This is a genomic window from Sinobaca sp. SA16-1 (assembly GCF_059510515.1).
This window is the reverse complement of the sequence record NZ_JCAKFL010000001.1, coordinates 743551-801221: the sequence shown is the minus strand read 5'-3', so window position 1 is coordinate 801221 and position 57671 is coordinate 743551. Positions and strand designations below refer to the sequence as shown.

Sequence of the window (57671 nt, the reverse complement as noted above, 5' to 3'; positions counted from 1 at the left end):
CTTCTTGGTATTAAAGAAAAGAAAACGATTGAACAGCTGGCCCGTGATATTGTGAAGAACCAGTGGAACGTACGGAAGACGGAAGAAATAATAAAGGCCATGCACGAAAAAAAGGAGGATGTTTCACGTGAAACATCAAAGCCTTCGCCTTCTATTTTTATCCGTTCGACGGAGAACAGCCTTAAATCTTACTTTGGTACGAAGGTGGCAATCAAGCAGGGAAAGAAAAAAGGGAAAATTGAAATTGACTTTTTCTCGGAGGAAGATTTAAAGCGGATTATTGAGCTTTTAGATAAAGATGAATAACCCCCGGTTCGGGGGTTTTATTTTGTTAAGATAAAGAAAGAGTAGAAGGTGAGAGGGCATGGTGTTATTAGGCACGCTGGTGAATGGGGCAGCGATCATTGTTGGGTCTTTGTTGGGACTGGTCTTTCATAATATTCCGGAACGATACAAAACGACTATAATGCAGGCCCTGGCCCTGGCAGTTATGCTTTTAGGCATACAAATGGGGCTGGCAAGCGAACAGTTCTTAATAGTTATCGGAAGTCTTGTAATTGGTGGCTGGATAGGAGAACGAATTCAGCTGGAAGATAAGTTAAATAGGCTGGGGAAATGGATTGAAAAGCGCAGTGGTGGCAGAGGAAGCGAAGGGGCAGTAGCTAAAGCGTTTGTTACAGCGACCCTTGTATATGTAGTTGGGGCAATGGCTGTACTAGGAGCACTGGACAGCGGGTTAAGGCTCGATCATAACGTCCTTTACACTAAGTCGATGCTGGACGGTTTTACAGCAGTGTTGTTTACGGCCACCCTCGGTTTTGGTGTTGCGTTCTCCTTTATACCAGTGGTATTGTATCAAGGCAGTATTGCGCTGCTGGCAGGGCAGATTGATCAGTTCGTGCCGGTGGAACTAAGAGAAATGTTTATTACAGAAATGACAGGTACAGGCGGAATTATGATTCTGGGGATTGGTCTTAAACTGGCAGGGATTCTTGATATCCGGGTGGCGAACCTGCTTCCGGCTATACCGGTTGTAGCAGTCATTGTAACGGGGATCTATCTGCTGTAGCGTATGTAAGCCGATTTTCTCGGCTTTAAAGGTCAGGCTTCGTGTTTGACGGCTTTTCCCGCCATTGGAATTGGACGGTCCTGGTAGGCTTTTTCGATTAATTTTTTTCCCTGCAGGCGTCTGTCGGCAAGGACAAAACTTTCGGACAGGCTTTCAGCCATCTCCATAACAACATGGAGACGGGTATTCTGGAGCACGAAAAACTCCATCATTCCACCCACGTTGACAATTCCTGTAATATGAACCCGGCCAACGGGAGGCAGGTCCTTTTTCATTGCAGCTCCGGGATAAACAGGTCCGTCTTCGAAGTGTAAAGACCCGACGTTCTTAACGCGGCCAAGGCAGGCATCTACGGCAATAATATATGGAGATGTATAACGCATCTGAATGTCAGCTAATGTTTCTTCCAAATTAACAGCATGCACCGGAGATGCAAGTGTACCGTAAACCTGAAAATTATCAAGTTTGTTTTTGGTGAGCAGGGTGCCGGTAAGCGGTCCTAAGGAATCGCCGGTAGAACGGTCGGTGCCGATGCATACAATGACTATTTCAGAAGTTTCCGGGACAGTTGATAAGACATCTGTTAAAGTATTAGAAAGAATCGCCGGTGTCTGTTCGGACGCGGTATCCAAGTATAAAGAATCAGGTGGATGACCCGGGCGGCTTTGTTTCCTAAACATGCAGCTCTCCTCCTTAAATGACGCATTTGGTTATAAATGACATATTACTTCTATATACCCGCTTTTTTACGCTTTAATTTAAAAAAGCAGCCGGGTTCTAAAAATAAATCTTTATACCCTTTAAAATGGAAAAAAAAGGATAAAAAGACTGGAGGCAGAAAATGGCACTTGACTCGTACCAGATGCATGACGTTGTTCAAATGAAAAAAGCTCACCCTTGTGGAGAAAACAGCTGGGAAATTATCAGACTTGGGGCAGACATCCGTATTAAATGTCAGGGGTGCGGGCACAGTGTCATGCTTCCGAGAAGAGAATTTCAGAAAAAATTGAAAAAAGTAACCGGAAATACAAAAGAAGACCCAAAATAACGTTTCTTCCTTGTGTTTCCTGAAACGCCTTTCTATACTATAGAAAGAAAAGGGCTGAAATCAGCCGATGATTATAAAAAAGGACGTGAAAAGATGGCTTTAACAACTGGTATTGTAGGTCTTCCTAACGTAGGGAAGTCTACTCTTTTTAATGCAATCACACAGGCTGGAGCAGAAGCAGCCAATTATCCATTCTGCACGATTGATCCGAACGTTGGTATCGTAGAGGTACCGGACGAGCGTCTGCAGAAATTAACAGCTCTCGTTAAACCGAAAAAAACAATTCCGACGGCATTTGAATTTACCGACATTGCAGGCATTGTAGAAGGAGCAAGCAAAGGCGAAGGCCTGGGGAATAAATTTTTGACGCATATCCGCCAGGTGGATGCCATTTCTCATGTCGTACGCTGCTTTGATGACGGAGATGTGACGCATGTGTCCGGCAGCGTCGATCCAATCCGGGATATTGAAGTCATTAATCTTGAGCTTATTTTAGCTGACATGGAATCAATCGAAAAGCGGGAAGCTAAAGTAGCCAAGCTGGCCAAATCAAGAGATAAAGACGCGGTGGCAGAGCATGCTGTGCTTAAAAAGCTGCTTGCTGTTTTTGAAGAAGAAAAGCCGGCACGCGCCCTTGATTTGACAGATGAAGAACGGAAAATGGTCAATGGCTTTCAGCTTCTTACTATGAAGCCTATTTTATACGTAGCCAATGTAAGTGAAGAAGACCTGGTGAGCGGCGAAGATAACGAAATGGTGAAAAAAGTTAAAGCATTTGCCGATGGCGAAAACTCAGAGGTAATTACAGTCTGCGCCAAAATTGAAGCAGAGATTGCTGAACTCGATCCGGAGGAAAAGCAGGAGTTTCTACAGGATCTGGGCATTGAAGAATCTGGCTTGGACCAGCTGATCCGCGCAGCCTATGTGCTTCTGGGACTGCAGACATACTTCACAGCCGGCGAGCAGGAAGTACGCGCTTGGACAATTACAGGCGGTACGAAAGCACCGCAGGCGGCCGGAGTGATTCATACGGACTTTGAGCGCGGCTTTATCCGTGCAGAAACCGTCAGCTACGAGGATCTGACGACCACAGGATCGATGAACGCGGCCAAAGAGGCAGGCAAGGTCCGTTTAGAAGGAAAAGAATATATCGTTAAAGACGGCGACGTTATTCATTTCCGCTTTAATGTGTAGAAAATCACCTTCACTTATTGCTATAGAGTAGTTTCTATGCTAAAATTATACATTGTGAGTAAAATCGTTTTATTAAATTTTGCTCCTTGCTCTTTTCAAAGAAAAAGAGCCTTAGACCAAAAGGAGGTGACGCAATATGCGTAGGTACGAAGTACTTTACATTATTGCTCCAAACGTAGATGAGGATGGCGTGAAACAAACAGTTGAACGTTATAACGAAATTCTAACGAAAAACGGAGCAGAGATCGAAAAAGTAGATCAAATGGGAAAACGCCGTCTAGCTTATGAAATCAATGATTTCACTGATGGACATTATGTCGTGATTTACACGCAGGCTAATTCCGAAGCTACTAGTGAATTCGATCGTCTTGTTAAAATAGATGATAACGTAATCCGCCATCTTATCGTAAGAAATGAAGGCTAAGATCTAAAATGGGGAGGGGCACTTATGATAAATCGTGTAGTTCTAGTTGGACGATTAACTCGTGATCCTGAATTACGATACACCCCTAATGGTGTAGCTGTGGCAAATTTCGGCATTGCAGTAAACCGCCCGTTTACGAATCAGCAGGGAGAACGCGAAGCGGACTTTCTTAACTGTGTAACGTGGAGAAAGCAGGCCGAAAATGTAGCAAACTTCCTCAAAAAAGGAAGTCTTGCCGGTGTTGACGGACGTCTTCAGAGCCGCAGCTATGACAACCAGGATGGTAAACGTGTATATGTTGTAGAAGTACAGGCCGAAAGCGTTCAATTTCTTGAACCTAAAAATGCAGGCGGCGGTTCCCAAAGCCAGGGCAGCTATGGCGGAGGAAGCAGCAGCGGCCAGCAGGGCTATGGCCAGCAGAATCAAAATAAAGGTTCGTCTAATTTAAATGATGATCCGTTTTCAAATGATGGCCAGCCTATCGATATTTCAGATGATGATTTACCATTCTAATCCCCTTCTCCTGAAATAAAATGTGAGAGACGTAAAAAAACAAAGGAGGATGAAAAACATGGGTAAACGCAGAGGTAAGCGCCGGAAAGTTTGTTACTTCACGGTGAACAAGATCGAAAAGATCGATTATAAGGATGTAAACCTTCTTAATAAGTTCATTAGTGAGCGTGGAAAGATTCTTCCACGTCGTGTAACAGGAACTTCCGCAAGATATCAGCGTATGCTGACTAGAGCGATCAAACGCTCCCGTCACGTAGCATTGATTCCATATGTAAGAGAGCAATAGAGCACGAAAATAATTAGAGCTTTTCTCCGGGGGACTTTCAGCCGGGGAGAAGCTCTTTTATACTTTTTAAAGACTTTCAGTTTCCTGCCCGCCCTGCAGAGAAGCAAAGGGGAAATCTGTAATCAGACCGGATTCCGGCTCGCTTGCGCATTTATTATTACATAAGCTACAATGAAGCAATGCCTTTCTTACAGGCAGCTTTTTTGAGCGTGTGACCAGCTTTTTTATACCAACAGATGGGGTGAACGGATTGCAGCGGACGAGAAGCTTAACGGAGGGTGCGATACTGAGCGGATTATTTATTATACTAATGCTGCTTACTATATTTGTCCCTCCTCTTGTTTATATTTTATTATGGTTTTTGCCATTGCCTTTTCTGATTTATACGGCACGCTACGGTCTTCGAAGCGCGCTCGTAATGTTTATTGTGTTATTTCTGCTGTCTTTATTTATCGGCGGCCTGACAGGGGTTCCTTTTGTATTAATGTTCGGCCTTGGCGGTATTACCGTAGGCGAAATGATCCGCAGAAAAAAAGAACCTTTGTTTGTTTTAGTAGGGGGATCACTCGCATACGTAACAAGCCTTATGGTAATCTATGCGGTAACGATTCTTGTTTTTAACATTAATCCCGTAGAAACACTTCAAAATGTGATGAGGGATTCAGCTGTGCAGGCAGAATCCATGCTGAACTCGATTGGCCAGGACGGATCGGACAGCGTAGAGGCAATGGGTGAAGTAGTCATTCAAATTGGCTATATGATTCCTGTCATTATGGTAAGTGCCGGTGCCGGATTCGCTGTTATTACCCAGGCGATTGCCCATTACTTTTTAAAAAGACTATCGATACCGTATGAGCCTTTCCCCCCTTTTCGGGAGTGGAATTTTCCGAAGTCGCTGCTGTGGTTTTATCTGGCGGCAATTGTGCTTACATTGATTGGAGCAGAAGAAGGCACCACTCCTTATCTGCTCATCTGGAATGTGTACTGGTTCCTTGGAAACATTATGATTATTCAAGGATGTACAGTAGTCTTTTACTACTGTTACAAGAAATCACTGCCAAAAGCTATTCCCATTATTTTCGTTATTTCCTTAGTGATTTTACCAATTATTCCACTCTTCGCGCGAATCTTGGGTATAATTGATTTAGGCTTTCGTTTGAAAGAACGACTGGAAACTGACAAGAAGTAGGGGTTGACATTATGCCTAAGTTCTTATTAAGACGCTGGCACGGCTTGCACGTTGTTGCTCTATTTATCCTTGCCTCTTTCTTCATCGGAGCACTGATGATTTACCGCTGGGAATTAGGCCTGGCCGGATTTATTCTTTTAGGCGTGATGGTTTTTTATGTCGTTCAGGCCAGAGCATCTTTTGAACGGGACCTTGAACGCTATATAGCCACTTTATCCCACCGTGTTAACAAAGCCGGCGAAGAAGCTGTAACAGAGCTTCCAATTGGTATCTTGTTGTATGGAAAAGAATATGAAATTGACTGGGTGAATCCATTTGTTCATGAACTGCTGTCCGGCCATTTTTTAGGAAAAGGACTGGATGAAGTTTCTTCAGATCTTATTCCGGCCATAAAAAAAGGAGAAGAAGAAGTACAGATCAGCTTAAATGATAATTACTACACCGTGTATATACGTCACGAAGACAAGCTGCTGTACTTTTTCAATATGACGGAAACAGCGGAAACGAACAGATTGTATGAAGAAGAACAATCTGTAGTTGGTCTGATATACTTGGATAACTATGATGAAGTAACCCAGGGGATGGATGACCAGCTGCGAAGCAGGTTGAAAAGCCACGTAACTTCTGCGCTGAATCACTGGGCCAGCGACTATGATATTTTGCTTCGGAGCATTGCTTCGGACCGCTTTATAGCATTTATGGACCAGAAAGCGCTCAAAGAAGTAGAGAAAACGAAGTTTGTGCTTCTCGACGAAGTACGGGAAGTAACAGGAAAAGAAAAGGTGCCGATTACGCTTAGTATCGGTATCGGCACAAAGGAATCCTCTTTACGGGAGCTTGGAACCCTGGCCCAGTCCAGCCTGGATCTGGCACTCGGACGGGGCGGCGACCAGGTGACTATTAAAGAAAAAAACGGAAAAGTCCGCTTCTACGGAGGCAAATCCAACGCGATGGAAAAGCGGACCCGTGTCCGTGCCCGCGTCATTTCCCACGCCCTGCGGGACTTTGTACTGGAAAGTGACCAAGTCGTTGTGATGGGTCATAAGAATCCTGATATGGATGCCATTGGAGCGGCGATAGGCGTTTTAAAAATTGCAGAAGTGAATAATACAGATGCCTACGTTGTGGTGGATCCAAACGAAATTAACCCGGATGTTCAGAAGCTGATGGAAGAAATAGAAGCACATGAATATCTTTGGTCCCATTTCATTACACCGGAAGAAGCGATGGATGAACTGACGAGGCATACGCTTCTTGTAGTGGTGGATACACACAAACCTTCTCTGGTTATTGAGCCAAAGCTTGTGGATGCGGTAGACCGCATTGTTATACTGGACCATCACCGCCGCGGAGAGGAAATTATTAAAGACCCTGTGCTCGTGTATATGGAACCATATGCGTCTTCAACTGCAGAGCTTGTGACAGAGCTTCTGGAGTACCAGCCGCAGAAGCTGAAGATGGATGTGCTCGAAACGACAGCGCTGCTGGCGGGAATGATTGTGGACACAAAAAGCTTTGCTATTCGAACCGGTTCCCGTACGTTTGATGCCGCCTCTTTTTTAAAGTCACACGGGGCGGACACCACACTTGTCCAAAAGCTTCTTAAAGAGGATATTGAGCAGTACGTTAAACGCTCGCATTTAATTGAAAAAGCAACCATCTATAAAAAAGGCCTGGCTATTGCTAAAGCATCTGAAGGAGAAACGTATGACCAGATTCTTATCGCTCAGGCGGCAGACACGCTGCTGACTATGAATGACGTGAAAGCCTCGTTTGTTATTTCCAAGAGGTCCGACGATAAGGTCAGCATCAGCGCGCGCTCCTTAGGTGAAGTTAATGTCCAGCTTATTATGGAAACGCTGAACGGGGGCGGCCACTTAACGAATGCGGCAGCCCAGTTGAAAGAAACAACGCTTGAAGAAGCGGAAAAACAGCTGAAATCAGCGATTGATGAATATTTGCAGGGAGGTTCTTCTGAATGAAAGTAATATTGAATGAAGACGTGAAAGGAAAAGGAAAAAAAGGGGATGTAGCCAACGTATCGGAAGGTTACGCCCGCAACTACCTTTTTCCAAATAAGCTTGCTGTAGAAGCAAACGCAGGCAACATGAAAAATCTGCAGGCAAAACAGCAGAGCGATGACAAAAAGTCAGAGCAGGTGCTTGAAGAAGCAAAAGCCTTTAAAGAAAAGATCGAAAGCAAGAAAATCGATATTAAAGCAAAATCGGGAGAAGGCGGTAAGTTGTTTGGTGCTGTTTCTTCTAAACAGATTGTGCAGCGCCTGAAAGAAATGGATTTAAAGGTCGACAAGAAAAAAATCGAGCTCGATGAACCGATCCGTACACTCGGTGTGACGAAAGTGCCGGTGAAAGTCCACCCGAAAGTAACAGCTACTATGAATGTGCACGTAGTCGAAGAATAACAACCCGGCCCTCTCTCTTGCAGAGGGGGTTCTTTAATGGGTGTACATAATAGCATCATAGAAAGAAAGGCAGGACGACCAGGATGAGTGATATGTATACAGATCGAATGCCTCCCCAGAACATTGAGGCCGAACAGGCTGTCCTTGGAGCTATATTTTTAGAAAGCGAAGCATTGATTACGTCTTCCGAACGATTGGCTCCCGAAGATTTCTATAGAGCCTCCCATCAGCGGATTTATCAGGTGATGCTCGAACTTGGGGAAAAAGGAAGCCCGGTCGATCTTGTTACCGTCACCTCCTCTCTGCAGAACTACCAGTGGCTCGAGGAAGTGGGCGGGATCTCGTATTTAACCGACCTGGCCAATTCCGTTCCAACGGCTGCAAATGTAGATTTCTACAGCAAGAGCGTCCAGGAAAAGTCTTTGATGAGAAGGCTGATTCGAACGGCCACCGATATCGCCACGGACGGGTACAGCAGTGAATCCGAAGTAGAAGATATTTTAAATGAAGCCGAGCGCAGTATTCTCGAAGTTGCTAATCAACGGAGCTCCAAGGCATTTGTTTCTATAAAAGACGTACTGATTGAGACATATGACAACATTGAAACCCTTCAAAACAGGGAAAGCGACGTTACGGGTATTTCGAGCGGGTTTATGGAGCTCGACCGGATGACTGCAGGATTCCAGCGAAATGACCTGATTATTGTAGCGGCCCGTCCCTCTATGGGTAAAACCGCCTTTGCCCTGAATATTGCCCAGAACGTGGCTACGAAAACAGAAGAGAACGTCGCGATTTTCAGCCTGGAGATGGGAGCCAGCCAGCTTGTGCAGCGGATGCTGTGTGCAGAAGGCAATATTGACGCCTCGCGGATGCGGACTGGTGCGCTTCAGGAAGAAGACTGGGAAAAACTGACGATGGCGATGGGAAGCCTTTCCAATGCCGGTATTTACATTGATGATTCGCCCGGCATCCGCGTTAGCGATATTCGTGCTAAATGCCGGAGGCTTCAGCAGGAAAGAGGGCTGGGGATGATTTTAATAGACTATATGCAGCTTATCCAGGGTTCCTCCGCACGCGGAGGTGAAAGCCGCCAGCAGGAAGTGTCAGAAATTTCCCGGAGCCTGAAAAGCCTGGCCCGTGAACTGAACGTACCGGTTATTGCCCTGTCCCAGCTCTCCCGCGGAGTGGAATCCAGACAAGACAAACGTCCGATGATGTCCGACTTGCGAGAATCCGGGAGTATTGAGCAGGATGCCGACATCGTATCTTTTCTTTACAGAGAAGACTACTATGACCAGGAAGGCGAAAACCAGAACATTATTGAAATTATTATAGCCAAACAAAGAAACGGCCCGGTCGGCACAGTAGAGCTGGCTTTTATTAAAGAATATAATAAATTCGTTAATTTAGACCGCCGTCACGACGAAGGAAGCGCTCCGCCTATGTAGGAGCGTTTTTTTGTGACATTATTACGAACAAAAATAACACTCTATAATTAGAATGTTCGTGTTTATTGACTTTCCCCCGGCTAGTTGATACACTATGTAAGGGTTTTTTGAACACGTTTTACATACCAATTTATAAATAGATCGTTTAAATATTCTGGAGGTGGGAGTCATGTCATCCATCGTTATTGTAGGTACACAATGGGGAGATGAAGGTAAGGGTAAAATTACCGATTATTTATCAGAGAACGCCGAAGTAGTAGCCCGTTATCAAGGGGGAAACAATGCCGGCCACACAATCGTGTTCGGGGGAGATACGTATAAGCTTCATTTGATCCCGTCTGGTATTTTCTACAGCGATAAAATCTGTGTGATTGGAAACGGAATGGTTATTGATCCAAAGGCTTTGGTGGAAGAACTTAAATATCTGCATGACCGCAATGTAGATACTAGCAATCTGCGGATCAGCAACCGTGCCCACGTTATTCTTCCTTATCATATCAAACTTGATATTGTAGAAGAAGAGAGCAAAGGCAGCAATCAGATCGGTACGACGAGAAAAGGTATCGGCCCTGCTTATATGGATAAAGCAGCACGTACAGGTATCCGGATTGCCGATTTACTGGATAAAGAGGAATTTCGTGAAAAGCTGGACCGCAATTTAAAAGAGAAAAACCGTCTGTTGGAAAAAATTTACGAAACAGAAGGATTCGAGCTTGAAGAAGTGCTTGAAGAGTATTACGAGTACGGCCAGCTTGTATCGAAATACGTCGATGATACGTCCGTTGTGTTAAATGACGCAATTGATCAGGGCCGCCGCGTGCTATTTGAAGGCGCACAGGGCGTTATGCTTGATATCGATCAAGGTACGTATCCATTTGTTACATCTTCCAATCCTATTGCAGGAGGCGTTACGATCGGCTCTGGTGTAGGTCCTTCAAAAATTCACCATGTGGTGGGTGTATCGAAGGCGTACACGACAAGAGTCGGCGACGGCCCTTTTCCAACCGAGCTGTTGGATGAAACCGGTGATAAGATCAGACAGGTGGGCAATGAATATGGAACAACGACCGGACGTCCGCGCCGTGTCGGCTGGTTCGACAGCGTAGTCGTCAGACACGCCCGCCGGGTAAGCGGCATTACCGATCTTTCTATTAACTCCATCGATGTATTAACCGGCATTGAAACGCTTCGTATCTGCACGGCTTACAAATACCGTGGAGAAGTAATGGAGCATTTCCCGGCCAGTCTAAAAGTGCTTGCAGAATGCGAGCCTGTTTTTGAAGAGCTGCCGGGCTGGACAGAGGATATAACAGGAGTTAAATCATTAGATGATCTTCCTGTTAACGCCCGTCATTATTTAGAAAGAATTTCCCAGCTTACTAATATACCATTAAGCATTTTTTCCGTAGGTCCGGACCGTGATCAGACGAACATGATCCGCGGCGTTTGGGGCGTATAATATCAAAAAAAGCTGCATGTTCTCTTCGGAGAGGTGCAGCTTTTTTACGTTTAAAAAAGTCCCAACATCCGGCATATACAGGCTTCATTATTTTTTTAAAAAAATAGCTTGAAAATCAATTTACGGCGTGGTACTATTAATGATGTTGCTGAGAAAAGCAATAAACATACAAGAGCCATTAGCTCAGTTGGTAGAGCATCTGACTTTTAATCAGAGGGTCGGAGGTTCGAATCCTCCATGGCTCACCATTTCTTCTCTGTATGAACTGCAGCGGCCCGTTGGTCAAGTGGTTAAGACACCGCCCTTTCACGGCGGTATCACGGGTTCGAATCCCGTACGGGTCACCATTTATATAAATAGAAGTATAGTACTTACAAAACAAAATGATTACGGCTCGATAGCTCAGTCGGTAGAGCAGTGGACTGAAAATCCACGTGTCGGCGGTTCGATTCCGTCTCGAGCCACCACTTAGAAAAAACCAAAAGCCTTGGATAGGATATCCAGGCTTTTTTTGTACTTTCATCATGTACGAACACCCAGCCATATGGATGAAATAAGAAAAAGGTATGTAGAGCGCACGTCTGCTGCGGCCTCTCTTTCAGGAAAACATCATTGGGCGAAGAGTTTTTACAGCTGTGTTACAATAGTAGTAACACGTTTGTGTATTTTTACGGAAAAAACAGTCTAAAGACATGTGTACGAAAAAATAATGAATGCAGAAAATAAGAAACGGAAGTGAGCAAATATATGGACGAAAAGGTTCTTGTCGTAGATGATGAACAGCCCATTGCAGATATACTGGAATTTAATTTAAAGAAAGAAGGGTTCCAGGTAGAGTGTGCCTATGATGGGAATGAAGCTCTTGAAAAAGTGAATGCCTTTAATCCGGATATAGTTCTGCTTGATATTATGCTTCCTTTTAAGGATGGCATGGAAGTGTGCCGGGAAATCCGCAAAACCTATGACATGCCGATTATTATGCTTACAGCAAAAGATTCGGAGATCGATAAGGTGCTTGGCCTGGAACTCGGAGCAGATGACTACGTTACCAAGCCGTTCAGCAACCGCGAAGTTATTGCACGTGTGAAGGCCAATCTCCGCCGCCAGCAGGTAGCTCCGGAAGAAGGCTCCACAAAGCAGAAAGAAATTATCATTGGAGACCTGACAGTAGATCCGGATGCGTACCAAGTGTTAAAGCGCGGGGATCCTGTTGATTTAACGCATCGGGAGTTTGAACTCGTGCACTATCTGGCCCGCCATATCGGTCAGGTGATGACAAGAGAACATCTGCTACAGGCAGTGTGGGGGTATGACTACTTTGGTGACGTTAGAACGGTAGACGTTACGGTGCGGCGCCTCCGCGAAAAAGTCGAGGACAACCCAAGCTATCCACTATGGATCGTAACAAGAAGAGGAGTCGGCTATTACCTTAAGTATCCGGACCAGGAGAAGTAGCGATGAAGTTTTTCAACTTTTTCAAATCCATCCATCTGAAGCTGATCGCTATTTTTATGCTGCTCATTTTTATTGCGATGCAGGTTATCGGGGTGTATTTTACCCGGGAGCTGGAAGCCCAGCTCGAGAGCAATCATTACGATATGCTCGAAGAGCGGGCGGATCTGCTTGAATACAACGTGCGTCAGGAAATGACCCGGGACCGGGATGAAGAAGAAGATCCTCTGCAAGAAGACATAGAAAGCCTGCTTCAGGAATTCTTCTCCATTGAAAACTCGCAGGTTCAGGTTATCGGACCCAATCAGGTTGTGCTGGGCACCTCCAACTGGAACAATGATTATATTGTCGGCCAGCAGAGTACAGAAGTACGAGTGAAGCGGGCGCTGTTAGGTACGCCTGACTCTACAGAAGTGAGAAACCCGGATGGAGACCGGCTGCGTGTCATGGCCATCCCTGTCGAGGCAGATGGAGTCGTTCAAGGAGCTATATACATTGAAGCAAACATGAATGAAATCTATGATGAAGTGGATGAAATCAACCAGATACTCTTTACGGGAACGATCATTGCGCTTATTATTACCGCTATTTTAGGTATCCTGCTTTCCCAGACGATTACGAGGCCGATCGTAGATATGAAAAAGCAGGCAAGAGTAATGGGAGAAGGCGATTTTTCCCGGCAGGTAAAAGTATACGGCAACGATGAAATCGGTCAGCTTGCCCAATCCTTCAATAATTTGACCCTCCGGCTGAAAGAATCGCAGTCCACTACGGAAGGCGAGCGGAAAAAGCTGAGTTCTGTTCTTGCCCATATGACCGACGGCGTTATCGCTACCGATGAGCTTGGCCGGATTATCCTTATGAACAACCGCGCTGAGCAGCTGCTGAACCTCGATCAAAAAGACATTATCGGTTCTTCGCTGCCGGAAATTCTTCACTTATCGGAAACGATTACGCCAAGTGATTTGTATGATTACTCTGATTCTATTCTGCTGGATTTCAGCGATGAGGAAAATGACTTTCTAATGGAAGCCAATTTTTCTGTTATCCGAAATGAAGATGGCCCTGTGAATGGTTTAATTACGGTGCTTCATGATGTAACAGAGCAGGAGAAAATCGAAAACGAACGACGGGAATTTGTGGCTAACGTCTCCCATGAACTGCGGACGCCTCTGACGACCCTGAAAAGTTATATGGAAGCTCTGGAGGACGGGGCGATGCAGGATGAAAAGCTGGGACCGCGTTTTCTAAAAGTAACCCAGAACGAAACAGAGCGGATGATACGCCTTGTTAATGATCTGCTCCAGCTTTCCAAAATGGACAGCGATGACCTGAGAATGAATGCAGAAACCGTAGACTTAGGAGAAGTCATGCACCAAATTGCAGACCGCTTTGAGATGATAAACAAAGACAAGAATATTTATTTTGACCGCCAGTTTCCTTCGTACCCTATTTACGTGGATATGGACCGCGACAAAATGATTCAGGTGTTTGATAATATTATCTCCAACGCTGTGAAATACTCTCCGGACGGGGGTACGATAACGTTGCAAATGATACCTAAATCCCGGGATGTGGAAATTGAAATCATTGACCAGGGATTAGGCATTCCAAAAGAAAGCCAAAACAAAATTTTCGACCGTTTCTACCGGGTGGATAAAGCGCGAGCAAGAAACCTCGGTGGAACGGGACTCGGCCTGGCGATTGCCAAAGAGCTGGTCCATTCCCACGGCGGGTATATCGATGTGCAGAGCGTTTGGAAGAAAGGTACGACGATTGCTGTTACGCTTCCGTATTCCTCTTATAAAAAAGCAGGTGGGGATGAATGATAGAACGGATGAAATCATGGACCCTGTCCCTGCTCGTTGTATTAAGCGTTGTTCTGACCTATCAGGTATGGACCTTTCAGCCGGAATACGCAGCGCTTGAAGATACGACGTATGTAGAAAGCGAGCCTGTAGGAGAAACCCGTTCGTTGGCAGATGCGGTCTGGCCGGAGCAGATTGTGCTTCACCAGGACGAAGAGATGGCAGCCATAGAAAACAACGACGAAGCCTTTACGGAATTTTATGAAACCCTGCAGGAATCACGAATTGAAAATCTCGTTAACCTGACCAGTTCTGAAGAGGCAGGTACCGAAGTGAACGAAATTATTGAAAACAGCGGCGGGGAAATGGCAGAAATTATTTTCCCGACTCCCATTGCCGGGGAGCTGATTGAAGAGCTGTTTGAAATAGAAGAGGACACGCCTTATTCTTCGATTGAGACGCTTGATCGGATGTACCTGGTCGATGACGGCCCGGATGCCGACGGTTTAAAAATTCTTCTCGTCTCCTACGAGGATGGTGGAAGCGTGTTTGAAGGCCGAACAACGTTCAGCCTTTCTGAGTTCCGCAGCGAATATGTAAATAACCTGGAAGCTTTTCCTTCCGTATTCGCTTTAGAAACGCCGGAACAGTCCGGCATTGAACGAAACATCTATCTGCCGGAAGAAACAGCTACGTATTCCACGGTCTCCTACACTACTTCAGAAATTGCGACCGATAACTTTCTGCAGCTGCTGTTTAATGAGCCGAATTATGTAGAACAGTACCAGGAAGATAACGGCGGGCTTTCTTATACAGACGGAAGCAGGATGGTTAATATAGCCTCAGACGGTGATTCTTTTAACTATGTGAATCCAATATATGGAGACAGCGCAGAAAGCAATCAGGGAAATGTTATTACCTCTTCCTTTGATTTTGTGAATTCCCAGGGTGGATGGACAGATGAGTACACCTTGTACGATATTGACAGCTCTGCTACTCAGGAAGAAGCAACCTACCGGATGATCGTCCAGGGAGTGCCGGTGTATGATACCGGAGAACCCCAGACCTCCATTACAGCCGTAAAAACAGGCGGGCAGATTTCAAACTACTCGAGGCCATTGTTTGAGCTTGATGCCAATCCGATTGATATTGAAGAAAACATCACGTTGGAATCAGGCCGTGACATTGTAGATCAGATGCAGGGGCAGTTTGATATGGAAGATGTGCAGAATGTCCGTATCGGCTACAGTGTCAGCAAAGATAATGAAGTAGTGAACTTTGATCCTTCCTGGTTTATTAAGTACGGTGGTGAATGGTATCCTTTTGACGCGGCAGTAGAGGAGGAGGAAGAGTAAGATGGACTGGAGCCGAACCAAAACCATTTTTATTGTAACGTTCCTGCTGCTTAACTCTTTTCTCGTCTACCAGCTGATGGAAAAAAGGGCAGGCAGCCAGCTGAATGTGCGGGCGGAAGCCACCATTGAAGAACGAATGAGTGAAATGAATATTACAGTAACCGAAGATCTCCCTGAAGATATGGAGGAAATCAGCCATATTGTCGGTCAGGTCGTTGATATTGAAGAAGAAGTCAGCGGCATTGTCGGGGAGGAAAATGTAGAAGAGAACGAGGAAAATGACTTAGTTGAAGTTTCGCTGGAAGAGCCGTATGATACACCAGAAGGTCCTTATGACAGCGAAGCAGCACGGGAAGCTTTTAATGAAAGTGTTATTAACTTTGTGGAAAACAACGTGTACGAAGGAGAAGAATACGTTTACGGAGAATGGGATGACGAAAACCGGGAAATGCACTTTTATCAGACGTTTGAAGATGCTCCTATCTACACGAGTGAAGAAAATCAGCTGGTGCTGAGGTTCGATGAAGATTCACAGATTATCGGGTACTCACAGATTTTTCTTGAACTGCAGGAGCAGGATGATAAAAAAGATATGTTCCTTCCCTATCTTGCGATCGAAAGGCTTCTAAATGAAAATTTAATCACCTTCAATGACAGTGTGACAGAAGTTGAAATCGGTTATTTTAATTTCTTTTCTCCTATCGGCAACAGCCGGGTATTTTCTCCGATGTACCAGATCACCATCAATGACGATGAAGAATATCTGGTGAACGCGATTGACGGCGCGATTCAGGAAATGACAGAAGTCGAAAGCGCTACTGATGAAGAAATAGAGGAAACGGACAACCCGGAGGAAGGGGCCTCTCAGGACCCTCCGGAACAAGCTGAAGAACAGCAATCGGAGTGAAGAGTAAGATGGGATTAACCTTTAGTGTACTAGCAAGCGGATCGTCCGGAAACGCCATGTATATAGAAACACCGAAGAATAAACTGTTGATTGATGCAGGCCTGAGTGGAAAAAAACTCGAACAGCTGTTAATGAAAGCAGCGTGTGATCCTTCCGAACTGGACGGCATTCTGGTCACTCACGAACACAGTGATCATATAAAAGGTCTGGGCGTGATGGCGAGGCGTTATAAACTTCCTATCTATGCCAATGAAAAAACCTGGGCTGCTATGGAGCCTTTAGTAGGAACAATTGCAGCAGACCAGAAATTTCATTTTTCCCAGAGCTCGATTCAAATCTTTTCTGATTTGGATATTCAATCGTTTCCTGTTTCCCACGATGCGGCAGACCCGATGTTTTTTGCTTTTCATCATGAAGGTAAAAAACTGGTGTTGGCAACGGACATGGGCTATGTGAGTGACATCGTAAAAGGAGTTATTCACAATGCAGATATGATGGTATTTGAATCAAATCACGACATGAATATGCTGCGGATGGGACGGTACCCCTGGAGCGTCAAACGAAGAATTCTTGGGGATTCCGGCCATGTGTCCAACGAAGACGCAGCGTATGCCCTGTGTGATGTTATTGGAGAGCGCACGAAGCGCATTTATCTGGCACATTTGAGTAAAGATAACAACATGAAAGAATTAGCAAGGATGACAGCCGAACAGATTTTAAAAGAAAAAGGACATGGAGTTGGAGAAAGCATTCATCTCTTTGACACTGATCCTGTCACCCCTACGTCCATCGTTACTTTATAATTGCCCCCTAGGTCTTTTCTATAGACGCAGGGGGTATTTTTTTCATAAAATAGACGTAAGTCTAATGAACGTGACATTTTTCTGTCGAAGGGGGATGGGTGTATAGATGGGATACTATAACGATGAGGATTATAACAATTTTGGCAGGCGCAGGAACCGTCGGCGCGGTGGAGGTTCCGCTTTTTTTGGAGCCGTATTCGGCGCGGGAGTAATGTTGGCTGCCGGGCCTTTTATTTATCAGTCGGACGTTTATCCGGATTTCGGCAGTGAAAACGGAGAAAACAGCGCTGAAACAGAATCGCTCTTCTCCGGAGACGAGCAGAATGTGAATGTTTCGGTAAATTCCGATATAACGGAAGCTGTAAACCGGGTCTCGGATTCCGTAGTCGGCGTGTTTAATGTGCAGGAGAATCCTTCCGGCTTTTTTGAAGAAGGAGAGAGTGCTGATCAAGGTGTCGGGTCCGGAGTAATTTATAAAATAGAAGGAGAAACCGCCTATGTTGTAACCAATCATCATGTTATTGACGGAGCATCGAGTGTGGAAATCAGTCTGGCGGATGAGTCGAGAATCTCGGCAGAGGTGGTAGGATCGGATATATTGACGGATTTAGCCGTACTTGAAATGGATGCTTCCGACATTGAAACAGCAGCAGAGCTTGGCAATTCCGACAATCTGCAGGTAGGTGAACCGGCACTTGCGATTGGGAATCCGCTTGGTGCTGATTTATCCGGATCAGTAACTCAGGGAATTATCAGCGCCACAGAGCGCAGCATCCCAGTAGATTTGTCAGGAGACGGGCAGCCGGACTGGGAGGCAGAAGTACTCCAGACAGATGCGGCGATCAACCCGGGGAACAGTGGAGGCGCCTTAGTAAACATCGGAGGCCAGGTCATCGGTATTAATTCGATGAAAATAGCAGAAGGTGCAGTGGAAGGGATTGGATTTGCGATTCCAACTGCAATAGCCATTCCGGTCATCAATGACCTGGAAACGAACGGAGAAGTTGTGCGCCCGCAGATTGGCATCGGTATTCGTTCTCTTGCTGAGTATCCGAATACGGAAATACAGAACACGCTGAATCTTCCTGAGGGCGTAGACACCGGTGTGGTAGTCACTCAGATCTCCAACGGCTCCCCTGCTGAAGAGGCAGACCTGGCGGAGAATGATGTAATCACAGAAGTGAATGGGGATACGGTAGCGAATACGCATGATTTAAGACGGTATTTGTACACAGAGTCCGGTATTGGAGAAACCGTGACGCTTACGTATTATAGAGACGGGTCACGGGAAACCGCAGAAGTAACACTGGCAGAAGAACAGCCATTTTAAATAGAAAGAAACAAAAGACTCTCTGATGGTATAATGATCAGGGAGTTTTTTTATTGGATGAATGTTCACATGTGGATAACTTGCTGCCGCGATTATAAGAAATAAACGAATATGGTCTTATTTTTATAATTGTTTTAATAAAATGGTGTGGATAAATAGTTTTTTATAGAAATGATATGATGATGACAAAGAAGAAAAAGAAGGTGAAATAATGATATTCTGCTGCGAAACCCATACAGACAGGGCGCTTGACGATGCTATTGAAGAAACCGGAACGTTTCCAGTATTCAGTGTTGTAATGGGAGAAGAGTTATCCACAGTGTGTAATTTTTGTGGAGAAACCGCTGTGTATAAAATCGAAGAATAGGAAAACGAAGCCTGTGTATATGTGGATAGAATTGTGGATAATGTATTGGGGAGGAAAAAATAATGAATATTACTATTATTGCAGTTGGAAAATTAAAAGAAAAATATTTAAAAGAAGCCATAGCAGAATACGAAAAACGGATGAGAGCATTTGCAAAACTGCAGATAATCGAAGTAAATGATGAGAAAACCCCAGACACAGCCAGTGAAAAAGAAAAATTACAAATTATCGAAAAAGAAGAAAGTAAAATAATGGATAAAATTACAAAAGATACTTATGTTGTTCTGCTCGAGGTAAAAGGACGGATGCTGTCTTCCGAAAAGCTTGCAGCGACAATTCAGGATCTCGGCACTTATGGGAAGAGCCATCTTACCTTTGTTATCGGCGGTTCTTTGGGAACTGGAGACATTCTAAAAAAACGTGCGGATTTAACGTGGTCTTTTTCTGATTTAACCTTTCCCCACCAATTAATGCGGGTTATGCTGCTGGAGCAGATTTACCGCGCTTTTCAAATCAATCAGGGAAGTCCGTATCATAAATAAGGCTCTGCGATTGATTTCCGCCTCCCTTGTCTGAACAGCACTTTTCTTGGGAACAGTACTAGTAGGAAAAAGTTACAGGAGGTGTGTTATGGCCGAGTGGAAAACGGTAAGTCGCTATTTATACGATTGTTTACGTGAAGAAGGAATAACAGAAATTTTTGGCGTGCCGGGAGACTATAACTTTGCCCTGCTCGATGAACTCGAAACATATGAATCTATCCAATTTATTGATAATCGAAACGAATTGAACGCCGGGTATGCCGCAGACGGATATGCTCAGGTAAAAGGACTTTCCGCCCTGATTACGACATTTGGAGTGGGTGATTTAAGCGCAGCCAATGCGGTGGCAGGTGCTTTCAGCGAGCAGGTGCCGTTAATCGAAATTGTCGGTTCACCGGCATCCTCCATGCAGAAAAATGGAACAAAGGCTCATCATACGTTAATGAACGGAGACTATGATGTGTTTTTGCGTATGCACCGTGAAATTACAGCCTATACGGTCAAAATTACTGCAGATAATGCTGTCCGGGAAATTCCGGCGGCCATTGCGGCTGCTTTAGAGAAGAAAAGACCGGTCTATATTGATATTCCCCAGGACATAGCCGCCACAAAGATCAACACGGAGGCGGCTCCACCTCCATTCGGCAGCGCAGAGAGCAGCACAGCTGATCTGGCTGAAAAAGGGGCAGAAGCGGTAATAAAGATGCTTCAGCAGGCTGAATCTGCTGTACTGCTGGTGGATATATACACGATCCGCTATCATTTAAAGAAAAAAGTCCTTCAATTAGCGGAGCATTTGCATATCCCAACAGCGCAGATGTTGCAGGGAAAGAGCGGATTTAATGAACAGCATTCCCAATACATTGGCATGTACGGCGGAGCTTTCGGTAACCAGGACGTTCGGAAATTTGTTGAACAGGCCGACGTTATTATTACAGCCGGCTTGTTGGAGTCGGATTTTAATATGGCGAAGTTTACGGCAGAGCTTCCGGTGGAAAAAAGAATTGATCTGCAGCCTCTAAAGCTGTCTATCAAAGGAGAGCCGGCAGGTGAAGTAAAGATGGAAGCGGTTATTGATGCCCTTCTTTTAAAAGAAAGCCGGACTTTTAAGGAATTATCCTATGTTCCTTCCTTTTATGACGAACGTCCGGATAAAGGAGCGCCGCTTCAGGCCGAAACGTATTACCCGGTCATTCAATCCATTCTCCGGCCAAAAGATATTCTCGTGGTGGAAACAGGCACCCTGTCCTACGGACTTGCGCATGTGCGTCTTCCTGAGGACGCGTTGTATATTTCCCAGGGATCCTGGCAGAGCATCGGCTATGCACTTCCTGCGGCCTTTGGAGCTCAGGTAGCGGCGCCGGACAGGCGTGTGCTTCTATTCATTGGGGATGGATCTTTTCAATTAACCGCGCAGGGACTCAGCTCCATGGCGGAGCAGAATGTAAAACCGGTAGTCTTTTTCCTGAATAACAGCGGGTATACAGTGGAGCGTTATTTAAATACGGATAACTCTCAGGCCGAATACAACGATATTCCTGCCTGGGATTATATTAAACTGGTGAAGAGCTTCTATGCGGATGCCCGCACAACACGTGTTACAACGACAGAAGAATTAAAGCAGGCGGTCTCCCAATTAAATGAGACGGATACGCTTCATTTTATTGAGATTGTCGTAAACGATCAAATGGATGCACCGCTTCATCTTAAGCGGTTAAGAGAAGCTTCGCTGAAAAAAGAATAATAAACTATAATAAAGAGAGAATTTATGTTTTTCCAACAAGGCAATGTCGGCGGACGCGTTCGACAGGCCATGGCTCAGCTAAAGAGTAAAAAAACAGACCTCTTTATCTTCACCGATGGCTGGTCTGTCTGAGTCGCCGCCGGACAATTTTCCTATATTTACCTCTTAATATTATTTAAAGAAATCAGCATTTTGTATAGAGATCTAAAACAGAATAATTTCTCGACAAACGCAAAAGAGAGCCTTCCGTTAAAGGCTCTCTTTTGCGTTTATACGAGAACCTGCCGGCGTATTTCCTGCAGGTAGGCTATAAAAAAAGGGTCTTCTGCGAATGTTTCGAAATCGTACACGTAATAAATAAAGGTAGTTCTGCTTAAAAACAGCAGCAGGTCCTGCTGGGTGGAAGCGGCTAAGGAAGAAAGGGAAACGGACTGGGCCATTCCCGGCAGGACGGGTTGAAAAACGTTAATAGATCCGGAGGGTTTCCGCAAAAAGTGCCAGCATTTCTCCAAAAAGGTGCTTTCAGTTTCTGATAAAGTAAAAGTAGTAAAAGACTTGTCTAATAGTGTGATTGTCATGATGATCAGTCCTTGTAGAGTACTTGGAAAATGAGAAATGTGTTTTCCCATATTATGACAGTCTATCATAAGTATATTAGGCAGAAAACCAAAAAAAAAGACAGCCGTAGTGCAGCTGTCTTTTTTTATTAATTTTGAAACTGTTCCATCTGTTGATTAAGCTCATCCTGTATTTCAGGAGGAAGATTATCCCCTAAGAGTACAGCCAGCAGGCCTATGATAATCAAAAGGCCGGATATAACCATACCGATCGTACTCAGGATGATACCTGCAATAGCCTGACCCCGGCCTGTTTTAAAGGAGCGCTTCACTGCGCGCAGTCCCATAATACCGAGAATCAAACCAATAAGACCTAATAGGAAGCCGACGGGAGGAACGAAGAAAGCCAACACAGAAAGAATACCTAATATAAGAGCTACTAATGCTTTGTTGTTCTTTCCTCCGTCACCCGGCCTTCCATCATAATGGTGATCCTTTTTCCGATCGGCTGCAGCACGGTCTCTGTTATCGAGACGTTCATCGCGGCGGCGGTGTTCGTCGCGATCGTCAAAGCGGCTGCTGTCTTCGTGACGGTCGTTCCTGTCATGTGGAGGCCTGTCTTCTACTCTGTCCCTGTCATCCATCACGGCTGGTTCTTCTCGTCTTTGATCGCGGTCGTCATCTGTCAGCGGATCCCGGCTGGAGGAACGATCGTCCCTTGGATCGAGATTATCTTTGCTGCGTTCAGATCGAAATCGTCTGTTTTCTTTATCGTCCATACTAACTCACCTCTCCTGCTTTCCTTTTATCTTTATAGGAGCATAGTTACTCATACCACCATTTCATGGATTCTAAGCATTTATCTTTTGCACTGTGGGGACGTTTCTATATAAGGGGCAGCGGGTATAGAAATCAGATGCCGCATAAAGGAGAATCGTCTATGAACATATTAGAAAATGATTGGGCTCCACTTCTCGAAGAAGAGTTTAAAAAAGAGTATTATGAAGAGCTTCGGCAGTTTTTGAAAAAAGAATACACAGAGCATACAGTGTATCCGGATATGTACGATATTTATAATGCGCTTCACTATACAAGCTATGAAAATACAAAAGTCGTTATTTTGGGACAGGACCCTTATCACGGACCGAACCAGGCGCACGGGCTTAGTTTCTCGGTGCAGCCGAAAGTGAAAACACCCCCATCGCTTCAGAATATCTTTAAAGAACTAGAAGAAGATCTTGGATTGGAGCCTCCCGGCCACGGCTATTTAAAAAAATGGGCAGAGGAAGGGGTCCTGCTGTTAAATACCGTTCTTACTGTCCGCAAAGCAGAGGCCAATTCCCATAAAAACAAAGGCTGGGAAACATTTACGAATGAAATTATCAAAAAGATAAATGAAAAAGAAGATCCGGTAGTTTTCCTATTGTGGGGAAAGCATGCGCAGTCGAAGCAGGAACTAATTACCAATCCCCATCATATGATTATTACATCCGCCCACCCGAGTCCTTTTGCCGCCCACCGCGGATTTTTCGGGAGTAAACCATTTTCGCGGACGAATACATTTCTGAAGAAAGCGGGACGGCCGGAAATAGACTGGTCCATTCCAGCAAATATTTAAATAGAGGAGAAACTTACTATGATAAAAACAGCAGAAGTATCGTTGAACAACGGAGTCACCATGCCCTGGGTCGGCCTTGGCGTATATAAAGCGGAATCTGGAGAACCGACAAAAAATGCCGTGCTCCAGGCTTTAAAAGATGGATACAGAAGCATTGATACGGCTTCTTTTTACGGAAATGAGAAAAGCGTAGGAGAAGCAATTCGTGAGAGCGGCGTGCCAAGAGAAGAAATTTTCCTAACTACAAAAGTATGGAACGATGAACAGGGGTTTGAGCAGACACTGGAAGCTTTTGAGCGTTCCCGCCAAAATCTTGGCGTAGATGTTATTGATCTGTACCTTATTCACTGGCCGGTACCTGGTAAGTATAAAGAAACATGGGGCGCGTTGGAAAAACTATATGAAGAAGGAAAAGTAAAAGCGATCGGCGTCAGTAATTTTACAGAAGAGCATCTGGAGAACTTAATGAAGGAAGCGAAAGTAACGCCGGCTGTAAACCAGGTGGAATATCACCCGAAGAACGCGCAGAAAAAGCTGCTGGAGTTTTGTGAAACGCACGGCATTCAGATGGAAGCGTGGCGCCCGCTTGGAAGAGGGGACTTACTGGAAGACGAAACGATCAAACAAATTGCCGACAGACACGGAAAAACGCCGGCGCAGGTTTTAATCCGCTGGTGCCTGGAAACAAAAGTCGTTACTATTCCGAAGTCAATTACCCCGGAGCGGATTACTGCCAACGCCCAGGTGTTTGATTTTTCCCTCACAGCTGAAGATATTCAGGCTATTGATGGAATGAATGAAGATCAACGCTATGGGTATCACCCGGATGATTTCCCTTATGACAAATAAAAAACAATAAATAGACACTTCCTACAAAAAAACTGCCTGAAAATAGGTAGTTTTTTTGTTATGTATTGAAACCGTTATCATGTGTGCAGCACTAAGAAAAAGCAAAAAACAGTAAAAACCATGTATTCTATTTGCATGTAAGATTATCTAACAAAACACTAGATTCTGAAAATTTAAAATGTAAAATAACATTAACGCAAGATGTTAACTAAGTTCACATTTGAGAGGAGAGATTGTTAGATGGATCCAATGTTTTTAATGAACAATCTGTGGGTTATGATCGCATTTATTCTAGTTATTCTTATGCAGGGCGGGTTTATTCTTTTGGAGGCCGGCTCAACACGAATGAAAAACGCCGGGCACATCGCCGGTAAGACAGTATTCACACTCGGAATTGCATCACTTGTTTTCTGGGCTGTCGGTTACGGCTTCATTTATGGAGAAAGCCTTGGCGGCATTATCGGCTTCTCTGACTTTTTCTTCGGGGACGCTACTACAATGTTTGATGGGCTGGCAGGTTCTGTTGACTTTATCTTTCAGCTTGGTTTCGCTGCAATTGCATTAACGATTGCATTTGGCGGATTTGCAGAAAGAGCTAAATTATCAGCTTACATTGTATTCGCTCTACTATTTTCAGCAGTTGTTTATCCGGTGGTTGCTCACTGGATCTGGGGCGGAGGATGGATCAGCGAACTTGGCAAGCAGGATTTCGCAGGTTCGACAGTTGTTCACTTAACTGGTGCAATGGCTGCGATGGCGGCAACCATTTTACTTAAGCCGCGTATCGGTAAATTTAACAAAGATGGTTCTCCTAATGAGTTAGCAGGACATAACCAGGTATTTACCGCTCTTGGTGTTCTTCTATTATGGGTAGGTTGGTTTGGATTTAACGCCGGTAGTACATTCGGCGTAGACGACGCATTCTTTGGCTTTGTTGCCCTGAATACACAAATTGCAGCAGCAGGTGGTGCTGTGGCAGCTCTTCTTATCGCATGGGCGGTTATCGGCAAGCCGGATGTACCGACTATGTTAAACGGTGCACTTGCAGGACTTGTAGCTATTACAGCCTCCTGCGCATTCGTTGATCCATGGGCCGCAGTTGTTATTGGTATCATTGGCGGATTGATTGTATTTGGAAGCATGAAGCTCGTAGAGAAGCTTGGCATTGATGACCCGATCTTCGCTATCTCTGTTCACGGAGCAGCAGGTATCTGGGGTACCCTTTCTACAGGATTTTTTGCTACACCGGCATTAGCAGAAATGAATGGCGGGCGTGCCGGTTTGTTCTACGGCGGCGGCCTTACCCAGCTTGGTGTTCAGGCTATCAGCGTTCTGGCATGCGGAATCTTCGCTTTTGTCGCAGCTTACGTACTGCTTCTTATTACAAAAGGAATTACAGGCGGCCTTAGAGTTTCTGAAGAAGAAGAAATTATGGGTCTTGATATAAGTGAACACGGAAGCTATGGTTATCCTGAAGCATTGAAAGCAGCAGAATCCAAAAATTCTGAATCCAAGACAGGAGCTTAATATGACAAAATCTTCCGTATCTCCGCAGGAGGGCAAAGGCCCTCTGTCACCTTCTTATGAGTCCTATGAAGAAATTAAACAGCTCAAAGAGTCCCAGGTAAACGAGATTGCAGAAGATCCAATGAAACTCAATGACGCACATGATGAGTGGATTAAGGAAACCATTGCTCTTGCTATACAAAAAGTAGAAAGTGAGCGGGGACCTTCTCCCGCTCACTTTGCTTTTTTTCTAATGGGAAGCGCCGGACGCAAAGAGCAGGCGACATTCAGCGATCAGGACCATGGGATTGTATTTGAAGGCAGTGATGAAGAGCACCAGTCTTATTTTTTAAAAATAGGTGAAGAAATACGCGAAGGTATGGCTTATATCGGCTATCCCCGCTGCGAGGGCAAAGTAATGGCCTCTCATCCCCGCTGGTGCCACAGTATAGATGGATGGAAGGAACAGATTGACGGCTGGATTGAAACAGATACGTGGGAAACGCTCCGGCATCTGCTGACATTTGTGGATGCGAGAACGCTCGTAGGCGAAGCGGATTTCCTGGAAGAAATCAAAAGTCATGTATTTCAAAAGGCAGAGGAAAACCCGGTATTATTAAAGCGGATGTCTGAAAATACTTCGTATCTGCATAAAGGAGTCAATGCTTTTGGCCGGCTGCTGCCTGACGATAAAGGTCCTTATACAGGATCTATGCACATTAAAGATGTCGGCTTTTTTCCTTATGTTCATGCGATGAGGCTGCTGGCGATAAAAGAAGGTATTCAAGAGGCCGGAACAGCAAGCCGCATGGATCAGACCAGTGAAAAATATCCATTTGTGCAGGGGAAAAAGGATCATTTCAATCATATGCTTAACCTGCGGGCTTCTTTTTCAAAAAAGCAGAAAACGTATGAGGACGTGCATTATGTGCCGGTAGAACAACTAAACAAAGATGAAAAGCAGCAGTTGAAGAAAGCGTTAAAAGAGGGAAAACATCTATTTCAACAGACTAAAAAACATATGGAGTCAGGTGACCAGTAATGGTAATGAATAATATGTTTCAGTGGGTCCGTCACTTTTCAGGAGTAGACCAGTCCAACCCTCAGCATCAGTCTTTCATGAGACATCTGCAAAAAGAATTAAAAGCAGAACAGCCGCTGACAAAGCCTATTTCGTCCCTTCGGATCACCGTGCTGGACCTGGAAACTTCCGGATTTTATCCAGATGGGGGCGACAAAATTCTTTCTATCGGTGCCGTTAAAATTAAGAACAGCAAAGTACAGACAGATGAAACGTTTTACACTACAGTTCAGGAACCAGACGCTCTATCGAAAGAAATTGAAGAGCTTACCGGTTTAAATAAAGAAGAACTGCGGGAGGCTCCGCTGCTTGCAGACGCGCTGACCTCATTTTATAATTTTGCGCAGACGGACCTTCTTGTTGCCCATCATGCCAGTCATGAAAGAAAGTTTCTGCAGCATGCCACGTATCAGGCGATTGGTACGAGTTTTAAACACCGCCTGCTTGATACGTCTTTTTTGATGAAAATCGCGGCTCCCGACCATGCCCTCCACACGCTGGATGATTGGTGCGGACATTATAAGATCCCTGTAGAAAACCGGCATAATGCCTTGGGAGATGCAGTGATGACGGCCGAACTGTGGAAAAAGGCCGTCGAGCAGACGATGGAACAGGGGTTTGAAACACTTCATGATGTGTACGCTCATTTAAATAGCCGGACAAGGTGAAAACACCTTGAATGGAGAGAAGGAGGAGAGCAGGGTGAAAGGCCATATACCCCGCCATACCGCATGTTTTCCTATCAGCGTAGTGCAGGAGTTAACTCATCTATCGGCGCGCCAAATACGATACTACGAAGAACAGGGGCTGATTTCTCCGGAAAGAAATCAGGGCAATCAACGGCTGTTTTCACTAGCAGATATTGACCGGTGCAGCGATATTAAAGAGCTTATTGACCAGGGTTTGAACATAGCCGGCATTAGAACCGTGCTGGCGGCTAAAAAAACATCAAAAGAAAAAAAGATGAACGTGCCAAAGCGTTCCATACCTAAAGAAAGTCTGGATAAACTGCAGCCCCACTTAAAAAAACTCGGGGAACTGGAAAGTTAAAAATGAGTCTTTCTTCTTCGTTTAATGATAGATTACAACGGGTATTTCTATCACTACGGAGGTGTTGTAAGCATGGCTTATATTCTCATTGATGATATGCAGATTCCGGCAGTAAAGTTCGAAGAAAAGGAAGCTGCTAAAGAAGCCGCTGCCGCTAAAGAAGTCGTTGTAGAAGATAATAACAATAAGTATTGGGTAGTAGACGAAGAAAATTATGCCAAGATCGAAGGATTCGGCTATACGATTGTCTAATATCTGAGCCCAAGGGCACTGCTTTTATAATGAAAAGCGGTGCCTTTTTTCTATACGCGGTGCCCAAGTGCTGAAAAAAAATATGGTATACTATTATTACGGAAACCGAAATAAAAAGGAGTGAATGGTAATGAATACCTCTTTATCCCTGCAGTGGAATTTGGATTCTATCTTTTCAGGAGGCAGTGATTCAACCGAACTGCGTGAATACACCGATTCCTTTCACCAGCATTTGACTACACTTGAAGAAAAGCTTGTGGCTGTGAAGATTCCTGAAGATGAGAAGGAAGCTGAAGAATGGCTTACGCTGCTGACAGACCTGCAGCAGCTGTCGGCAGAATTTCAAGAAATTTCTGCTTTTATCGGCTGTTTAAATGCCCAGGATATGAACGATACGAAGGCCCGGCAGTGGCAGGGCAATATTAAACCGTTTCGTTCACGGATCGGCGCCTGTGCTTCCGAATTGGATGCCCATATTGCCAAAATGGATCCGGTGCTTTTTGAGAAACTGCAGCACACAGAAAAAGGAAAGCCGATAGCTTTTGCCCTGAAAGAAAAAAAGCAGTGGGCCGATGAAAAGTTACCGCCGGAACAGGAAAAACTTGTCGGAGAACTTTCCCAGGACGGATATCACGGCTGGAGTGAAATGTATCAGAGCCTCGTACGGTCACTTTCGATCCCATTCGAAGAAAACGGGAAAACGTCCTATCTGTCAGCCGGGCAGGCACAGAATAAATTAGAGAGCAGTAACCGGGAAACAAGAAAGATGATGTTTAAAAAGTGGGAAGCGGCCTGGGGCGAAAAAGCAGATCTGTTTGCCGAAACGCTTAATCATTTATCCGGTTTCCGCCTGGGCCTTTATGAAAAGAGAGGGTGGGAAGATCCTTTAAAAGAACCGCTGCTGATTAACCGGATGAGCAAAGATACACTGGACGCGATGTGGAGTGCTATCGAGGACATGAAGCCGCTGCTGTATACATACATGGAGCGTAAAGCCGCTTTAATGGGCGTGGAAAAGCTGGAATGGCATGATGTTCATGCGCCTCTGGCCCAGCAGGAGATGCCGCGTATGTCGTTCGACGAAGGAGCGAAGCTGATTACGGAACAGTTTGAAGACTTCAGCCCGAAGCTGGCCTCCTTTACCAAAATGGCATTTGAAAACAGCTGGATCGAAGCAGAAGACCGGGAAAACAAAAGGCCGGGCGGATTCTGTACCACGTTTCCGGTAAGCAATGAAACTAGAATTTTCATGACGTATGAAGGAACGCCGTCCAACCTGGCAACATTGGCCCACGAAATCGGCCATGCTTACCATCAGCATGTGATGGAAGGCCTGCCTTATTACTCCACGCGCTATGCCATGAACGTGGCGGAAACAGCCTCAACGTTTGCGGAGCAGATTATTGCGGATGCCTCGATTAGAGCAGCTAAAACAACCGAAGAAAAAATATCGCTTTTGGATGCCAAAATTAACCGGGGCATGGCATTTTTTATGAACCTTCACTCCAGGTACCTGTTTGAAACAAGGTACTATGAAGCGAGAAAAAATGGATGGCTGTCGGCCGCTGATATTAGTACAATTATGACGGAAGCCCAGAGGGAAGCTTACGGCGACAAGCTGCATTCCTATGACCCCCATTTTTGGGCATCGAAGCTCCATTTTCATATGACAGGCGTTCCGTTTTATAACTTCCCTTATACATTCGGCTACTTATTCAGCATGAGTCTTTACGATAAGGCAAAACAAGAAGGAGCGGCCTTTGAAGAAAAATACACAGCGCTTCTCCGGGACACGGCAAGTATGACGACAGAAGATCTTGCCTGGAAGCACTTGAACGAAGATATTACGACAGTCGATTTTTGGAAGAATGCGGCGAAAAGCCTGCTTAAGGATACAGAAGATTTCATGAATCTCACAAAGTAAAAGGAGTGATTGGAATGGCAGAAGAGCAGCAGTATGACACGTTAATGCAGGCATTGAATATTCGTATCGTGACGCTCGAAAAAGAAAAAGTGGTGGCGGAAATGCCGGTGGATGGGAGAGTAAAGCAGCCGTTTGGACTTCTTCATGGAGGCGCGTCAGTAGCTCTTGCCGAAACAACAGCAAGCGTTGGAGCCTACAACCTGGTCGATCAGGATAAACAGTTCGTTGTAGGCCTGGAGATAAACGCCAATCATATTCGAAGCAAAAAAGATGGAATGGTTACAGCAGTGGGTGTTCCCCTCCACGTAGGGCGATCTACGATGGTCTGGGAAATTAAGCTGACAGATGAAGAAGAGAAACTGCTTTGTGTATCCCGATGTACCATTGCAGTGAGATCTATGTAGTAAGCAAAAAGGCGGTCCTGAAAAAGGGCGGCCTTTTTTTATAGGGTGAGGAGGGGAACGAGGACGAAAATGCCAATCAATACGCCCAGAATAAAAATGACTACATTTCTAATTTTCACTGCGCAGCCTCCTTTTTTCCATTTTGTTGTATAGTATCATACTTTTTCAAACATGGTCACAGAGTTGCTACTTAACCGTGACAATACAAGATGCTATACTATACAAAGCATAGAAAGCCGAAAGCAGGTGACTTATTAATGAATATTTCCATTCGGGCTTTGTTGGAAAAGATGGAAGAAGAGCTTATTTTGATTTCGGATCATGCAGATAAAGAAGAAGAAGCAGAAGTGAAAGCTCATGCACGCATACTGGAAGCTTACTGCGGGGTGCTGCTGGCCTCTAATACGGGTGCACAATCTTCTCCGAACCGGAAGCCGGTACCGAAGGTTCCAGAGGCACGTCCTGCATCGGTACAACAGGTAAAGGAGTCCACCGGTTCCCAGCCGGCACCCACCGTTTCTAAGGAAGAACTGCCTTCTACGGACGGCAGTCTATTTGATTTTTAAGCAGAAACCTAAAGGAGAATAACTATGTGGAAACTATTTATTATTCTTGGAGCGCTGAACGCGGCCATTGCTGTCGGGTTCGGTGCTTTTGGAGCGCACGGGCTTGAAGGACGTATCAGTGCAAGGCTGATAGAGGTCTATCAGACCGGCGTTCAGTATCATATTATGCATGCTCTCGGTCTTCTGGCCATAGGGCTGGTGGCAGCTCATATAGGTGGTAGTGCGCTTATCGCCTGGGCAGGCTGGCTGCTGTTTGCCGGTATTGTTATTTTTTCCGGCAGTTTGTACACGATGGCTTTTACAGGCATCGGCTGGCTTGGAGCGATTACGCCTATTGGCGGAACCGCCTTTATTGCAGGCTGGATTCTGCTTGTTATTGCCGTTATTAGAGCCTGATAATGTATGGATGCTTGAAAAGTAGAGAGAGGATGTTTTGATGTATAAGGACCTGATATTTTCATTAAAAAATATAGCAGTAGCTGCCGGAATCGATATTATGGAGGTATATTCGGGAGATATGGAGGTTGAGCATAAAGAAGATGACTCGCCTCTGACGATAGCGGATAAAAGAGCCCATCAGACGATAGCCGCCGGTCTGGAGAAACTGGATGCAGACATCCCTGTATTAAGTGAAGAGGGGACCATTGCTTCCTATGAAGAAAGAAAAAACTGGAAAAAGTTCTGGCTGGTTGATCCGCTGGACGGCACGAAGGAATTTATTAAAAAGAACGGCGAATTTACTGTAAATATTGCACTGATTGAAGATTCCTATCCCGTGCTGGGCATTATTTATGCACCGGCACTGGATACGTTGTACGTAGGGTACGGAAAAAAAGGGGCAGTGAAAATAGCCCAGGCCTCCAACCGCGGCTTTGCTTCTTTTGACGACATGTGGAGCATGGGGGAGATTATTTCCGCGCTGTCTCCGGAAGGCCCGGCGGAAGTAGTAGCGAGCCGCTCCCATATGAATGAAGAAACCGAAAGCTTTATTAATGAATTAAAAGAAACACATGATACAGTAAACGTTGTTTCTGCAGGAAGTTCGCTGAAATTCTGCCTGGTAGCAGAAGGCCAGGCGCACTTCTATCCCCGCTATGCGCCAACGATGGAGTGGGATACTGCGGCAGGACAGGCAGTAGTGGAAGCAGCCGGCGGCTCCGTATTGGACGACAGCAAAAATCGCTTTGCCTATAACAAAGAAAACCTGAAAAATGGCTGGTTCTTAGTAAAAGCAGAATAGAAAAAATTCTTAAAAGTGAAAGCAAAAAGCAGCATGGGAGACCCTTTTCAGGAAGGGTCTTTTTTTGTTTCACGTGAAACGTCTGTATGAAGAAGGAAAATGTTGGGTAGGTAATAATTACTGAAAAGTGAAAATAATAAGTTGTTTTGTTCACTTTGAGGTAAAGTAATAGAAAAGGAGGGATTCAATGTTTAGTAACAAATGGCTTGTTTCGGGTTTTATTGCTCTTATTATGATATTAGGTTTTTCTATCGACTCGAAACAGGCACAGGCAAATGAACAGGTTCATCTTCAGGATCAAACAGTGATCAATATCCAGGACAAGCTTCGAAATATGAATTACTTAAATTCCGTTTCCACCGGACACTACGGTCCATTGACTACGGAAGCAGTAAGGCAGTTTCAGGCTGACTTTGGGCTTCCCGCAGATGGGGTTGCAGGACCTGCTACTATTAATAAACTAGATGAAGTAACATCCATCGCCCAGGTAGTTTACGGCGAAGCCAGAGGAGAATCTTATGAAGGACAGGTAGCTGTAGCAGCTGTTATCAAAAATAGAATAGAGTCTTCAGAATTTCCATCCTCTGCTTCAACTGTTATCCATCAGGTAAACGCATTTACTGCGGTGCAGGACGGGCAGTATTACTTAACTCCGGATGCGACAGCATACCAGGCAGTAAAAGACGCATGGGGCGGATGGGATCCATCAGCCGGCGCAAATTATTATTACAATCCGGTAGATGCTACGTCTTCATGGATTTTCACAAGAACGCCAAGACTATCCATCGGTAAGCACGTGTTTGCTGATTGATATCCGGGCTGCCTCTTTAAAGAGGCAGCTTTTTCGTTTTACTTAGAAGATGTTCACAAAAAATTGGAAAATAAGAGGTGAAAAATGTTATTCTATTATAGTAGATACTAGGTATAAAATGTAAATAAAATAAGGAGGAGATAAATATGACAGGACAGCCGGGTGGTTTTTGGAGGCGTCTTGCGGCTAACATTATCGATGGTTTTATTGTCGGAATCGCAGGATTTATTATTGGATTGATTGTTATCGCTATTTTTGGAGGAAATACAACTGCTCCTGATGAAGGATGGGATGTTGGGGTCGATTTTGCAAACAACAGTATTAGCCTTCTTTACAGTTTAGCCCTGCCGGTACTTTGGTCCGGTTATACGGTTGGTAAGAAAGCGTTAGGCATACGCATCATGAAAGTCGATGGAAGCAATGTAGGGATTGGTACCATGTTGATGCGGGTAATAGTAAGCGGACTTGTCTACCTGCTTACATTAGGTATAGGTGTTATCGTATCCATATTTATGGTGGCAATCCGCGAAGATAAGCGGGCAATACATGACTTTATTGCCGGCACGCAGGTAACTACGTCTCTTCCTCCTGCAAAAGAAGAAACGTATTAAGCAGAATCCTCCAGTTGACTACTGGAGGATTTTTTTAACAAATTAAGGAAAATAAGTTTAGCAGCTGGAAATCTAGGGCATAAATAAAGTACTTACTTATTTTTTTAGAAATAAGTATACCAGCCTAGATCATACATACAAACAATCAGACAAGGGGCGTTTAACAAATGAAAAAGAAAGCCGCAGTACTTACTACACTAGCAGCCGCAACAGCAGTCGCTCTTCCATCCCAGGCTTTTGCAGAGGAAACACCGGATGCAGCATCTATTCTCGAAGAATCAAACAAAGCAATGATGGAGCTGGAAAGCTATTCCAGTGAAACGATGCTCGAACAGACGATTACCGATCCGATGATGGAAGGCGGCACGTTTACGACGACGACCCATTCTACAGAAGATGTAGTAATGAATCCTTTTTCCATGAAGCAGACAGCGACTACTTCAATGGAGGGAGAAGAAGAGACGACGCTTGATTCCTATTGGACAGAAGATGGCTTTTACCAGCAGGATATAGATGGAAGCTGGATTAAGCTGGATGATTCATTTACAGGAGACATTAACGAACTGATGGCTATGTCTCAAAGCGGAGTACAGATGGAACAGACTGCTGCTCTTGGAGAAGATATGTCCGTGGAAGATGCGGGAGACAGTTACGTCCTTACCTATGAAGGAGAAGGAGACGAACTGATGGAATCTGCTGAAGAAATGCTTGCTTCCCTTGTGCCTGAAGAAGACACCGGGATGATGGCTGCCGCAATTTTTGAAGATATCACGGTGAATGATCTTCATTATGTAATGACGATAGACAAAGACACATACTATATGACGGAAACTACCATGGATATGGACATGGATCTATCTATAGAAGAGGAAAGCATTAATATTGTGCAGCGTCTGGATATGTCCGTATTTAACTTTAACGGGGTAGAGGAAATCGTTGTACCAGAAGAAGTAGTGAATAGTGCAATACCGATGGACGCGCTCATAGAAGAAGAGATGGAAGAGGGCGGCGCACTTCCTGATACAGCCACAAACAATCCATTTTATGCTGCTGCAGGAGCACTTGCAGCTGCAGCAGCCGGCGGCATGCTGTTCTTCCGTCGCAGATTTGCACGTAGTTAATAACAGCTAAAAAACAAAGCCGTGAATTTCATGGCTTTGTTTTTTTGATTTCATTTAAGCTGTTTTTGATTGGAAAACGGGGAGCCGAATATTAATCGTCGTAGTCGACTTTCATAATGTCACCGGTTTCTGCATCGACATCAATATCTACTTCATTGTTATGGTTGTCATAAAGCTCCATCTCATAGTGCACTCTGCCGTCATCGTCATCGAGTTCAATTTCTTTAACGGAAGCTCCGTTTCCAACTTCTTTTACAGCGATGGTTTTTGCCTCATCCATGCTTACAGCCAGTCCATTGGTGGAAGAAGCAGATTTGCGCACCTGGTCGTCACCGGCTTCATTATCGTCTCTGTTTGCCGCAGCACTACTGCCAGCCGCCTGCGTGCTTTCTGATGCCCTGACTTTTTCCTTGTCATCTTCTTTAATAAATTCGCCGGTTTCTGCATTGTATTCTACTTCATACTTATATTCATCTCCGATAATATCCAGCTCGTATTTCTTTACGCCATCATCAGAATCAAGGTCAATATCCACTACTTTGCCCGGATAATCCTGGGTAGCGATGTCGCTGATTTCCTCAACGGATAGAAGACCGCTGTTAGTGTTATTTTGTTCCTGGCTTTCCGTCTGCTCCTGCGATACGCCGCCAACAACTTCGTCATCATCGGCGGATACTGAAAATTGATTCATCCCTACTGCAGCACCTCCAAGACCTATTACACATGCACTGGCAATCATAAATTTTTTCATTTTGCATTTCCTCCTCGTTTGATTTGTTACCCTAATCATAAAGGTCAAAAATGAAAGAATCCTGAATGCTCTATGAGAAAATGATGAGAATTTCATAAGGATTTTATTAATTTACTCATTCTGGAAGAATACAGCTTCTTGCCGTATAATGGGGATCATACATAAAAGAGGGGGCCGACATGGAAAAACTCTATATGCTGATTATGTGCGCGGGTCTGGCTGTGGCCGGTTATTTTGGTTATCAATGGTGGCAGGGAAGCCAATCGGTTGAAACTATTTCAATAGAAGAAAGCGAAACAGAAGCTCCGGATGAAACCAATACGGCGGAAGCCGAGGAAGCTCCTGCAGAAGAGACAGCCGGTACTGAGCCGGCTGCACAGGAAGCCGCTCCTTTAATGAGTGACGAGGTGACCGGCTACGAGCAGGGCGAGGAGATGGCCCGTCTGGAAATTCCTAAAATTGAAAATGCCTATCAAACGTTCTGGGGGGCAGATGATGCTACCTTAAAGCAGGGCGTCGGTATGTATGTGAGCGAATGGACGACGACACCCGACCAGAAGCGTCATACGGTGCTGAGCGGCCATAGAGACACCGTCTTTACGGAACTGGGAGAACTGGAGAGCGGCGACATGCTGACGCTGGACTACGATGGCAGACGGTATGAATACGAAATATCAAAAACGTGGATCACAGATAAAGACGACCGGACAGTCATTGTAGATAAAGAGACGCCAACGTTAACACTAACGACCTGCTATCCACTGGATTATCTGGGCAATGCTCCGGACCGCTACATTATCCAGGCAGACCTCGTATCAGTGTCTGAATAATTTTTGATGAGAATGGGAGGGGGACCCACTTTGGCATCTGATCATGTTATTTCCCCGCGGGTGTTATGGGTGATGGCAGCAGGTATTTTAACAGGTCTTATCTTTCTGCCTCCAGCCATTGGCTTTTTGTCTTTTATCTTCATTGCGCCGCCCGCTATTTTGTTATTTATCTTTTTGATACGGAAAATAAATAGAGCATGAGCCATACAGGCCGTTTCCTCTATCAAAAAAACACCCGGTGCTTCAGGTACTCTGTCAGAACAGAGAACCCATGAAGCCGGGTGTTTTTTGTATTATACTTTTCTGTTATTAATCTGACCTAAAATAATCGCAAGGCCAAGTCCAAGCAGGAACATGACCACACTGGCAAAAAAGAGGCCGATACTTCCCGGAATACCTGGAAAGACAACGAAAAGCGACCCAATCAACAGTCCGATCATCGTAGCGTACGTTCCGACCGAATGATTACGAAGCAGGAAATGAATAAATTTGCTCATGATTAGAATACCGACTACGATACCAAGGCCTACCACGATGAGAACGAGAAGGTTCAAAGAAGAGACCGCCGCAATTACGGTAGGGTAGGCTCCAATAATGAGGAGCACAAACGATCCACTCACACCGGGAAGCAGCATCGCAGAGCTTGCGAGCCAGCCTGCAAAGAATAAGAATACATAGCCGCCTGCTCCGATAGAGGTCATAATCTCACCAGGGCCATCCTGGAAAAAGCCTGAAGCGATGACAATAGCAGCCGCAACAGCTAAAATAGCATAGTGCCTGGCAGTGAAAGCTCTGCGGTAGTCTGCTTCTCTCATAAGAAAGGGAATTGTCCCTAGAATTAACCCGATAAAAAGAGAAAAAGTAGGTTCCGGATAATCAGCTAGAAGCCACTCGATCACATTACTCAGTGCAAGAATTGCCGTACCCATACCGATACCGAGAGGAATAAAGAAGCCGAGCTGGCTTTTCCATTCTTTTGTTGTTAGTTTGTTAATACCGTCAATCAACCGGGCATAAATACCAAGTATTAAAGCCATGGTGCCGCCGCTTACGCCGGGAATCACGTCGCTTGTGCCCATGATAAAGCCGCGCAGCAGGTTTTTCCATTCAATCATCATATGTACTCCTTTAATTGCATTTTCAAAAAAACAATCTGTATCTGTTATATCATGTTTACACGGAAAATACGACAACTACCTTCAAGCGGCAGAAAAGCCTGCTCCGTTTCAAACGGACAGGCTTCTGATGTTTCTGTATTACTGCCCGAAAGTAAGAGGGGTGATTCCTGTTTCTTCTTCCCGTCTTAGACTTTTTTCAAAAATAAACGGACCGAATGGGATCACGGAGACGGCCATAGCAACTAAAGCTCGCAGAAACGACCAGCGTCTCTGTACCCATACGACAAGAACAAGAGCAATATAAATAGTAAAGAGGCCGCCGTGGGCTGCTCCTACGATCGTTACGGCCATATCCATTCCAGCCATATATTTAAGGGGCATCGCTAAGAACAGCAGGGCAACAAATGATATTCCTTCAATAATTCCGGTGAGACGCAGAGGTTTCAGCATAGAACGCATGTGTTCGGGTGCTCCTTTCCATAGTATCTAATGAAAAGCATAGCACAGCACGTTCATAGAGAACAAATGAAGGTTTTATGGCAGATGTTGAAAGAAAAGCGCTGTATGATGGGAATTAACAGGAAAAAAATATATGACAACTGTCATACAAGCAATTGACTTTCATGTCTTATATCTTTTACAATTTCTCTATATGATTAAGGTATAGCTAATAAACACACACGCCTATCGAAATGGGAGAGATTATATATGAGTAAAGCAAAGCAGGCTCAATTACGAAAAACAGTAGCACCGTTTGAAAAATCAGACCAGGCAAAAAGCATTAAACAAATCGTTAATACAATCGTTCCATTCTTTCTCTTATGGTTTCTGGCGTATCAGAGCTTATCAATTTCCATCTGGCTCAGTCTTCCCTTATCCATTATAGCGTCCGGGTTCGTCGTAAGAACCTTTATTATCTTTCATGACTGCTGCCACCAATCTTTCTTCAAAAGCAAAAAGGCCAACTCGATTCTGGGTACAATAACAGGAATTATTACGCTGTTTCCTTTTGAAAAATGGAAAAGAGAGCACTCCATTCACCATGCAACAAGCAGTAATTTAGATAAGCGCGGCGTTGGCGATATCTGGGTGATGACTGTAGAAGAATACAAAGAAGCATCAGCATTTGAAAAGTTCTCCTACCGCCTGTACCGCAATCCGCTTGTGATGTTCGGTCTCGGCCCGTTTTATCTTTTTCTTATTACAAACCGTTTCAACCGTAAAGGTCCAAAACGCAAAGAACGCATAAACACGTATGTTATTAATGCATCCATTGTGGCTGTTTACGGTGTATTGATTGCTGTTGTCGGATGGCAGGCATTTCTGCTCGTACAGGGACCAATATTATTTGTTTCCGGTTCGCTGGGTATTTGGCTCTTCTATGTACAGCATCAATTTGAAGATTCCTATTTTGAAGAAGAAAGCGAATGGGATTTTGTAAAAGCTGCAGTAGATGGCAGTTCATTTTACAAGCTTCCAAAGGTACTTCAGTGGGCAAGTGGTAATATTGGCTATCACCATGTACACCATCTCAGCCCGCGCGTGCCGAACTATAACCTCGAGCAGGCTCATGAATCAACACCGCCTCTTCAACAGGCAACTACGATCACGCTTGGTTCGAGTTTAAAATCCATTCGTTTCCGCCTTTATGATGAAAAAAATAAAACCTTCGTCGGTTTTCGGGAAATGAAGAAAGCCGCATTAAAAGAAAACTTGATACTAAACAGGGAAAAATCAAGCTTACAGGAAAAATAACACCATAAAAAGCCATTCCTTACAAACGGGAATGGCTTTTTTTCTATAGAATGCAGATTTGCAACATAGAATAAAAGAGCGATTCTGCAGAGGGGGAATAAGAGAATTGTCTGATATACTTACAGTAGGAGATACAAAAAAACAAAAGGCACAAACCTTTAAGGAGACCGCCATGAATAACTGGTATCAAATTTTTCCGAAAAATACATGGCTCAGTACGTATGTCTGGATCATTTTCTTTTTGCTGCCGTTTTATTTTATTATCCGTTCGTCCACTGCTCCTGAAATTATTCTGGGCGTGATTTTTATACTGCTGTTTTTCGTTGCTTATCGTTTAACCTTTATATCATCGGGATGGCTTGTCTATTTTTGGGTAGGCATTGCGATTGCGATCAGCATTATTATGACGCTTTTTTACGGCTATGTTTATTTTTCTCTCTTCCTGGCCTTTTTTATAGGAAATGTGAAGCACAAAACAGGCTTTTATATTTTATACGGTATTCATTTAATAACAGCCATTGCGACCATTAATATTATGTTTTTCATGGAAAACGAACTGTTTCTTTCCCAGTTTCCGTTTATCGTTATCAGCGTAATTGGAATTATTCTGCTTCCTTTTAACACGTTCAACCGTAACAAGCGGGAAAAGCTGGAAAGCCAGCTTAAGGATGCCAACCGGAAGATTTCCCAGATGGTTGTAATGGAAGAACGCCAGCGGATTGCAAGAGATCTTCACGATACGCTCGGACAGAAGCTGTCGCTTGTCGGTTTAAAAAGTGATTTGGCGGGCAAGCTGATTGATGCTAATCCGGAAGCAGCCAAACGGGAAATCAGTGATATCAGCCAGACGTCGCGGACCGCTTTAAAAGAAGTCCGTGAAATGGTATCGGACATGCGCGGCACCAAACTAAAAGATGAATTAATCCGTATCGAACAGGTTTTAAAAGCGGCAGAGGTGGAATTTACTATTAAAGACGAAATGCTGCTCAAGAAGACGCCGCCGCTTGTAGAAAATGTGCTCAGCATGTGCTTGAAAGAGGCAGTAACCAATATTGTAAAGCACAGCAAGGCGACCAAATGTTTTGTAGAGCTTTATGAATCTGTGGATGAGCTGAGTATCCGCGTCAAGGACAACGGAACCGGAATAACGGAAAAAATAGATCCTACGAAGAAAAATGGCCTCCGTGGAATGGAGGAGAGGCTGGAGTTTGTAAACGGCACCCTTACGGTAGTATCCAAAGAGGGAACAGAGCTCTACATTCGGGTACCTACTGTTGTAACGCAGATAAAACAGGAGGGGATGGCATGATAAAGATAGTGATTGCAGAAGATCAGGGAATGCTTTTAGGGGCCCTCGGCTCTATTTTGGACCTGGAAGAAGACATGACGGTTATCGGCAAAGCAAAAAACGGCCAGGAAGCAGTCACGCTTGTCAATCAGCATGATCCGGACGTTTGTATCATGGATATCGAAATGCCGGTAAAAAGCGGCCTGGATGCGGCAGAAGAGCTGAAAGACCATCCCTGCAAAATAATTATCCTAACGACATTTGCCAGGCCCGGTTATTTTGAAAGGGCCCGTAAGGCAGAAGTAGGCGGTTATCTGCTGAAAGACAGTCCGAGTGAAGAGCTGGCCGATTCGATCCGGGTTATTATGAAAGGACGCCGGGTCTACGCGCCGGAGCTCGTTGATATGGTTTTTCAGAACGATAACCCGCTGACGGATCGGGAAAAGCAGGTAATCGAGCTGATTGCGGATGGCAAAAATACAAAAGAAATCGCCAGCGAACTGTTTATTACAAACGGTACGGTCAGAAACTATATATCGATTATTTTTGACAAGCTTGGGGTCAGCAACCGGATTGAAGCGATTTCCCATTTTAAAGAAAAAGGCTGGTTCAAATAAAGCATATGTAAAAGCCGAAGACCCTTCGTACAGGGTCTTCGGCTTTTTTTGAATCTTATTGTTGGGAGGATACGTGGGCGTGATTAGCCACGCTGATTTTATTATTAACTAAGCTGACGGTAATATGCTCTAATTTGTCTTCATCAAGCATGAGATCCGCAATGCCGTCTTCGACCTGTTCTGCGATAACACGGCGGAGTGGTCTGGCACCAAAGGCTGGATCGTAGCCCAGATCAGCAAGTTTTGCTTTTGCTTCATCGGACACTTCTACCTTCATGTCTTGTTCTTGTGCAGCTTCTACAATTTCAGAGAGCATAATGTCAACGATAGTAATCAAGTCTTCGCGTTTCAACTCGCTGAATTTCACAATGCTGTCAAAACGGTTGAGAAATTCCGGCTTAAAGGAGTTTTTAAGAGATTCGGTTACTTTCGGCTCTTCATCATCCTGGCTGCCAAATCCAACACTGACTTTTTTCAGTTCAGTTCCTGCGTTGGAAGTCATAATGATAACCGTATCTTTAAAGCTTACAGTGCGGCCCTGGCTGTCGGTCAGGCGGCCGTCTTCCATGATCTGCAGAAACATGTGCTGCACATCAGGATGCGCTTTTTCAATTTCATCCAGAAGAATAATGCTGTATGGCTTGTGACGTACTTTTTCTGTAAGCTGACCTGCATCTTCATGGCCGACGTAGCCCGGAGGAGAACCAACAAGCTTGGATACGGAGTGCTTTTCCATATATTCACTCATATCAAGCCGGATCATGGCTTCTCTGTCTCCAAACATTTCTTTGGCCAAAGACTTGGATAGTTCGGTTTTACCTACGCCTGTAGGACCGACGAATAAGAAAGATCCAATAGGGCGGCTGCCGCGGCGGAGGCCGGCGCGGTTTCTGCGAATGGCTCTTGCCACTTTCTGCACGGCGTTTTCCTGGCCGATGACATCGGCATTCAGGCGTTCTGGAAGATCTTTCATTTTCTGCTGCTCGTCTTTTTGAAGACGACGGACAGGAATACCGGTTTTGTTTTCAATAATCTGCTGGATCACGTCTACCGTTACTTCTGCTTTGCTTTGGCTGACGGATTCTCCGGCTGCCGCTTTATCACGCTGTTCGATCAAACGGATTTCTTCATCACGGAGCTTTGCTGCTTTTTCGTAGTTCTCCTGCTGGGTTGCTTTTTCTTTTTCTGCCGCAATTTGTTCCAGACGGCTTTGAATTTCAAGTTCATCATCGCTGCTGTGGAGCAGGTTAATCTTAGAACCTGCTTCATCCATCAGGTCAATGGCTTTATCCGGAAGAAAACGATCCTGGATATAGCGGCTGGAAAGAGCCACACATGCCTCGATGGCTTCTTTTGTATAAGATACTTGATGATAGGCTTCGTAGTTCGGCTTCAGGCCATTAAGAATCGCAACGGCATCCGTGCTGTTTGGTTCATTGACCATAACCGGCTGGAAGCGGCGCTCGAGAGCGGCATCTTTTTCGATTTTCCGATATTCAGCAAGGGTAGTAGCACCAATAATCTGTACTTCGCCCCGGGCCAGTGCCGGTTTCATAATGTTACCGGCGTCAGAGGAGCCTTCGGCAGATCCGGCACCTACAATTTGATGAATCTCATCAATAAATACAATAACGTCCTGTCTATCCTGCAGTTCCTGAAGCAGTTGTTTCATACGTTCTTCGAATTGACCGCGGATACCGGTATTCGCTACAAGCGAGGATACGTCGAGCAGGTATATTTTCTTGTTTTTCAGCTTGTTTGGCACATCGCTTTCGAGAATTTTTAAAGCGAGGCCTTCTGCAATCGCTGTTTTACCAACACCAGGTTCTCCAATAAGAACCGGGTTGTTTTTGTTGCGGCGGTTTAAAGTTTCAATAACCCGCTCGACTTCTTTATGCCGGCCGATAACGGGATCAATCATGCCGGCACGCGCAGCGTCCGATAGATTTTTTCCTAATTCATCAAGCAGGCCGCTGCCACCTTTGTTTCCGCCGCCTTTACCGGTGGAAGGCTGCTGCTGTTGATTGCCGGCCTGTGAATTCATCATATTTTGGAAAAACTGGTCAAATGGGGACTGCCCCGGCTGATTGCCAAATCCGTTGGAAGGCTGCTTCATTTCCTGACGGATTTCGCGGTAGCATACGTCACATAGATTCATTTTCTGCTGGTGTCCATTTATATTCATATTTAATTCGATACGGGCTTCCCGTTGTTCACAATGTTCACACTTCATAGTAGTGAACCTCCTTTTATCTTTTAATAGAAAAGACAATGCATCTTGATAATTAGTAAGTGTAGTAGTGTTTATTGGATAAATCAAAGAAACTGCTTTGACTTTGACTATCTTTGATCTTATGAATTTATTATATACTGACCTTCTTTGACTTTCAAGTATTTTTAACTGCTTTTTAAAAAAAATTCCTTTTTAACTCTGTACATACAATATATGATAAAAAGTAATCATAGATAGGAATAGTAAGTTCGTTTGAAATGTATTTCCTTAATCATAGAAAGTTAAACATAAAAAAAGCATCCGGAACAGCTCCGGATGCTCTCTTACATTATTTGCTTAGATGTGAAAAAAGGATTCTGCTTTTTCTGGTTCCAGCAGGTTTCCTACATAGAAAGGTCCGAATTTGCCGTAGCGGGCGGACACTTCATCAAATCTCATTTCATAAATGATTTTCTTAAATTGAAGGGCTTCATGGGCGAATAGGGTAACGCTCCATTCCCAGTCATCGAGACCTGCAGAGCCTGTAATGATCTGCTTGACCTTTCCGGCATACTTTCTTCCTGTCATGCCATGGGCACGCATTAACTCCCGGCGTTCTTTAATAGGAAGGGAGTACCAGTTGTCGTTACCTTCCCGCTTTTTATCCATTGGATAAAAGCAGATGTGATTCCATTTAGGAAGCACGGGATAAATACGGCTGCGGAGTTCCGGATTATCCATTGGATCTCCGCCGTCTTTAGGCGGCATATAGTTTCCCAGTTCTACTACGGATACATAGGAGTAGGAAGGAATCGTATAATCGGCCAGCCTGGTTTTGTTGAAGGCATTTTCAATATCATTTAAGTCATTCATCGTCGGACGCAGAATCATGAAAATCAAGTCTGCTTTTTGGCCGACAATGGTATAAACGGCATGGCTTCCGCCGCCGTTGTCTTCGACCTGCTGCCAGTCCTCCAGCATATGAATAAATTCGTTTACAATGCTGTGGCGCTCTTCGCCGGAAAGTTTTTTCCACTCGGTCCAGTTGATTTTGCGGAGATCATGCAGACAAAACCAGCCGTCGAGCGTTTGGGATGCTTCACTCATATATGGTCCACTCCTTTATCTAAAACCTGCTCACGATGTCTACTATACCATAGGTCCGCAGGTCTTCAAAAGCGGAAACCAGCCTACTTTTTCAAGAAGCGGAGAAGGGCGTCTTTATGTTCCCGGCTTTGTCCGGCTTCTCTTTGGGCCGATACTTCCATATCGAGAACCTCTGAAAGGCTGTGTTCGAAACCCTGTTTCATATTCTGCTTAGCCAATCCATAGGCGGCGGGGGGGATAGCAGCTAATTTATGAGCGTACTCTTCCGGATTTCCAATAGCGGTGATGAGGTTGATCCGGAACGCTTCTTCTGCAGATATGGTTTGTCCGAGCGTAAGCTCCATTGCTTTTCCTAAACCGACAAGACGGGGGAGGAAGTAGGAGGCTCCTGCGTCTGGGACAAGGCCTATCTTTAAAAAGCTGAGCGCTAACTTGGCCCGGCTGTCAGCAATCCGGTAGTCGCAGGCCAGCGCAATACTTAAACCTGCCCCTACTGTTACCCCGTTTAAATAGGCAATAACCGGCTTAGTGATACTGTCTATAAAGAGAATCAGACGGTTATAGGTGTCCTGCAGATAATCGCCGTAGTCAAAGCTTTCCGCGCTGTCCGAAGAGACGCTTTTCAAGTCAGCGCCTGCGCAGAACGCATCGCCGGATCCCTGTAGAATTATTACTTTAACCGTTTCATCTTCCGCCGCTTCCTGGAAACACTCGTAGAGTTCTTTATGCATTTCTGTATTTAAAGCATTTTTAACTTCAGGGCGGTTCAGTGTAATCAAAGCTATGTGGTCCTTTACCTCATATAAGACTGTATGTTGTTTCACGTGAAACCCTCCTTTAAAAGTAATTACAGAGCATTCGCTGTTTCTGCACCATTCAAAATAGCAAACTTGGCATCAAGTCCGACAGCATGCTTAGCGCCGCCGATCACATGCACTCGTTTTCCGTGTTCCATCAATTCAGAGGCAAGCTGTTGGTTGGGGAGCTGTCCGCTTGCCGTAATGATCGTATCAGCTGTTTCAAGCTTTTCCTGCTCTTCATGGACAATCACGACTCCTTCAGGTGTGATTTCTTTGTACGTAACTTCGCCGATCATTTGTATATTATTGCGGCGGAGTTCGCCGAGCGTAATCCAGCGTGTAGTTTTGCCCAGCCCTTTAGCAAACTTTCGGCCCCGCTGCAGCAGCGTAATATCTGTATACCCTTTTTTATGAAGCACCAAGGCTAAATCACAAGCAATACCGCCGCCGCCGATCATTACAATTTTCCCCTGCAGTTCAGCGTTTCCTTCAAACACGTCCCGGTAGGAAAAAACGGGATGCGTTTCCATTCCTTTGATATCCGGCTGACGGGGAAGAATACCGGATGCGAGAATGATATCATCGGCCTCCTGCACAAGCGGATGTTCTGCCGAGACAGAGGTGCCCAGCCGGATAGATACGCCTAGTTTTTTCAGCTGCACAGAATAATACCGGAGCGTTTCATTGAATTCGGATTTACCCGGTACCGTTCTGGCGTACAGCAGCTGGCCGCCGATTTCTTCTTTTTCATCAGCAAGCGTCACATAATGGCCTTTCAAGGCAGCAACCCGGGCCGCTTCCAGCCCGGCCGGTCCGGCCCCGATAATTAATATATTTTTAGGCGCAGCTGTTTTATTAATAATGAAGGTCAGCTCCCGACCTGCTTCGGGATTGACCATACAGGAAGCAGACTTATTTTCAAACACATGGTCCAGGCAGGCCTGGTTGCAGGCAATGCACGTGTTGATTTCTTCCGTCCTGCCTTCTATCGCTTTTGTAATAATTTCCGGATCCGCTAAAAATGGGCGGGCCATGGAGACTATATCTGCTTTATCTTCCTGCAGTATCGCTTCGGCATCTTCCGGGTTATTAATGCGGTTGGAAGTAATTACAGGGATGGTTACCCGCTTTTTGATAGAGGCTGCGACAGGCGTAAAATAATTTCTCGGCACTTTCATCGTAATGGTTGGAGTTCTGGATTCGTGCCAGCCGATTCCGATGTTCAGCGCATCCATACCGGCTTCTTCAAGCTTTCCGGCCCAGATGATTGTTTCTTCTTCTGTCGTGCTTCCTTCCATTAAATCAAGACCGGACATGCGGAAGATGACCGGGTAACCGGGACCGACAGCTCTGCGGACTGATTCTGCAACAGCGAGCGGGAAACGCAGGCGCTTTTCAAAGGAGCCTCCCCACTGATCTGTCCGCCGATTGGTCAGCGGAGACATAAACTGATTGAGCAGATAGCCTTCTGAGCCCATGATTTCCACCGCATCAAAACCGGATTTCTTTGCACGAACGGCAGCATCAGAAAATGCCTGAATGGTGCGCTGAATGTCCTCTTCGGTAAGTTCCACAGGCACATCTGGATTAATGGATGACTGAAGAGGGGAGGCTGACACCGGGTCCAGTCCGGTGAGCGCTTTGTATGCATAACGGCCGGCGTGAAAGAGCTGAACGGCAATGCGTCCCCCTGCTTCATGCACAGCGTCTGTAAGCTCTGTCCACTGTTTAATATCTGTTTCCTGATAGAGGCTCATGAAGTTAGCTCCGCCGCTCCCTTCCGGGGTTACAGCCGCTCCTCCGGTCACAATAAGGCCGACATGTTCCTTAGCCCGGCGCACATAAAACGCTTTCATTTTTTCCAATCCGTTTTCTTCCCCTTCTAACCCAACATGCATGGAACCCATCATCACCTTAGTAGGAAGCACGAGCTGGTTAATAGATATAGGGGAAAGCAGAGCGGGATACGACATTACGCATTCTCCTTTTTTATTTATTTCGAACGATCATTATAAATAAGATACTGTTATTATACTCATGAAGAAGCCGGAGTGGCAACCATGGATTGGAATAACTGAATGAATGCGTGTCGGTTGGCTTCTACAACAGCAGAAGAGAAATAGCGCTCGTTAAAGGCGGTTCCGGTCGCCTGATTAATAATCAAAAGGGCAAGAGCCGAAGGAGAAGGATGGTTCAGCAGGTGCCGGCGTTCCGCTTCTTCAAGAATAGTAGTCAAATACAAAACGAGGTTATGAAGAAAACGACCTACTACTGCATTAATTTTTTCATCATAAGGCGATTGGGCCATATAGTTTAATAAAATAGTATAAAACGGCTGATTATGATCCGGAAGAGACGCCACCGTCCGAAGATAGGCGTGAAATTTCTCATCGGGGTGATGATAGGCATCGACCGTGCTGCGGACATCTTCCTCAGAGACTGCGAACGCTTCTTTGAGGACTTCAACAAGAAGATCATTTTTGTTTTTAAAATAGTGATAAATAACTCCTGTGCTGAGGTCGGCAGTCCGGGCTACATCTTTAATCGAAAAATGGTCAAACCCATACGTTAGGATGCATGTTTTTGCAGATTGAATAATCTGTTCCCGGCGGATGGTTTCCATTCCTAGTTTAGGACTCATTATTTTTTTCTCCTTTCATCAATTGCTAACGGGGGAAAAGGTGAAAATAGTATAGCATGGAGGGAACTAATTGAATACAGCAGCTTTGTATAATTTAGTATTTTAAAATAATATATGCAACTATATTCATTCCTACCTTCATTGTAAACGCTTTTAACACAAGCTTTCATTTTGTTTTCTTAATTCCGAAAATTAGAACAATGATTATTTTATGCATTTACGTTTATTTTTCGTTGGAATAAGAGTATCCTAAGGAATAGAGAGATGAAACCAGAATGAATTCAACGCAGCGAATCGATACGCCTATAGTTACCCTACACTTCCTGAACGGTTTAAATAATAAAGGAGGAATTTTAGTGAGCGATCTCTTCGTAGAGATAAAAGAACAAGTCAAAAAAGATCAACCTTCCATTGTATTTCCAGAGGGAGAGGACGATCGTATTATAGAAGCAGCAGCTAAACTTGCAGAGGATGGCCTCCTAAAGCCAATCATCATCGGTCTTGAAGAGGAAGTAAAAGCAAAAGCGGCAAAGCTTCATGTGTCGCTGGACCAGGTGAAAATTATTGATCCGGTTCAGTATGAGCATTATGAGGAATTAATAACGGCCTTTGTTGAACGCCGCAAAGGAAAAGAAACAGAAGAAAGCGCACGGGAAAAGCTTAAAAACCCAAACTACTTCGGCACTATGCTCGTTTATCTTGATTATGCTGACGGTCTTGTCAGCGGTGCGGTTCATTCAACGGGAGATACGGTTCGTCCGGCACTGCAGATTATTAAAACAAAGCCGGGGATTCAAAGAACGTCCGGCGTATTTATAATGGTGAAGGAAGACCAGAAGTTTGTATTTGCCGACTGTGCTATCAACATTTCCCCGAATGCGGAAGAGCTTTCTGAAATTGCGATTGCGACGGCAGAGACAGCAAAAGCATTTGATCTGGATCCTAAAGTCGCGATGCTCAGCTTCTCTACAAAAGGATCCGCCTCTTCAATAGAAACAAGAAAAGTATCAGAAGCAACGGTTAAAGCACAGCAGGACCGCCCTGATCTGGTTATTGACGGAGAGTTCCAATTTGACGCAGCTTTCGTACCGGCAGTAGGACGCCAGAAGGCTCCAGATTCACCGCTTCAGGGAGAAGCAAACGTATTTATTTTCCCAAGTCTGGAATCCGGTAACCTCGGTTATAAGATTGCCCAACGTTTAGGCGGATATGATGCGATTGGTCCAATTCTTCAAGGCTTAAACAAACCGGTAAACGATCTTTCCCGCGGATGCAGCATGAAAGACGTCTACAAACTTGCTTTGATTACAGCGAAGCAGGCGATTATGGAAAAAAAAACTCAATTGACGAACCAAAAATAAAATAGTATAAAACGGGCATGAAACCTATTAGGTTTCATGCCCGTTTTTCGTAGCAGGTTGTTCACTCAAAGGGTATAATTAAAACAAAAATAACCATAGGAGGCTATTTTGTCCAATCGCAGAAGCAATATTCGTTTTCATTTTACAGATAAGCCTTTAGAGGCCGCTATATTTGTCCATAAAGTTAAGCAGGTGGAGGTAAAAAGCAAAGAAGGCCCTATTCAAATACTTGATCTTTCCGGAAATGGACTTCAGTTCTTTTCTCCTCTCCGATTTCAAGTAACAGATGATGTCCTGTTATGTTTTACGTTCCGTATTACGCAAAAGCTGTTTAAAGTGTACGGCAGCATTAAACGCCAACGGGTAACGGAGGAAGGGTACATTTATGGAGTCGCTCTTGAGTTTGAAGACTATGCTTCCAAAATGGCTTTAATTCAGACGGTTCATCAGCTGAAGCTGGAGCAGCAATAACGGCCGGATCTATTCACCGCCGTTTTTATTCCCAGCCATAAAATGATCTGCAGGCAGTCCTTTTACCCCTGAGGCATAAGAAAATACATAGCCTGCCAACGGCTCCTGTTTCTGCTCTTCTTCCGTTAATTTATTCCGGGCCGTTGTTATATAAAGATCGGTAAGATGTTCTCCTCCAAATGTGCAGGATGTAATTAAAGAAGCGGGCAGAATCAGTTCATCCTGCTTTTTTCCTGTATCCGGATTCCAGCAGCTGACACGCCCCCCTTCAAAGTGGGCTATCCATAAGTTGCCGTCGGCATCGATTGTCATTCCATCGGGTTTGCCGTACTCCCCTGAAAAATCAATAATAGCTTTAGGGTCACGTATGGAGCCGTCCGCTAAAGAGTAGTCAAACCGGGTGATGGATTGAGTAGGTGTATCTATATAATACATAGCCTGTTTGCTTGTATTCCAGGCAAGTCCATTGGACGTGGTAACCGGAGACCACTTTTTCTGCGCGCCTTTCGAAGAATCCAGGCAGTACAACGCAGCATCTTCGGGCTCTCTCGTAAGAGAGATAGTCCCAGCCCAGAACCTGCCTGCGGGATCACACTTCCCATCGTTGAACCGGTTATTAGGCTTGTGTTCTTCCGGATCAAAAATAGGCATTAAAGAAGAGGCGTCAAAATCGATGGAATAAAAGCCGTGCTGGAGAGCTGCTATCAGCTTTCCTGGTTGGGTGGAAGGAGCTACGGCGCCGGGCATTTGATTTATTTTTATGGATCTGGTTCGTTTTGTTTTCGGATTGTATTCGTGAATAAACTGTCCGAGGATGTCCACCCAGTAAAACACCTGGGATTGTTCGTCCCATACCGGGCTTTCCCCAAGCATTGCCTGTTCACATATAACTTCTTTCATTTCTCCTGCCATGTCTACCGCTCCTTGTTCTTCAATCTCTCGTTAGAATGTCTTTATACCTCTTTTGTTCCCTAAATAGGGATGACATAATCGTTGGAAATGCAATTAAATAAATTTACAATAAAATTTAAAAATATAAAATAATATAATTAATGTATTATTTTGTAATTATAAAATAAAACCTTTTGTGTTCTATTTAGAAAGATGTGATATAATTTACGAATCAATTTATTCTGATTTTTCTAATAGTTAATATAAAGGTACAGGGGTGGAGAGAGAAATGAAGTATGGTTTTGCGAAGAGAGTCCGCCATATGCAGTCATCGGCAGTAAGAGATATATTGAAAGTAGTAAACAAGGGAGATGTAATTTCCTTTGCAGGCGGGCTTCCGGATGAAAAGTTGTTTCCTGTAGAAGCAGTGAAACAGGCTTTTGATGAGGCGCTGTCATCCAGCAATAAAGTACTTCAGTATGGGGAAACAGAAGGAGTTCCGGCCCTTAAAGAAAAACTGGCTGAAAGAATGAGACAAAAGCAAATCGAAAGAGATCCGGAGCATATTCTTGTTACATCTGGTTCCCAGCAGGCAATTGACTTGTTTGCAAGAATCATGTTTGATCCCCGGGATATTGTTTTAACAGAAAACCCTACGTATCTTGCAGCGCTGCAGGTGTTTCAGTCTTATGAAGTGAATATTGTGCCAGTGGATTCAGATGATGATGGCATGCTTGAGGAAGATCTGGAAGAGAAAATTATCCGGCTGAAGCCTAAATGTATTTATGTTGTTCCTACTTATTCCAACCCGGGTGGAAAAGTATGGTCATTGGAGCGCAGAAAGCAGCTGATAAAGCTGGCTAAAAAACATCATGTTATTGTGTTTGAAGATGATCCTTACGGCGATATTAAATTTGATGAAGCCGACACTGTACCGCCTCTCGCTTCAATGGACAATAATGAATACGTCGTGTATACGAGTACATTTTCAAAAACGGTTGTCCCTGCCATGAGAACAGGGTGGATTGCAGGACCTTATCAGATTATTCGTATGATGGCACAGGCTAAGCAGGCGACCGACCTGCACACTAATTCGTTAACGCAGCATGCGCTTGTGCATTTAATGAAAGAATTCGACCTTGATGAGCACATAAATATGCTCTGTGCAGAGTATAAAGAGCGGATGCTCGTCATGAAAGCACTGCTCGATAGAGTAGATGGGGTCAGTTATATTGAACCAAGAGGCGGCATGTTTTTCTGGGTGAACATGCCGCCGCAGGTAAACACGACAGCACTTCTCGCTGAAGCTGTGGACAAGGGTGTAGCTTTTGTACCGGGAGCGCCGTTTTATGTAAGAAATCCGGAACAGAACACACTTCGTTTGAACTTTACTAATGCTGATCCGGAAAAGATAGAAAATGGAATGAAGAAATTGGTGGAAGTGATGAATAATTCCTACACCAGCAGTGTGTATTAAATACACTACAAAAGACCGCCATTTCGGCGGTTTTTTTGAATAATACAAGATTTGCATTTAACATACCTGCACGGTAAAAGAGGAGCGGTTAAACGATTTCAGTTGTTATAAGTGTGCTTCCGCTTGAAACTTATACCGTAAAGGGATAAAATCGAAAAAGGTCAAGGTGGTACTTTTTGGTTCTTAATAAATGTACACCTGCAAATTATAGGGATGAATAAGAGAAAAAGATACATATGTTTCACGTGAAACATGAAGTACATTAAAAGTGGGGTAGACGATGCATAAATGGATGATTCAATTTGGTATGCTTTTGGCAATTGTTTTCGGGGGCTCTTTTTTATTTCAGCTTTTAAGAGGTGATGGACCGCAGGAAGCATTCGCTGTCTTAGGAATAGCAGGAATTCTGCTGCTGCTGATAGCAAAATGGATGAAAAGAAAAGAAGCAGGTAAAGAATGAAAAGGAGAGCCATGTGGCTCTCCTTTTTTTTTCGTTAAATGATACCGAAGATATCCAAAAAGACACGTACCGCTAGAAAACAGACTATTATCATCACGATGGTATAAATAATATTTTGAGACAGGGTATTAGCGTATTCTCCAAGAAACTTACGTTTATTACAAAGTATCCATATAGAGCCTACAATAGCAGGTAATAAGAGACCGTTTATCGCCTGTGCAGCCATAATCAGCTGGATAGGTGTTTGGCCAAACAGGTACACAATCAATATAGGCGTCAGAGCTGCAAGAAGCATCATAATCCGGTTGGGCAGGGCATTCACTTTTTCCGATGTGCCAAATGCCTGACCGAACAGAGCAGGCTGGACGGAAATATTAAAAAGGCCGGATGAGAAGCCGGCAGCCCACAAGCCTAAAGCAAACAGTACTCCAGCATATTGCCCTAAAAGTGGAGTGAGTTGATAAGCCATGTCGGCTGCTCCTTCAATAACAGCTCCTGTACCGAAAATAACGCTGCCGGCACAAATTAAAATAGAAATAGAGATGGTCGCTGTAATAAGAAGGTTTACCCTTAAATCAAAATGAGAAAGCTTGATCTTCTTCCAGGTTGGTGTGATCGTATCTTTTTCATATTTGCGTTTAATAAAAGCAGATAGTCCCAGTGCCGTATTGGGAGGCAGGGTAGTGGCGATCAGAGCCAGCACAAGCCAGTAGTTGCTTTCCGGTATTTGAAAGGAAAATCCGGTAGTAAAGACATCCGCAATACTGGGACCGGAGACAAATACCGTTAAGACGAAAGCCAGGACCATCAATCCGATAAAAACCCGGTTAATGTTTTCCAGAAGCTTATAAATACCAATCCAGGAAATAATTAGAGCACCAACAGCAAGAAAACTAACCCAGGCAAGCACAGGAATGGAAGGCAGAAAAAAGTTCAAGGCCAGGGCGGCACCGGTAAAGTTTCCTGCCTGAAAAGCAATAGCACCGAGAAGAAGGGCAATATACAAAGGAATGGACCAGCCTCGTCCCATATAGGAGCGGATGCCGTCCATAGCGGCCGTTTTGGTTTGAATTGTAAATTTCACAACCGGTTTTTGAAAAAAATAAGCTGTGAAACAGGCAATAACAAGAATCCACATGACTTGGAATCCATAAGTGGCTCCAGCCACTGACACCGTAGTAACGGTTCCCGGCCCTACTATACAGGCGGCTACTATCGCTGCCGGTCCAAGTGATTGAAGTTTTTCTTTCAGGGTTATTTTTTCATTGGTTTGGTTTACATTCGAATGTTTTACAATGATTTCCTTTTCTTTTTGGATAATAACCCTTCCTTTTCTTATTCAGTTTGATGTATTAATCAAACCACAGATACATGCTCGGGTCTGTGTAGATGGAAGATTATATACGAAACAAAAAAGCCGTTCTCAAAGGACGGGCTTTTTGTTTTGCTATTTAAGAAAAAGCCTACGTTTTTGCTGAAGCAGAGGAAATTCCATCTAGATCGAAAAGTAATTTATAAAAGATAACGCTTACATAAAATGCATAAGATTTCCGGTAGGAAGAGGAAATAATGTATTGTCTATTTAAAGTAAAAATATAGTAAATTGATAGAAAGATCAGTATGCGGTTAGAGAATGTAGACCGTAATATAGAGAGCGGTTACAAATTGATAGCTGCCGGCAGAATTAAAAGAGAAAGGAGGGTGAGAATCAGTGGATACGAGAAGCAGCGTTATTTTAAAAGAGTTAATGGCTGCCCAGGGGCCTCTTACAAGCGAGTATTTCGCCCAGTTGAACCGTGTCACCTCCAGAACAGCGAGAGAAGACGTGAAGCATATAAATGACAAATTAATGCAGCATGGAGCAGAAGTGCAGTCGTTAAAAGGAAAAGGATATGTCCTGATTATTGAGCATGATACTGCTTTTAAATCATTTTTGGAAAAAGAATTCCAAACAGCAGCTGTATCATCGTCTTCTTTTCCAGATTTTCCTGAAGAACGGGTTCGTTTCTTGATTAAACGGTTGCTCCTGGCAAATACATTTCTAAAACTAGAAGATCTTGCGGATGAGCTGTTAATTAGTAAATCAACGATTCAGAATGATATTCGCATGGTAAAAAATATTTTCAACAAATATGATATCACACTGGAAAAGCGTCCTAACTACGGTCTCAAGGCTGTTGGAAACGAGTTTAAGCTTCGTTTTTGCATGTCTGAGTATGTGTTTGCTGAACGGGAAGGTGTCACAAACGATATATTTGACAGCCAGCTGCCCGGTCTTATTAAAGAAAATGTAAACGATATTTGGGATATTATTCTGGAAGAAAGTAAGGCCTCCAATATTACTTTATCGGATATAGCAATGAATAATTTATTTATTCATATAGCGATTACGTATAAAAGAGTTGAGACTGGGCACCACATCACATTGTACCCACGTGAATTTAAGGATATAAAAAGCAAAGAAGAGTATAAAGTAGCTGAACGGATTGTCAGCAAGCTTGAAGCCAAGCTTCATATTGCGTTTCCAGAAGTGGAAGTTGCCTATATTGCTATTCATTTATTAGGAACGAAAATGATATCGCACACCAATTTATCGGATCAGGAAGTAGAGGAAGTGCTCGATGTTCCGATTTATCAGCTCGCCCATTCCATTCTGGAAGCAATTGAAAATAAAATGGGACTCGGTATCCGCCAGGATAAGGAGCTTACTCTTGGACTGGGACTTCATTTGAAGCCTGCAATCAACCGTTATAAATACGGAATGAATATTAGAAATCCTCTCTTATCTGATATTAAAATGAACTACCCTGTTGCTTTCGAAGCCGGCATTATTGCAGGTCTGGTTCTGGAAGAATATATGGGTGTAGATATCGAGGAAGGAGAAATTGGGTACATTGCACTTCACATTGGTGCGGCAATGGAACGAAAAAAAGTGCATTCCGGTCCTAAACGATGCATGGTCGTCTGCGCTTCCGGGGCTGGAAGTGCGCAGTTAATTTTTTACAAGCTGCAGTCTCAATTTGGCAGCCGCCTTGAAGTCGTCGGGACTACCGAATACTATAAATTGAACCAGATATCGTTTGCCAACATAGATTTTATTGTCAGTACAATTCCAATTGCAGAAAAACTGCCGGTTCCGGTCGTCCAAGTGAAAACTATTTTAGGAGAAGGTGATTTGGAGCGGATTGAAGGGCATGTTGCAGAGCAGCACAGTAATATAGCAGACTATTTAAAAAAAGATTTGTTTTATTTTCAGAAAGCCTTTTCTACACGGGAGGACGTTCTTACTTTTCTTACAAAAGAGCTTCAGGAAAAAAATCTTGTACAAGACGACTATATGGAAAAGTTGATGGAGCGGGAAAACATTGCCCCAACCAGCTTTTGGAATTTAGTCGCGCTTCCTCACCCGGTTACCACTCAGACAAATGAGACGTTTCTAACGGTTTGCACGCTGCAGCGTCCGATAAATTGGGGAGAAAAAAGAGTGCAGCTTATCTTTTTATTGAATGTAGAAAAAGGAGACACTCAGGATTTACAGACACTGTATAAAGCACTCCGCTACATTGTCGATAATATCAGCGTCGTGCAGCGTATTCTAAAGTGCCGCAGTTATGAAGACTTTCTTAAAGTGCTTAAGAACTAAAAGTTTATATTAAATAATACATTAATTTTCTATTCAGTTATAAATAATACTAACTTAAGTTTTTTATTAGTAGTTTTATCACACCATTCCATTTTTAAATTGCAGTAAAACCCTCTTATTTTTCAATAAAAAGAAGGGGGTTTTTGATTTGATTTCTAAAGTAATTACTATTAAAAGTGTAAGGTTTTTCCTCTTAATACAGGAAAAAGATTATGTTTTGATGACAGCGTTTTAATTATAAGGTTAGTAGAAGGAATATTCTGATTATAATTCAGAAGAGAGGAGAGTATTTACCTATTAGTAAGTATACCTATTGAATGAAATAAATTAGTTATTAACTTAGGAGGAATTGTATGAAAAAAAGAATATTGTTAACAACAGTTGGTACTTGCTTACTATTTTCTGGAACTTTACCATCACTAAACGCTTCAGCGGAGGAACATGATTTTACGCCTCCCGCATATAATGACCCAATTAAAGTTAATCAAGTAGGGTATTTGCCTGAAGGGAAAAAAGTAGCAACAATATTGGCTGACCCTGCATATGAGAAATTTATAATTAGAAATGTAGAAACGGAAGAAATTGTATTCGAAGGTAATTTAAGCGAAAAAAAGTATGATGAAAATTCAGGAGATACAGTACATAAAGCTGATTTTTCGGATTTAACAGCTACAGGTGAATATCAAATTGAGACAAGTGACGAAGATAGTTCTTATTCTTTTGAGATTAGAGAAGATATTTATGAGCAGCAGTTGATTGATACCACCCGTTCTTATACGCTGCAGCGGTCAATAACAGATATTAAAGATCCTATCACGGGTTTAAATATAGAAGCGGGGCATTTACAAGATGAAGAGGCTCAAGTCTATTTTTCAGATGAACACTACGAAAAAGGGGAAACAATAGATGTTGCAGGCGGATGGTATGACGCAGGTGACTTTGGAATGTACATGGCTCCCTCAGCTGTCACAGTAGCTCAACTTATGCAGGCATATGAAATGAATGAATCCGTTTTTTACGAAGGACAGCTTGATTTTCCAGAAGGGATTTCTAATGAAGGACTGCCGGATATACTTGCAGAAATTAAGTTCAATTTGGATTGGATGGAATCAATGCAGCGTCCAGCAGATGGCGGTGTTTTTCATAAAAACTCCGGTTTGGAATGGCCGGGGATGATAGAGCCAATTGAGGATGAACAAGATCGTTATGTGTTTGGTATATCTACATTTAGTACAGCACAATATGCAGCTAGTATGGCAATGGCTTCGCGCATATACAAAGATTACGATGAAGAATATT

At 44.2% G+C, this 57671-nt stretch carries 60 protein-coding genes and 3 tRNA genes (2 of these 63 only partly in view); 50 read left to right on the top strand and 13 right to left on the bottom strand.

Going from position 1 to position 57671, the window contains the following annotated elements; all coding sequences use genetic code 11:
• Both AC5W2J_RS03945 and AC5W2J_RS03940 read left to right on the top strand, forming a co-directional pair.
• Positions 1-306, top strand: partial view of a ParB/RepB/Spo0J family partition protein gene (locus AC5W2J_RS03945; protein WP_496058177.1) — the final stretch only. It extends 546 nt beyond the left edge of the window; 306 of the gene's 852 nt are visible here — the last part of the coding sequence; the start codon falls outside the window, past its left edge; it ends in the stop codon at positions 304-306.
• Positions 307-364: 58 nt separating this feature from the next.
• On the top strand, positions 365-1069 hold the full coding sequence (locus AC5W2J_RS03940) for a DUF554 domain-containing protein (RefSeq protein WP_496058176.1): 705 nt from the start codon (positions 365-367) through the stop codon (positions 1067-1069).
• A 32-nt stretch (positions 1070-1101) separates the two neighbouring features.
• Here AC5W2J_RS03940 and yyaC read toward each other — a convergent pair whose 3' ends face one another.
• Complete coding sequence (yyaC, locus tag AC5W2J_RS03935) at positions 1102-1749, bottom strand: spore protease YyaC (RefSeq protein ID WP_496058175.1); 648 nt, start codon at positions 1747-1749, stop codon at positions 1102-1104.
• Between the two features lie 161 nt (positions 1750-1910).
• Here yyaC and AC5W2J_RS03930 point away from each other — a divergent pair, with 161 nt between their 5' ends.
• From AC5W2J_RS03930 to AC5W2J_RS03825, 22 genes are all read left to right on the top strand, one after another.
• Entirely contained in the window at positions 1911-2117 is a 207-nt protein-coding gene (locus AC5W2J_RS03930) for a DUF951 domain-containing protein (RefSeq protein WP_496058174.1), read from the top strand.
• 93 nt (positions 2118-2210) lie between these two features.
• Positions 2211-3311, top strand: coding sequence for a redox-regulated ATPase YchF (gene ychF, locus AC5W2J_RS03925; protein ID WP_496058173.1), 1101 nt, complete (start codon positions 2211-2213; stop codon positions 3309-3311).
• 136 nt (positions 3312-3447) lie between these two features.
• Positions 3448-3735: a 30S ribosomal protein S6 gene (rpsF, locus tag AC5W2J_RS03920; RefSeq protein ID WP_496058172.1), complete on the top strand. Its 288-nt coding sequence runs from the start codon at positions 3448-3450 to the stop codon at positions 3733-3735.
• A gap of 24 nt (positions 3736-3759) precedes the next feature.
• Positions 3760-4248 (top strand): single-stranded DNA-binding protein, encoded by a 489-nt coding sequence (gene ssb, locus AC5W2J_RS03915; RefSeq protein WP_496058171.1) that lies wholly within the window; start codon positions 3760-3762, stop codon positions 4246-4248.
• 58 nt (positions 4249-4306) lie between these two features.
• On the top strand, positions 4307-4534 hold the full coding sequence (gene rpsR, locus AC5W2J_RS03910; protein ID WP_211327008.1) for a 30S ribosomal protein S18: 228 nt from the start codon (positions 4307-4309) through the stop codon (positions 4532-4534).
• Positions 4535-4745: 211 nt separating this feature from the next.
• Positions 4746-5723, top strand: a complete 978-nt coding sequence (locus AC5W2J_RS03905) for a YybS family protein (RefSeq protein ID WP_496058170.1) — start codon at positions 4746-4748, stop codon at positions 5721-5723.
• Between the two features lie 11 nt (positions 5724-5734).
• Entirely contained in the window at positions 5735-7705 is a 1971-nt protein-coding gene (locus AC5W2J_RS03900; RefSeq protein ID WP_496058169.1) for a DHH family phosphoesterase, read from the top strand.
• Positions 7702-8145, top strand: a complete 444-nt coding sequence (rplI, locus tag AC5W2J_RS03895; RefSeq protein ID WP_496058168.1) for a 50S ribosomal protein L9 — start codon at positions 7702-7704, stop codon at positions 8143-8145. The genes AC5W2J_RS03900 and rplI overlap by 4 nt, the downstream gene beginning before the upstream one ends.
• A gap of 83 nt (positions 8146-8228) precedes the next feature.
• Positions 8229-9593, top strand: coding sequence for a replicative DNA helicase (dnaB, locus tag AC5W2J_RS03890; RefSeq protein ID WP_496058167.1), 1365 nt, complete (start codon positions 8229-8231; stop codon positions 9591-9593).
• A 169-nt stretch (positions 9594-9762) separates the two neighbouring features.
• On the top strand, positions 9763-11052 hold the full coding sequence (locus AC5W2J_RS03885; RefSeq protein WP_496058166.1) for an adenylosuccinate synthase: 1290 nt from the start codon (positions 9763-9765) through the stop codon (positions 11050-11052).
• A 172-nt stretch (positions 11053-11224) separates the two neighbouring features.
• A tRNA-Lys gene (locus tag AC5W2J_RS03880) sits at positions 11225-11300 on the top strand.
• 24 nt (positions 11301-11324) lie between these two features.
• Positions 11325-11399, top strand: a tRNA-Glu gene (locus tag AC5W2J_RS03875).
• A gap of 44 nt (positions 11400-11443) precedes the next feature.
• Positions 11444-11519 (top strand) — tRNA-Phe (locus tag AC5W2J_RS03870).
• Between the two features lie 280 nt (positions 11520-11799).
• Positions 11800-12507 (top strand): response regulator YycF, encoded by a 708-nt coding sequence (gene yycF / locus AC5W2J_RS03865; protein WP_252313757.1) that lies wholly within the window; start codon positions 11800-11802, stop codon positions 12505-12507.
• A 2-nt stretch (positions 12508-12509) separates the two neighbouring features.
• Positions 12510-14333, top strand: coding sequence for a cell wall metabolism sensor histidine kinase WalK (gene walK / locus AC5W2J_RS03860; protein ID WP_496058165.1), 1824 nt, complete (start codon positions 12510-12512; stop codon positions 14331-14333).
• Entirely contained in the window at positions 14330-15667 is a 1338-nt protein-coding gene (locus AC5W2J_RS03855) for a YycH family regulatory protein (RefSeq protein WP_496058164.1), read from the top strand. Before walK ends, AC5W2J_RS03855 begins: the two co-directional genes overlap by 4 nt.
• 1 nt (position 15668) lies before the next feature.
• Positions 15669-16574, top strand: a complete 906-nt coding sequence (locus AC5W2J_RS03850; protein ID WP_496058163.1) for a two-component system regulatory protein YycI — start codon at positions 15669-15671, stop codon at positions 16572-16574.
• A gap of 8 nt (positions 16575-16582) precedes the next feature.
• The gene (locus tag AC5W2J_RS03845) at positions 16583-17377 is read left to right on the top strand and encodes an MBL fold metallo-hydrolase (RefSeq protein ID WP_496058162.1); all 795 of its coding nucleotides are present in this window, start codon (positions 16583-16585) and stop codon (positions 17375-17377) included.
• Between the two features lie 106 nt (positions 17378-17483).
• The gene (locus tag AC5W2J_RS03840) at positions 17484-18707 is read left to right on the top strand and encodes a S1C family serine protease (protein WP_496058161.1); all 1224 of its coding nucleotides are present in this window, start codon (positions 17484-17486) and stop codon (positions 18705-18707) included.
• A gap of 211 nt (positions 18708-18918) precedes the next feature.
• Positions 18919-19074, top strand: coding sequence for a CxxH/CxxC protein (locus tag AC5W2J_RS03835; RefSeq protein WP_496058160.1), 156 nt, complete (start codon positions 18919-18921; stop codon positions 19072-19074).
• A 62-nt stretch (positions 19075-19136) separates the two neighbouring features.
• On the top strand, positions 19137-19616 hold the full coding sequence (rlmH, locus tag AC5W2J_RS03830) for a 23S rRNA (pseudouridine(1915)-N(3))-methyltransferase RlmH (RefSeq protein ID WP_496058159.1): 480 nt from the start codon (positions 19137-19139) through the stop codon (positions 19614-19616).
• Positions 19617-19704: 88 nt separating this feature from the next.
• On the top strand, positions 19705-21360 hold the full coding sequence (locus AC5W2J_RS03825; protein WP_496058158.1) for an alpha-keto acid decarboxylase family protein: 1656 nt from the start codon (positions 19705-19707) through the stop codon (positions 21358-21360).
• A 269-nt stretch (positions 21361-21629) separates the two neighbouring features.
• Here AC5W2J_RS03825 and AC5W2J_RS03820 read toward each other — a convergent pair whose 3' ends face one another.
• Both AC5W2J_RS03820 and AC5W2J_RS03815 read right to left on the bottom strand, forming a co-directional pair.
• The gene (locus tag AC5W2J_RS03820) at positions 21630-21851 is read right to left on the bottom strand and encodes a hypothetical protein (protein WP_496058157.1); all 222 of its coding nucleotides are present in this window, start codon (positions 21849-21851) and stop codon (positions 21630-21632) included.
• A gap of 215 nt (positions 21852-22066) precedes the next feature.
• Positions 22067-22696: a DUF4190 domain-containing protein gene (locus AC5W2J_RS03815; RefSeq protein ID WP_496058156.1), complete on the bottom strand. Its 630-nt coding sequence runs from the start codon at positions 22694-22696 to the stop codon at positions 22067-22069.
• 161 nt (positions 22697-22857) lie between these two features.
• Here AC5W2J_RS03815 and AC5W2J_RS03810 point away from each other — a divergent pair, with 161 nt between their 5' ends.
• The 15 genes from AC5W2J_RS03810 to AC5W2J_RS03740 all read left to right on the top strand — a co-directional run bounded on the left by AC5W2J_RS03810 (position 22858) and on the right by AC5W2J_RS03740 (position 34950).
• The gene (locus AC5W2J_RS03810; RefSeq protein WP_496058155.1) at positions 22858-23535 is read left to right on the top strand and encodes a uracil-DNA glycosylase; all 678 of its coding nucleotides are present in this window, start codon (positions 22858-22860) and stop codon (positions 23533-23535) included.
• 18 nt (positions 23536-23553) lie between these two features.
• Entirely contained in the window at positions 23554-24384 is an 831-nt protein-coding gene (locus tag AC5W2J_RS03805; RefSeq protein ID WP_496058154.1) for an aldo/keto reductase, read from the top strand.
• 240 nt (positions 24385-24624) lie between these two features.
• The gene (locus AC5W2J_RS03800; protein ID WP_496058153.1) at positions 24625-25911 is read left to right on the top strand and encodes an ammonium transporter; all 1287 of its coding nucleotides are present in this window, start codon (positions 24625-24627) and stop codon (positions 25909-25911) included.
• Position 25912: 1 nt separating this feature from the next.
• A complete protein-coding gene (locus AC5W2J_RS03795) occupies positions 25913-26932 on the top strand; it encodes a DUF294 nucleotidyltransferase-like domain-containing protein (RefSeq protein WP_496058152.1) in 1020 nt (339 codons plus the stop codon).
• Between the two features lie 5 nt (positions 26933-26937).
• Positions 26938-27639: an exonuclease domain-containing protein gene (locus AC5W2J_RS03790; protein ID WP_496058151.1), complete on the top strand. Its 702-nt coding sequence runs from the start codon at positions 26938-26940 to the stop codon at positions 27637-27639.
• Positions 27640-27673: 34 nt separating this feature from the next.
• Positions 27674-28021: a MerR family transcriptional regulator gene (locus AC5W2J_RS03785; RefSeq protein ID WP_496058150.1), complete on the top strand. Its 348-nt coding sequence runs from the start codon at positions 27674-27676 to the stop codon at positions 28019-28021.
• Positions 28022-28093: 72 nt separating this feature from the next.
• The gene (locus AC5W2J_RS03780) at positions 28094-28273 is read left to right on the top strand and encodes a hypothetical protein (RefSeq protein ID WP_496058149.1); all 180 of its coding nucleotides are present in this window, start codon (positions 28094-28096) and stop codon (positions 28271-28273) included.
• A 130-nt stretch (positions 28274-28403) separates the two neighbouring features.
• Complete coding sequence (locus tag AC5W2J_RS03775) at positions 28404-30197, top strand: M3 family oligoendopeptidase (protein ID WP_496058148.1); 1794 nt, start codon at positions 28404-28406, stop codon at positions 30195-30197.
• A 14-nt stretch (positions 30198-30211) separates the two neighbouring features.
• On the top strand, positions 30212-30601 hold the full coding sequence (locus AC5W2J_RS03770; protein ID WP_496058147.1) for a hotdog fold thioesterase: 390 nt from the start codon (positions 30212-30214) through the stop codon (positions 30599-30601).
• Positions 30602-30858: 257 nt separating this feature from the next.
• Entirely contained in the window at positions 30859-31167 is a 309-nt protein-coding gene (locus AC5W2J_RS03765; RefSeq protein ID WP_496058146.1) for a DUF5327 family protein, read from the top strand.
• 24 nt (positions 31168-31191) lie between these two features.
• The gene (locus AC5W2J_RS03760) at positions 31192-31563 is read left to right on the top strand and encodes a DUF423 domain-containing protein (protein WP_496058145.1); all 372 of its coding nucleotides are present in this window, start codon (positions 31192-31194) and stop codon (positions 31561-31563) included.
• Positions 31564-31603: 40 nt separating this feature from the next.
• Positions 31604-32407, top strand: a complete 804-nt coding sequence (gene cysQ / locus AC5W2J_RS03755; protein ID WP_496058144.1) for a 3'(2'),5'-bisphosphate nucleotidase CysQ — start codon at positions 31604-31606, stop codon at positions 32405-32407.
• 187 nt (positions 32408-32594) lie between these two features.
• Complete coding sequence (locus AC5W2J_RS03750) at positions 32595-33218, top strand: cell wall hydrolase (protein WP_496058143.1); 624 nt, start codon at positions 32595-32597, stop codon at positions 33216-33218.
• A 146-nt stretch (positions 33219-33364) separates the two neighbouring features.
• Positions 33365-33829 (top strand): RDD family protein, encoded by a 465-nt coding sequence (locus AC5W2J_RS03745; RefSeq protein WP_496058142.1) that lies wholly within the window; start codon positions 33365-33367, stop codon positions 33827-33829.
• A 167-nt stretch (positions 33830-33996) separates the two neighbouring features.
• Positions 33997-34950, top strand: coding sequence for a DUF6612 family protein (locus AC5W2J_RS03740; protein WP_496058141.1), 954 nt, complete (start codon positions 33997-33999; stop codon positions 34948-34950).
• Positions 34951-35041: 91 nt separating this feature from the next.
• On the opposite strand, the gene AC5W2J_RS03735 is transcribed toward AC5W2J_RS03740, so the two are convergent.
• A complete protein-coding gene (locus tag AC5W2J_RS03735) occupies positions 35042-35701 on the bottom strand; it encodes a PepSY domain-containing protein (protein ID WP_496058140.1) in 660 nt (219 codons plus the stop codon).
• Between the two features lie 179 nt (positions 35702-35880).
• Here AC5W2J_RS03735 and srtD point away from each other — a divergent pair, with 179 nt between their 5' ends.
• Together srtD and AC5W2J_RS03725 are read left to right on the top strand one after the other, a co-directional pair.
• A complete protein-coding gene (srtD, locus tag AC5W2J_RS03730) occupies positions 35881-36531 on the top strand; it encodes a class D sortase, LPxTATN-specific (RefSeq protein ID WP_496058139.1) in 651 nt (216 codons plus the stop codon).
• Between the two features lie 30 nt (positions 36532-36561).
• Positions 36562-36732, top strand: a complete 171-nt coding sequence (locus AC5W2J_RS03725; protein ID WP_496058138.1) for a hypothetical protein — start codon at positions 36562-36564, stop codon at positions 36730-36732.
• 92 nt (positions 36733-36824) lie between these two features.
• Here the strand turns inward: AC5W2J_RS03725 and AC5W2J_RS03720 are convergent, their stop codons facing one another.
• Both AC5W2J_RS03720 and AC5W2J_RS03715 read right to left on the bottom strand, forming a co-directional pair.
• Complete coding sequence (locus AC5W2J_RS03720) at positions 36825-37646, bottom strand: DUF368 domain-containing protein (protein WP_496058137.1); 822 nt, start codon at positions 37644-37646, stop codon at positions 36825-36827.
• Between the two features lie 141 nt (positions 37647-37787).
• The gene (locus tag AC5W2J_RS03715) at positions 37788-38099 is read right to left on the bottom strand and encodes a DUF3817 domain-containing protein (RefSeq protein ID WP_496058136.1); all 312 of its coding nucleotides are present in this window, start codon (positions 38097-38099) and stop codon (positions 37788-37790) included.
• A 258-nt stretch (positions 38100-38357) separates the two neighbouring features.
• Between AC5W2J_RS03715 and desA the strand changes: the two genes are divergently transcribed.
• The 3 genes from desA to AC5W2J_RS03700 all read left to right on the top strand — a co-directional run bounded on the left by desA (position 38358) and on the right by AC5W2J_RS03700 (position 41309).
• The gene (gene desA / locus AC5W2J_RS03710) at positions 38358-39404 is read left to right on the top strand and encodes a Delta(5) desaturase DesA (protein WP_496058135.1); all 1047 of its coding nucleotides are present in this window, start codon (positions 38358-38360) and stop codon (positions 39402-39404) included.
• Between the two features lie 172 nt (positions 39405-39576).
• Positions 39577-40713, top strand: coding sequence for a sensor histidine kinase (locus AC5W2J_RS03705; protein WP_496058134.1), 1137 nt, complete (start codon positions 39577-39579; stop codon positions 40711-40713).
• Positions 40710-41309 carry a response regulator gene (locus AC5W2J_RS03700; RefSeq protein WP_496058133.1) on the top strand — a complete coding sequence of 200 codons (600 nt, stop codon included), beginning with the start codon at positions 40710-40712 and terminating at the stop codon, positions 41307-41309. The genes AC5W2J_RS03705 and AC5W2J_RS03700 overlap by 4 nt, the downstream gene beginning before the upstream one ends.
• A gap of 55 nt (positions 41310-41364) precedes the next feature.
• Here the strand turns inward: AC5W2J_RS03700 and AC5W2J_RS03695 are convergent, their stop codons facing one another.
• The 5 genes from AC5W2J_RS03695 to AC5W2J_RS03675 form a co-directional block, all read right to left on the bottom strand.
• Positions 41365-43542: an ATP-dependent Clp protease ATP-binding subunit gene (locus AC5W2J_RS03695; RefSeq protein ID WP_496058132.1), complete on the bottom strand. Its 2178-nt coding sequence runs from the start codon at positions 43540-43542 to the stop codon at positions 41365-41367.
• Between the two features lie 336 nt (positions 43543-43878).
• Positions 43879-44628 carry a hydrogen peroxide-dependent heme synthase gene (gene hemQ / locus AC5W2J_RS03690; protein ID WP_496058131.1) on the bottom strand — a complete coding sequence of 250 codons (750 nt, stop codon included), beginning with the start codon at positions 44626-44628 and terminating at the stop codon, positions 43879-43881.
• Positions 44629-44711: 83 nt separating this feature from the next.
• Positions 44712-45452 carry an enoyl-CoA hydratase/isomerase family protein gene (locus tag AC5W2J_RS03685; RefSeq protein ID WP_496058130.1) on the bottom strand — a complete coding sequence of 247 codons (741 nt, stop codon included), beginning with the start codon at positions 45450-45452 and terminating at the stop codon, positions 44712-44714.
• Between the two features lie 23 nt (positions 45453-45475).
• Positions 45476-47401: an oxidoreductase gene (locus AC5W2J_RS03680; RefSeq protein WP_496058129.1), complete on the bottom strand. Its 1926-nt coding sequence runs from the start codon at positions 47399-47401 to the stop codon at positions 45476-45478.
• Positions 47402-47463: 62 nt separating this feature from the next.
• Positions 47464-48069 (bottom strand): TetR/AcrR family transcriptional regulator, encoded by a 606-nt coding sequence (locus AC5W2J_RS03675; RefSeq protein WP_496058128.1) that lies wholly within the window; start codon positions 48067-48069, stop codon positions 47464-47466.
• A gap of 356 nt (positions 48070-48425) precedes the next feature.
• Between AC5W2J_RS03675 and pta the strand changes: the two genes are divergently transcribed.
• Positions 48426-49430 carry a phosphate acetyltransferase gene (gene pta / locus AC5W2J_RS03670; protein ID WP_496058127.1) on the top strand — a complete coding sequence of 335 codons (1005 nt, stop codon included), beginning with the start codon at positions 48426-48428 and terminating at the stop codon, positions 49428-49430.
• A gap of 108 nt (positions 49431-49538) precedes the next feature.
• Positions 49539-49901 (top strand): PilZ domain-containing protein, encoded by a 363-nt coding sequence (locus tag AC5W2J_RS03665; protein WP_496058126.1) that lies wholly within the window; start codon positions 49539-49541, stop codon positions 49899-49901.
• A gap of 9 nt (positions 49902-49910) precedes the next feature.
• On the opposite strand, the gene AC5W2J_RS03660 is transcribed toward AC5W2J_RS03665, so the two are convergent.
• Complete coding sequence (locus AC5W2J_RS03660; RefSeq protein ID WP_496058125.1) at positions 49911-50813, bottom strand: SMP-30/gluconolactonase/LRE family protein; 903 nt, start codon at positions 50811-50813, stop codon at positions 49911-49913.
• A 268-nt stretch (positions 50814-51081) separates the two neighbouring features.
• Here AC5W2J_RS03660 and AC5W2J_RS03655 point away from each other — a divergent pair, with 268 nt between their 5' ends.
• Together AC5W2J_RS03655 and AC5W2J_RS03650 are read left to right on the top strand one after the other, a co-directional pair.
• Complete coding sequence (locus AC5W2J_RS03655) at positions 51082-52269, top strand: aminotransferase-like domain-containing protein (RefSeq protein ID WP_496058124.1); 1188 nt, start codon at positions 51082-51084, stop codon at positions 52267-52269.
• A gap of 280 nt (positions 52270-52549) precedes the next feature.
• Positions 52550-52729 carry a hypothetical protein gene (locus AC5W2J_RS03650; protein ID WP_496058123.1) on the top strand — a complete coding sequence of 60 codons (180 nt, stop codon included), beginning with the start codon at positions 52550-52552 and terminating at the stop codon, positions 52727-52729.
• Between the two features lie 34 nt (positions 52730-52763).
• Here the strand turns inward: AC5W2J_RS03650 and AC5W2J_RS03645 are convergent, their stop codons facing one another.
• The gene (locus tag AC5W2J_RS03645; protein ID WP_496058223.1) at positions 52764-53945 is read right to left on the bottom strand and encodes an Nramp family divalent metal transporter; all 1182 of its coding nucleotides are present in this window, start codon (positions 53943-53945) and stop codon (positions 52764-52766) included.
• A gap of 495 nt (positions 53946-54440) precedes the next feature.
• Between AC5W2J_RS03645 and AC5W2J_RS03640 the strand changes: the two genes are divergently transcribed.
• Entirely contained in the window at positions 54441-56372 is a 1932-nt protein-coding gene (locus tag AC5W2J_RS03640) for a BglG family transcription antiterminator (RefSeq protein WP_496058122.1), read from the top strand.
• Between the two features lie 353 nt (positions 56373-56725).
• Positions 56726-57671, top strand: partial view of a glycoside hydrolase family 9 protein gene (locus AC5W2J_RS03635; RefSeq protein WP_496058121.1) — the 5' portion only. The gene runs 986 nt beyond the window's last position; only the first 946 of its 1932 coding nucleotides appear in the window; the start codon lies at positions 56726-56728; its stop codon lies off the right edge, out of view.

Excerpts from the sequence above, each read along its gene's own strand:
- AC5W2J_RS03940 (WP_496058176.1), top strand. The coding sequence starts at position 365 with ATGGTGTTATTAGGCACGCTGGTGAATGGGGCAGCGATCATTGTTGGG.
- yyaC (WP_496058175.1), bottom strand. The coding sequence starts at position 1,749 with ATGTTTAGGAAACAAAGCCGCCCGGGTCATCCACCTGATTCTTTATAC.
- AC5W2J_RS03930 (WP_496058174.1), top strand. The coding sequence starts at position 1,911 with ATGGCACTTGACTCGTACCAGATGCATGACGTTGTTCAAATGAAAAAA.
- ychF (WP_496058173.1), top strand. The coding sequence starts at position 2,211 with ATGGCTTTAACAACTGGTATTGTAGGTCTTCCTAACGTAGGGAAGTCT.
- rpsF (WP_496058172.1), top strand. The coding sequence starts at position 3,448 with ATGCGTAGGTACGAAGTACTTTACATTATTGCTCCAAACGTAGATGAG.
- ssb (WP_496058171.1), top strand. The coding sequence starts at position 3,760 with ATGATAAATCGTGTAGTTCTAGTTGGACGATTAACTCGTGATCCTGAA.
- rpsR (WP_211327008.1), top strand. The coding sequence starts at position 4,307 with ATGGGTAAACGCAGAGGTAAGCGCCGGAAAGTTTGTTACTTCACGGTG.
- AC5W2J_RS03900 (WP_496058169.1), top strand. The coding sequence starts at position 5,735 with ATGCCTAAGTTCTTATTAAGACGCTGGCACGGCTTGCACGTTGTTGCT.
- rplI (WP_496058168.1), top strand. The coding sequence starts at position 7,702 with ATGAAAGTAATATTGAATGAAGACGTGAAAGGAAAAGGAAAAAAAGGG.
- dnaB (WP_496058167.1), top strand. The coding sequence starts at position 8,229 with ATGAGTGATATGTATACAGATCGAATGCCTCCCCAGAACATTGAGGCC.
- AC5W2J_RS03885 (WP_496058166.1), top strand. The coding sequence starts at position 9,763 with ATGTCATCCATCGTTATTGTAGGTACACAATGGGGAGATGAAGGTAAG.
- yycF (WP_252313757.1), top strand. The coding sequence starts at position 11,800 with ATGGACGAAAAGGTTCTTGTCGTAGATGATGAACAGCCCATTGCAGAT.
- walK (WP_496058165.1), top strand. The coding sequence starts at position 12,510 with ATGAAGTTTTTCAACTTTTTCAAATCCATCCATCTGAAGCTGATCGCT.
- AC5W2J_RS03855 (WP_496058164.1), top strand. The coding sequence starts at position 14,330 with ATGATAGAACGGATGAAATCATGGACCCTGTCCCTGCTCGTTGTATTA.
- AC5W2J_RS03850 (WP_496058163.1), top strand. The coding sequence starts at position 15,669 with ATGGACTGGAGCCGAACCAAAACCATTTTTATTGTAACGTTCCTGCTG.
- AC5W2J_RS03845 (WP_496058162.1), top strand. The coding sequence starts at position 16,583 with ATGGGATTAACCTTTAGTGTACTAGCAAGCGGATCGTCCGGAAACGCC.
- AC5W2J_RS03840 (WP_496058161.1), top strand. The coding sequence starts at position 17,484 with ATGGGATACTATAACGATGAGGATTATAACAATTTTGGCAGGCGCAGG.
- AC5W2J_RS03835 (WP_496058160.1), top strand. The coding sequence starts at position 18,919 with ATGATATTCTGCTGCGAAACCCATACAGACAGGGCGCTTGACGATGCT.
- rlmH (WP_496058159.1), top strand. The coding sequence starts at position 19,137 with ATGAATATTACTATTATTGCAGTTGGAAAATTAAAAGAAAAATATTTA.
- AC5W2J_RS03825 (WP_496058158.1), top strand. The coding sequence starts at position 19,705 with ATGGCCGAGTGGAAAACGGTAAGTCGCTATTTATACGATTGTTTACGT.
- AC5W2J_RS03815 (WP_496058156.1), bottom strand. The coding sequence starts at position 22,696 with ATGGACGATAAAGAAAACAGACGATTTCGATCTGAACGCAGCAAAGAT.
- AC5W2J_RS03810 (WP_496058155.1), top strand. The coding sequence starts at position 22,858 with ATGAACATATTAGAAAATGATTGGGCTCCACTTCTCGAAGAAGAGTTT.
- AC5W2J_RS03805 (WP_496058154.1), top strand. The coding sequence starts at position 23,554 with ATGATAAAAACAGCAGAAGTATCGTTGAACAACGGAGTCACCATGCCC.
- AC5W2J_RS03800 (WP_496058153.1), top strand. The coding sequence starts at position 24,625 with ATGGATCCAATGTTTTTAATGAACAATCTGTGGGTTATGATCGCATTT.
- AC5W2J_RS03795 (WP_496058152.1), top strand. The coding sequence starts at position 25,913 with ATGACAAAATCTTCCGTATCTCCGCAGGAGGGCAAAGGCCCTCTGTCA.
- AC5W2J_RS03790 (WP_496058151.1), top strand. The coding sequence starts at position 26,938 with ATGAATAATATGTTTCAGTGGGTCCGTCACTTTTCAGGAGTAGACCAG.
- AC5W2J_RS03780 (WP_496058149.1), top strand. The coding sequence starts at position 28,094 with ATGGCTTATATTCTCATTGATGATATGCAGATTCCGGCAGTAAAGTTC.
- AC5W2J_RS03775 (WP_496058148.1), top strand. The coding sequence starts at position 28,404 with ATGAATACCTCTTTATCCCTGCAGTGGAATTTGGATTCTATCTTTTCA.
- AC5W2J_RS03770 (WP_496058147.1), top strand. The coding sequence starts at position 30,212 with ATGGCAGAAGAGCAGCAGTATGACACGTTAATGCAGGCATTGAATATT.
- AC5W2J_RS03765 (WP_496058146.1), top strand. The coding sequence starts at position 30,859 with ATGAATATTTCCATTCGGGCTTTGTTGGAAAAGATGGAAGAAGAGCTT.
- AC5W2J_RS03760 (WP_496058145.1), top strand. The coding sequence starts at position 31,192 with ATGTGGAAACTATTTATTATTCTTGGAGCGCTGAACGCGGCCATTGCT.
- cysQ (WP_496058144.1), top strand. The coding sequence starts at position 31,604 with ATGTATAAGGACCTGATATTTTCATTAAAAAATATAGCAGTAGCTGCC.
- AC5W2J_RS03750 (WP_496058143.1), top strand. The coding sequence starts at position 32,595 with ATGTTTAGTAACAAATGGCTTGTTTCGGGTTTTATTGCTCTTATTATG.
- AC5W2J_RS03745 (WP_496058142.1), top strand. The coding sequence starts at position 33,365 with ATGACAGGACAGCCGGGTGGTTTTTGGAGGCGTCTTGCGGCTAACATT.
- AC5W2J_RS03740 (WP_496058141.1), top strand. The coding sequence starts at position 33,997 with ATGAAAAAGAAAGCCGCAGTACTTACTACACTAGCAGCCGCAACAGCA.
- AC5W2J_RS03735 (WP_496058140.1), bottom strand. The coding sequence starts at position 35,701 with ATGAAAAAATTTATGATTGCCAGTGCATGTGTAATAGGTCTTGGAGGT.
- srtD (WP_496058139.1), top strand. The coding sequence starts at position 35,881 with ATGGAAAAACTCTATATGCTGATTATGTGCGCGGGTCTGGCTGTGGCC.
- AC5W2J_RS03720 (WP_496058137.1), bottom strand. The coding sequence starts at position 37,646 with ATGATTGAATGGAAAAACCTGCTGCGCGGCTTTATCATGGGCACAAGC.
- AC5W2J_RS03715 (WP_496058136.1), bottom strand. The coding sequence starts at position 38,099 with ATGCTGAAACCTCTGCGTCTCACCGGAATTATTGAAGGAATATCATTT.
- desA (WP_496058135.1), top strand. The coding sequence starts at position 38,358 with ATGAGTAAAGCAAAGCAGGCTCAATTACGAAAAACAGTAGCACCGTTT.
- AC5W2J_RS03705 (WP_496058134.1), top strand. The coding sequence starts at position 39,577 with ATGAATAACTGGTATCAAATTTTTCCGAAAAATACATGGCTCAGTACG.
- AC5W2J_RS03700 (WP_496058133.1), top strand. The coding sequence starts at position 40,710 with ATGATAAAGATAGTGATTGCAGAAGATCAGGGAATGCTTTTAGGGGCC.
- AC5W2J_RS03695 (WP_496058132.1), bottom strand. The coding sequence starts at position 43,542 with ATGAAGTGTGAACATTGTGAACAACGGGAAGCCCGTATCGAATTAAAT.
- hemQ (WP_496058131.1), bottom strand. The coding sequence starts at position 44,628 with ATGAGTGAAGCATCCCAAACGCTCGACGGCTGGTTTTGTCTGCATGAT.
- AC5W2J_RS03680 (WP_496058129.1), bottom strand. The coding sequence starts at position 47,401 with ATGTCGTATCCCGCTCTGCTTTCCCCTATATCTATTAACCAGCTCGTG.
- AC5W2J_RS03675 (WP_496058128.1), bottom strand. The coding sequence starts at position 48,069 with ATGAGTCCTAAACTAGGAATGGAAACCATCCGCCGGGAACAGATTATT.
- AC5W2J_RS03660 (WP_496058125.1), bottom strand. The coding sequence starts at position 50,813 with ATGGCAGGAGAAATGAAAGAAGTTATATGTGAACAGGCAATGCTTGGG.
- AC5W2J_RS03655 (WP_496058124.1), top strand. The coding sequence starts at position 51,082 with ATGAAGTATGGTTTTGCGAAGAGAGTCCGCCATATGCAGTCATCGGCA.
- AC5W2J_RS03650 (WP_496058123.1), top strand. The coding sequence starts at position 52,550 with ATGCATAAATGGATGATTCAATTTGGTATGCTTTTGGCAATTGTTTTC.